60 protein-coding genes and 1 pseudogene (1 of these 61 only partly in view) are annotated in these 54,900 nt (G+C 62.7%); 30 read left to right on the top strand and 31 right to left on the bottom strand.

Annotated elements, in window-relative coordinates:
- A protein-coding gene (locus tag GVL04_RS11510) for an ATP-dependent DNA ligase (RefSeq protein ID WP_159704221.1) crosses the window boundary here: on the bottom strand, positions 1-761 show its 5' end (the start). The gene continues 1,825 nt to the left of window position 1, outside the view; the window shows 761 of its 2,586 coding nt (coding positions 1-761); its start codon is at positions 759-761; its stop codon lies beyond the left edge, outside the window.
- 38 nt (positions 762-799) lie between these two features.
- Here GVL04_RS11510 and GVL04_RS11505 point away from each other — a divergent pair, with 38 nt between their 5' ends.
- The gene (locus GVL04_RS11505) at positions 800-1,666 is read left to right on the top strand and encodes a Ku protein (RefSeq protein WP_159704218.1); all 867 of its coding nucleotides are present in this window, start codon (positions 800-802) and stop codon (positions 1,664-1,666) included.
- Positions 1,667-1,697: 31 nt separating this feature from the next.
- On the opposite strand, the gene GVL04_RS11500 is transcribed toward GVL04_RS11505, so the two are convergent.
- Genes GVL04_RS11500 through GVL04_RS11490 form a run of 3 tightly spaced genes read right to left on the bottom strand, consistent with a single transcriptional unit; the run spans position 1,698 to position 3,213 of the window.
- Positions 1,698-1,964: a Rho termination factor N-terminal domain-containing protein gene (locus GVL04_RS11500; protein WP_159704215.1), complete on the bottom strand. Its 267-nt coding sequence runs from the start codon at positions 1,962-1,964 to the stop codon at positions 1,698-1,700.
- Between the two features lie 22 nt (positions 1,965-1,986).
- Entirely contained in the window at positions 1,987-2,697 is a 711-nt protein-coding gene (locus GVL04_RS11495) for a DUF6766 family protein (protein ID WP_159704212.1), read from the bottom strand.
- Positions 2,698-2,700: 3 nt separating this feature from the next.
- A complete protein-coding gene (locus GVL04_RS11490) occupies positions 2,701-3,213 on the bottom strand; it encodes a DUF6328 family protein (protein ID WP_159704209.1) in 513 nt (170 codons plus the stop codon).
- 110 nt (positions 3,214-3,323) lie between these two features.
- Here GVL04_RS11490 and GVL04_RS11485 point away from each other — a divergent pair, with 110 nt between their 5' ends.
- Positions 3,324-3,545: a hypothetical protein gene (locus GVL04_RS11485; protein WP_159704206.1), complete on the top strand. Its 222-nt coding sequence runs from the start codon at positions 3,324-3,326 to the stop codon at positions 3,543-3,545.
- A 107-nt stretch (positions 3,546-3,652) separates the two neighbouring features.
- Here the strand turns inward: GVL04_RS11485 and GVL04_RS24510 are convergent, their stop codons facing one another.
- On the bottom strand, positions 3,653-3,823 hold the full coding sequence (locus GVL04_RS24510) for a hypothetical protein (RefSeq protein WP_200846824.1): 171 nt from the start codon (positions 3,821-3,823) through the stop codon (positions 3,653-3,655).
- 314 nt (positions 3,824-4,137) lie between these two features.
- Here GVL04_RS24510 and GVL04_RS11480 point away from each other — a divergent pair, with 314 nt between their 5' ends.
- From GVL04_RS11480 to GVL04_RS11465, 4 genes are all read left to right on the top strand, one after another.
- The gene (locus GVL04_RS11480) at positions 4,138-4,617 is read left to right on the top strand and encodes a Dps family protein (RefSeq protein ID WP_159704203.1); all 480 of its coding nucleotides are present in this window, start codon (positions 4,138-4,140) and stop codon (positions 4,615-4,617) included.
- Between the two features lie 35 nt (positions 4,618-4,652).
- Complete coding sequence (locus GVL04_RS11475) at positions 4,653-5,615, top strand: DNA topoisomerase IB (protein WP_159704200.1); 963 nt, start codon at positions 4,653-4,655, stop codon at positions 5,613-5,615.
- Between the two features lie 94 nt (positions 5,616-5,709).
- A complete protein-coding gene (locus GVL04_RS11470) occupies positions 5,710-6,267 on the top strand; it encodes a hypothetical protein (RefSeq protein ID WP_159704197.1) in 558 nt (185 codons plus the stop codon).
- Positions 6,216-6,860, top strand: a complete 645-nt coding sequence (locus tag GVL04_RS11465) for a TetR/AcrR family transcriptional regulator (RefSeq protein ID WP_235036256.1) — start codon at positions 6,216-6,218, stop codon at positions 6,858-6,860. The genes GVL04_RS11470 and GVL04_RS11465 overlap by 52 nt, the downstream gene beginning before the upstream one ends.
- 78 nt (positions 6,861-6,938) lie before the next feature.
- On the opposite strand, the gene GVL04_RS11460 is transcribed toward GVL04_RS11465, so the two are convergent.
- The 5 genes from GVL04_RS11460 to GVL04_RS11440 all read right to left on the bottom strand — a co-directional run bounded on the left by GVL04_RS11460 (position 6,939) and on the right by GVL04_RS11440 (position 12,114).
- Positions 6,939-7,214 (bottom strand): HPr family phosphocarrier protein, encoded by a 276-nt coding sequence (locus GVL04_RS11460; protein ID WP_159704194.1) that lies wholly within the window; start codon positions 7,212-7,214, stop codon positions 6,939-6,941.
- A 55-nt stretch (positions 7,215-7,269) separates the two neighbouring features.
- The gene (locus GVL04_RS11455; protein ID WP_159704191.1) at positions 7,270-9,285 is read right to left on the bottom strand and encodes a fructose-specific PTS transporter subunit EIIC; all 2,016 of its coding nucleotides are present in this window, start codon (positions 9,283-9,285) and stop codon (positions 7,270-7,272) included.
- On the bottom strand, positions 9,282-10,274 hold the full coding sequence (locus tag GVL04_RS11450) for a 1-phosphofructokinase family hexose kinase (protein WP_159704188.1): 993 nt from the start codon (positions 10,272-10,274) through the stop codon (positions 9,282-9,284). Before GVL04_RS11450 ends, GVL04_RS11455 begins: the two co-directional genes overlap by 4 nt.
- On the bottom strand, positions 10,271-11,062 hold the full coding sequence (locus GVL04_RS11445; RefSeq protein WP_159704185.1) for a DeoR/GlpR family DNA-binding transcription regulator: 792 nt from the start codon (positions 11,060-11,062) through the stop codon (positions 10,271-10,273). Before GVL04_RS11445 ends, GVL04_RS11450 begins: the two co-directional genes overlap by 4 nt.
- Before the next feature lie 719 nt (positions 11,063-11,781).
- A complete protein-coding gene (locus GVL04_RS11440; RefSeq protein WP_235036255.1) occupies positions 11,782-12,114 on the bottom strand; it encodes a hypothetical protein in 333 nt (110 codons plus the stop codon).
- A 276-nt stretch (positions 12,115-12,390) separates the two neighbouring features.
- On the opposite strand from GVL04_RS11440, the gene GVL04_RS11435 reads away from it, so the two are divergent.
- From GVL04_RS11435 to GVL04_RS11425, 3 genes are all read left to right on the top strand, one after another.
- Positions 12,391-13,164: a GAF and ANTAR domain-containing protein gene (locus GVL04_RS11435; protein WP_159704179.1), complete on the top strand. Its 774-nt coding sequence runs from the start codon at positions 12,391-12,393 to the stop codon at positions 13,162-13,164.
- Positions 13,165-13,379: 215 nt separating this feature from the next.
- Positions 13,380-13,835 (top strand): hypothetical protein, encoded by a 456-nt coding sequence (locus GVL04_RS11430; protein WP_159704176.1) that lies wholly within the window; start codon positions 13,380-13,382, stop codon positions 13,833-13,835.
- A gap of 39 nt (positions 13,836-13,874) precedes the next feature.
- The gene (locus GVL04_RS11425; protein WP_235036253.1) at positions 13,875-15,026 is read left to right on the top strand and encodes a glutamate--cysteine ligase; all 1,152 of its coding nucleotides are present in this window, start codon (positions 13,875-13,877) and stop codon (positions 15,024-15,026) included.
- An 18-nt stretch (positions 15,027-15,044) separates the two neighbouring features.
- Here the strand turns inward: GVL04_RS11425 and GVL04_RS11420 are convergent, their stop codons facing one another.
- Both GVL04_RS11420 and GVL04_RS11415 read right to left on the bottom strand, forming a co-directional pair.
- Entirely contained in the window at positions 15,045-15,446 is a 402-nt protein-coding gene (locus tag GVL04_RS11420) for a VOC family protein (protein ID WP_159704170.1), read from the bottom strand.
- Between the two features lie 10 nt (positions 15,447-15,456).
- Complete coding sequence (locus GVL04_RS11415; RefSeq protein ID WP_159704167.1) at positions 15,457-15,918, bottom strand: helix-turn-helix transcriptional regulator; 462 nt, start codon at positions 15,916-15,918, stop codon at positions 15,457-15,459.
- Positions 15,919-15,944: 26 nt separating this feature from the next.
- On the opposite strand from GVL04_RS11415, the gene GVL04_RS11410 reads away from it, so the two are divergent.
- The 4 genes from GVL04_RS11410 (at position 15,945) to GVL04_RS11395 (ending at position 20,956) form a co-directional block, all read left to right on the top strand.
- A complete protein-coding gene (locus GVL04_RS11410) occupies positions 15,945-16,568 on the top strand; it encodes an alpha/beta hydrolase (RefSeq protein WP_159704164.1) in 624 nt (207 codons plus the stop codon).
- A gap of 261 nt (positions 16,569-16,829) precedes the next feature.
- Positions 16,830-17,831, top strand: a complete 1,002-nt coding sequence (locus tag GVL04_RS11405) for a LacI family DNA-binding transcriptional regulator (RefSeq protein WP_235036252.1) — start codon at positions 16,830-16,832, stop codon at positions 17,829-17,831.
- A gap of 14 nt (positions 17,832-17,845) precedes the next feature.
- On the top strand, positions 17,846-18,571 hold the full coding sequence (locus GVL04_RS11400; protein WP_200846823.1) for an HAD family phosphatase: 726 nt from the start codon (positions 17,846-17,848) through the stop codon (positions 18,569-18,571).
- Between the two features lie 30 nt (positions 18,572-18,601).
- A complete protein-coding gene (locus GVL04_RS11395) occupies positions 18,602-20,956 on the top strand; it encodes a glycoside hydrolase family 65 protein (RefSeq protein ID WP_159704159.1) in 2,355 nt (784 codons plus the stop codon).
- A 17-nt stretch (positions 20,957-20,973) separates the two neighbouring features.
- Here the strand turns inward: GVL04_RS11395 and GVL04_RS11390 are convergent, their stop codons facing one another.
- Positions 20,974-22,653, bottom strand: a complete 1,680-nt coding sequence (locus GVL04_RS11390; RefSeq protein ID WP_235036251.1) for a CdaR family transcriptional regulator — start codon at positions 22,651-22,653, stop codon at positions 20,974-20,976.
- 128 nt (positions 22,654-22,781) lie between these two features.
- On the opposite strand from GVL04_RS11390, the gene GVL04_RS11385 reads away from it, so the two are divergent.
- From GVL04_RS11385 to GVL04_RS11365, 5 genes are read left to right on the top strand one after another with little or no spacing between them, the layout of a single operon-like run.
- Positions 22,782-24,059, top strand: a complete 1,278-nt coding sequence (locus GVL04_RS11385; protein WP_200846822.1) for an alpha-hydroxy acid oxidase — start codon at positions 22,782-22,784, stop codon at positions 24,057-24,059.
- A 10-nt stretch (positions 24,060-24,069) separates the two neighbouring features.
- The gene (locus tag GVL04_RS11380; protein ID WP_159704156.1) at positions 24,070-25,011 is read left to right on the top strand and encodes an ABC transporter substrate-binding protein; all 942 of its coding nucleotides are present in this window, start codon (positions 24,070-24,072) and stop codon (positions 25,009-25,011) included.
- Between the two features lie 44 nt (positions 25,012-25,055).
- Complete coding sequence (locus tag GVL04_RS11375) at positions 25,056-25,979, top strand: amino acid ABC transporter permease (RefSeq protein ID WP_159704153.1); 924 nt, start codon at positions 25,056-25,058, stop codon at positions 25,977-25,979.
- On the top strand, positions 25,979-26,743 hold the full coding sequence (locus tag GVL04_RS11370; protein WP_159704540.1) for an amino acid ABC transporter ATP-binding protein: 765 nt from the start codon (positions 25,979-25,981) through the stop codon (positions 26,741-26,743). The genes GVL04_RS11375 and GVL04_RS11370 overlap by 1 nt, the downstream gene beginning before the upstream one ends.
- Positions 26,744-26,775: 32 nt before the next feature.
- Positions 26,776-27,156 carry a RidA family protein gene (locus GVL04_RS11365; RefSeq protein WP_159704150.1) on the top strand — a complete coding sequence of 127 codons (381 nt, stop codon included), beginning with the start codon at positions 26,776-26,778 and terminating at the stop codon, positions 27,154-27,156.
- A gap of 4 nt (positions 27,157-27,160) precedes the next feature.
- Here the strand turns inward: GVL04_RS11365 and GVL04_RS11360 are convergent, their stop codons facing one another.
- From GVL04_RS11360 to GVL04_RS11350, 3 genes are all read right to left on the bottom strand, one after another.
- The gene (locus tag GVL04_RS11360) at positions 27,161-27,520 is read right to left on the bottom strand and encodes a hypothetical protein (protein WP_159704147.1); all 360 of its coding nucleotides are present in this window, start codon (positions 27,518-27,520) and stop codon (positions 27,161-27,163) included.
- Between the two features lie 175 nt (positions 27,521-27,695).
- Positions 27,696-29,189 carry an MFS transporter gene (locus tag GVL04_RS11355; protein ID WP_159704144.1) on the bottom strand — a complete coding sequence of 498 codons (1,494 nt, stop codon included), beginning with the start codon at positions 29,187-29,189 and terminating at the stop codon, positions 27,696-27,698.
- A gap of 96 nt (positions 29,190-29,285) precedes the next feature.
- Positions 29,286-29,750, bottom strand: a complete 465-nt coding sequence (locus tag GVL04_RS11350) for a MarR family winged helix-turn-helix transcriptional regulator (RefSeq protein WP_159704141.1) — start codon at positions 29,748-29,750, stop codon at positions 29,286-29,288.
- A 64-nt stretch (positions 29,751-29,814) separates the two neighbouring features.
- Between GVL04_RS11350 and GVL04_RS11345 the strand changes: the two are divergent.
- Positions 29,815-30,572: pseudogene (locus tag GVL04_RS11345) on the top strand (class I SAM-dependent methyltransferase).
- Between the two features lie 174 nt (positions 30,573-30,746).
- A complete protein-coding gene (locus GVL04_RS11340; protein ID WP_159704138.1) occupies positions 30,747-31,865 on the top strand; it encodes a hypothetical protein in 1,119 nt (372 codons plus the stop codon).
- A gap of 24 nt (positions 31,866-31,889) precedes the next feature.
- On the opposite strand, the gene GVL04_RS11335 is transcribed toward GVL04_RS11340, so the two are convergent.
- Positions 31,890-32,285 carry a hypothetical protein gene (locus GVL04_RS11335; protein ID WP_159704135.1) on the bottom strand — a complete coding sequence of 132 codons (396 nt, stop codon included), beginning with the start codon at positions 32,283-32,285 and terminating at the stop codon, positions 31,890-31,892.
- A 76-nt stretch (positions 32,286-32,361) separates the two neighbouring features.
- Here GVL04_RS11335 and GVL04_RS11330 point away from each other — a divergent pair, with 76 nt between their 5' ends.
- A complete protein-coding gene (locus tag GVL04_RS11330; protein WP_159704132.1) occupies positions 32,362-32,697 on the top strand; it encodes a hypothetical protein in 336 nt (111 codons plus the stop codon).
- A gap of 82 nt (positions 32,698-32,779) precedes the next feature.
- Here the strand turns inward: GVL04_RS11330 and GVL04_RS11325 are convergent, their stop codons facing one another.
- Together GVL04_RS11325 and GVL04_RS11320 are read right to left on the bottom strand one after the other, a co-directional pair.
- A complete protein-coding gene (locus GVL04_RS11325; protein WP_159704129.1) occupies positions 32,780-34,321 on the bottom strand; it encodes an HNH endonuclease signature motif containing protein in 1,542 nt (513 codons plus the stop codon).
- Positions 34,322-34,437: 116 nt separating this feature from the next.
- Positions 34,438-35,229 carry a TspO/MBR family protein gene (locus GVL04_RS11320; protein WP_159704126.1) on the bottom strand — a complete coding sequence of 264 codons (792 nt, stop codon included), beginning with the start codon at positions 35,227-35,229 and terminating at the stop codon, positions 34,438-34,440.
- Positions 35,230-35,354: 125 nt separating this feature from the next.
- Between GVL04_RS11320 and GVL04_RS11315 the strand changes: the two genes are divergently transcribed.
- A complete protein-coding gene (locus GVL04_RS11315) occupies positions 35,355-35,876 on the top strand; it encodes a MarR family winged helix-turn-helix transcriptional regulator (protein ID WP_200846821.1) in 522 nt (173 codons plus the stop codon).
- Here GVL04_RS11315 and GVL04_RS11310 read toward each other — a convergent pair.
- Genes GVL04_RS11310 through idi form a run of 6 tightly spaced genes read right to left on the bottom strand, consistent with a single transcriptional unit; the run spans position 35,871 to position 41,640 of the window.
- Positions 35,871-37,082, bottom strand: a complete 1,212-nt coding sequence (locus GVL04_RS11310; RefSeq protein WP_159704120.1) for a prenyltransferase — start codon at positions 37,080-37,082, stop codon at positions 35,871-35,873. The genes GVL04_RS11315 and GVL04_RS11310 overlap by 6 nt on opposite strands.
- A complete protein-coding gene (locus GVL04_RS11305) occupies positions 37,079-37,429 on the bottom strand; it encodes a lycopene cyclase domain-containing protein (RefSeq protein WP_159704117.1) in 351 nt (116 codons plus the stop codon). The genes GVL04_RS11310 and GVL04_RS11305 overlap by 4 nt, the downstream gene beginning before the upstream one ends.
- A complete protein-coding gene (crtI, locus tag GVL04_RS11300) occupies positions 37,429-39,081 on the bottom strand; it encodes a phytoene desaturase family protein (protein WP_159704114.1) in 1,653 nt (550 codons plus the stop codon). The genes GVL04_RS11305 and crtI overlap by 1 nt, the downstream gene beginning before the upstream one ends.
- Positions 39,078-39,998, bottom strand: coding sequence for a squalene/phytoene synthase family protein (locus GVL04_RS11295; RefSeq protein ID WP_159704111.1), 921 nt, complete (start codon positions 39,996-39,998; stop codon positions 39,078-39,080). Before GVL04_RS11295 ends, crtI begins: the two co-directional genes overlap by 4 nt.
- A complete protein-coding gene (locus GVL04_RS11290) occupies positions 39,995-41,089 on the bottom strand; it encodes a polyprenyl synthetase family protein (RefSeq protein WP_159704108.1) in 1,095 nt (364 codons plus the stop codon). Before GVL04_RS11290 ends, GVL04_RS11295 begins: the two co-directional genes overlap by 4 nt.
- Positions 41,086-41,640 (bottom strand): isopentenyl-diphosphate Delta-isomerase, encoded by a 555-nt coding sequence (gene idi, locus GVL04_RS11285; RefSeq protein ID WP_159704105.1) that lies wholly within the window; start codon positions 41,638-41,640, stop codon positions 41,086-41,088. Before idi ends, GVL04_RS11290 begins: the two co-directional genes overlap by 4 nt.
- A gap of 104 nt (positions 41,641-41,744) precedes the next feature.
- On the opposite strand from idi, the gene GVL04_RS11280 reads away from it, so the two are divergent.
- Positions 41,745-42,326, top strand: a complete 582-nt coding sequence (locus GVL04_RS11280; RefSeq protein WP_159704103.1) for a MarR family winged helix-turn-helix transcriptional regulator — start codon at positions 41,745-41,747, stop codon at positions 42,324-42,326.
- 22 nt (positions 42,327-42,348) lie between these two features.
- Here GVL04_RS11280 and GVL04_RS11275 read toward each other — a convergent pair whose 3' ends face one another.
- A complete protein-coding gene (locus tag GVL04_RS11275) occupies positions 42,349-43,167 on the bottom strand; it encodes a CPBP family intramembrane glutamic endopeptidase (protein WP_159704101.1) in 819 nt (272 codons plus the stop codon).
- A 174-nt stretch (positions 43,168-43,341) separates the two neighbouring features.
- Between GVL04_RS11275 and GVL04_RS11270 the strand changes: the two genes are divergently transcribed.
- Positions 43,342-44,445 (top strand): EAL domain-containing protein, encoded by a 1,104-nt coding sequence (locus GVL04_RS11270; RefSeq protein WP_159704099.1) that lies wholly within the window; start codon positions 43,342-43,344, stop codon positions 44,443-44,445.
- On the opposite strand, the gene GVL04_RS11265 is transcribed toward GVL04_RS11270, so the two are convergent.
- The 3 genes from GVL04_RS11265 to GVL04_RS11255 all read right to left on the bottom strand — a co-directional run bounded on the left by GVL04_RS11265 (position 44,442) and on the right by GVL04_RS11255 (position 48,038).
- Positions 44,442-45,326 (bottom strand): GDSL-type esterase/lipase family protein, encoded by an 885-nt coding sequence (locus tag GVL04_RS11265; RefSeq protein WP_159704097.1) that lies wholly within the window; start codon positions 45,324-45,326, stop codon positions 44,442-44,444. The two genes, GVL04_RS11270 and GVL04_RS11265, sit on opposite strands and share 4 nt — an antisense overlap.
- Positions 45,327-45,521: 195 nt before the next feature.
- Positions 45,522-46,547: an ATP-dependent 6-phosphofructokinase gene (locus GVL04_RS11260; protein ID WP_159704095.1), complete on the bottom strand. Its 1,026-nt coding sequence runs from the start codon at positions 46,545-46,547 to the stop codon at positions 45,522-45,524.
- Positions 46,548-46,550: 3 nt separating this feature from the next.
- On the bottom strand, positions 46,551-48,038 hold the full coding sequence (locus GVL04_RS11255; RefSeq protein WP_159704093.1) for a glyceraldehyde-3-phosphate dehydrogenase: 1,488 nt from the start codon (positions 48,036-48,038) through the stop codon (positions 46,551-46,553).
- Between the two features lie 271 nt (positions 48,039-48,309).
- On the opposite strand from GVL04_RS11255, the gene hxlA reads away from it, so the two are divergent.
- The 3 genes from hxlA (at position 48,310) to GVL04_RS11240 (ending at position 50,360) form a co-directional block, all read left to right on the top strand.
- Positions 48,310-48,933 carry a 3-hexulose-6-phosphate synthase gene (gene hxlA / locus GVL04_RS11250; protein WP_159704091.1) on the top strand — a complete coding sequence of 208 codons (624 nt, stop codon included), beginning with the start codon at positions 48,310-48,312 and terminating at the stop codon, positions 48,931-48,933.
- Positions 48,934-49,087: 154 nt separating this feature from the next.
- On the top strand, positions 49,088-49,384 hold the full coding sequence (locus GVL04_RS11245) for a hypothetical protein (protein ID WP_159704080.1): 297 nt from the start codon (positions 49,088-49,090) through the stop codon (positions 49,382-49,384).
- A complete protein-coding gene (locus tag GVL04_RS11240) occupies positions 49,377-50,360 on the top strand; it encodes an HAD-IIA family hydrolase (protein WP_200846820.1) in 984 nt (327 codons plus the stop codon). Before GVL04_RS11245 ends, GVL04_RS11240 begins: the two co-directional genes overlap by 8 nt.
- Here the strand turns inward: GVL04_RS11240 and GVL04_RS11235 are convergent.
- Entirely contained in the window at positions 50,344-50,496 is a 153-nt protein-coding gene (locus tag GVL04_RS11235) for a hypothetical protein (protein ID WP_159704078.1), read from the bottom strand. The two genes, GVL04_RS11240 and GVL04_RS11235, sit on opposite strands and share 17 nt — an antisense overlap.
- Positions 50,497-50,613: 117 nt before the next feature.
- Here GVL04_RS11235 and GVL04_RS11230 point away from each other — a divergent pair, with 117 nt between their 5' ends.
- Positions 50,614-52,038 (top strand): GntR family transcriptional regulator, encoded by a 1,425-nt coding sequence (locus GVL04_RS11230; protein WP_159704076.1) that lies wholly within the window; start codon positions 50,614-50,616, stop codon positions 52,036-52,038.
- Positions 52,039-52,116: 78 nt separating this feature from the next.
- Positions 52,117-53,931, top strand: a complete 1,815-nt coding sequence (locus GVL04_RS11225; protein ID WP_159704074.1) for a glycoside hydrolase family 15 protein — start codon at positions 52,117-52,119, stop codon at positions 53,929-53,931.
- 75 nt (positions 53,932-54,006) lie between these two features.
- Here the strand turns inward: GVL04_RS11225 and GVL04_RS11220 are convergent, their stop codons facing one another.
- Entirely contained in the window at positions 54,007-54,696 is a 690-nt protein-coding gene (locus GVL04_RS11220) for a DUF5134 domain-containing protein (RefSeq protein ID WP_159704072.1), read from the bottom strand.
- Between GVL04_RS11220 and GVL04_RS24675 the strand changes: the two genes are divergently transcribed.
- On the top strand, positions 54,690-54,900 hold a 211-nt coding region (locus tag GVL04_RS24675), incomplete at its 3' end, for a hypothetical protein (protein ID WP_235036250.1). The two genes, GVL04_RS11220 and GVL04_RS24675, sit on opposite strands and share 7 nt — an antisense overlap.

Below are 54,900 nucleotides of genomic sequence, written 5' to 3'. Positions count from 1 at the left end.
GCGCGCCCACGCAAGGAGTAGGGGACGATTGTGGTCTTGTTTCCGCTGTTCTGGCTCCAGTCCACCAGGACTTTGCCTTTGCGGAGGGACTTCTTCATGTCGCTGACCACCAGTTCCGGGTGGTCGGACTCCAGGGCGCGCGCGAGCTCGTGGGCGAAAGCGGAAACCTGCTCGGACTTCAGTGTCCCGTCGAGGCCCGTATAGAGATGGATGCCTTTGCTGCCGCTGGTGACAGGGACGGGGTCCATGCCCATGTCCTGCAGGATGGAGCGGGCCAGCTTGGCCACTTCAACGCATTCGGGGAGGCCGGCTCCGGGGCCGGGATCAAGGTCCAGCACAAAGCGGTCGGGCCGGAGCGGATTCCCTGTGGCGTCCACCTGCCACTGCGGAACGTGGATCTCCAAGGAGGCTATCTGGGCCATCCAGGTGAGCGTGGCCAGGTTGTTGACCATGGGGTAGTCGTTGGTGTGGTCCGAGTGGTGGATGGTGGCCCGCGGGATCCACTTGGGCGCGGAGTCCTCGAGGTTCTTCTGGAAGAACACCTGGCCAGGATGCTCAGAGGTTCCCACCCCGTTGACCCAGCGCTTGCGGGTGACCGGCCGGTTGGCCGCGGCAGGTATGAGGAAAGGCGCGACGGCGGCGTAGTACTCCAGCACTTCGGCCTTGGTTGTGCCGGTTTCCGGGTAGATGATTTTGCCCAGGTTGGTGAGGGTGAGCTCGTGGCCTTCCACGTTCACCCGCTCTTGTTGCTTGCCTGCCACCTCTTCTCCTCTGCTGTCTTGTGCTGTTGACTGTGTGCATGAGGGCCATATGGAAGGGATCCATCGCGTTCGGTCTGGTCAACGTACCAGTGAAGCTCTACAGTGCCACGGAGGATCACGATATTGGCCTGCACCAAGTCCACAATAAGGACGGCGGGCGCATTCGGTACCAGCGAAAATGCGAAATCTGCAGCGAAGTTGTGGCCTATGAGGATATCGACAAGGCCTACGAAGAAGAAGGCCGGACTGTGGTCCTTACCGCGGCTGAACTAAAGTCCTTACCGGAGGAGAACAGCCGTGAGATCGAGGTGGTGGAGTTTATCCCCGCCGAGCAGCTGGATCCCATCATGTACGAGCGCAGCTATTTCCTGGAGCCGGATTCCAAATCCCCCAAGGCCTACATGTTGCTGCGGCAGACTTTGGAAGACACGGACAGGATAGCCATTGTCCAATATGCGCTGCGCCAAAAGACCAGGCTTGGGGCGCTCCGGGTGCGCGGTGACGTCCTGCTGCTGCAGGCGTTGTTGTGGGGCGACGAAGTCCGTGAGGCTAAATTCCCGTCCTTGGAAACCGACATCAAGATCTCTGACAAGGAACTCGAAATGTCGTCCGCCCTGGTGGAATCCATGGCGCACGACTTTGATCCGGACGAATATACCGATGACTACCAGGCGCAGCTGAAGACACTGATCGAGGCCAAACTGGAGAAGGGGGAGGCCTTGGATACCGAGGCCACGTTTGGCGTCGTGGAAGGCGAAGGCGAGGGTGGCGACGTCATCGACCTCATGGAAGCCCTCAAACGCAGCCTGGACAAGAAGCGCGGCAAGGAAAAAGCGGACGACGACGACGCTGCCGCCGGCAAAGCTGCCAGTAAGCCAAAGACGCGGGCCAAGAAAAAGGCGTGAACCGGCGTCGTTAATTCATAAGGGCGGCAGACTAATGGTTTCGCAGCATGGAGATGAGCTCTGACTTTTTCTTGTCTGAATAACCCTTGATGTCGAGCTCCTTCGCGCGGGCTTTCAATTTGTCCACGGTCCAATCGTCATAGTCTCCCGACTTCCCACCCTTTCGGCCGACTTCCTTGCGGCCGCGGGCAGCCGAGGCGTTTGAGATGCGCGCTGCTTTCTCCTTGGAGGCGCCGTCGTCGCGCAGTTCTTCGTAGAGTTCAGGGTCTTTAATGCTGGGATTCTTCTTTTCCGGCACGCTGGGGTCCTTTCTTTGCTGGCTATGCGCCTGTCTCGTAATGCGGTTCAGCTACGGGTTTGGACTCCGGTGACCCGCGCTCGCGGAGGTACACCGAGGCGCCCACCAGGACGGCCACGGCGAGGAACTCGCTTTGCCAGTTCTGGAACGATTCGAACCAGAACTGGCTTGAAGCGATGTACTCCCATGTAGAGATTTCCGGCAGGCCGTGGCTGAGCTGCTCCTCGTTATACGCGGCTGTTCCGCCGATGGCGTGCAGGGTGAAGGAGATCAGGAAGAGCAGACCAAGCAGGCCGGAGAGTGAGTGCTCGTAGACCTTCAAGACCCACCCTCCTCGCCTTACCGGCCACGGGGTCTTGGCGGTCTTCCTGGCGTCGCGGGGGTCTTCATCCTGTGGCGCGTCCTTGCCTATGGGTTTGGACTCCGATGAGCCCTGTTGGAAGAGGAAGACCGTGAGGACCACGTACATGGCCATTTGCAGGAACTCCGACTCCCAGTTCTCGAAGACGGCTTCCACCAAATGTCCTGAGGCCAGGTACCCCAGGATGCCGACGTGCGGTCCACCATGGGCCTGCTGCTCCTCGCTGTAGCTGGCCGCACCAGAGATGATCATCCCGCCGAAGAACACGACGAACAGTCCCACGTTCGCCAGCAACAGCCCGTGGTCCTTGATCCACCGACGGGCCGGCCTCTTTTGCACTGAGTCCTCTTGGCCCTTGATGGGGCGCAGCATTGCTCACTCTTCCTTCGAGTCGGCGTTGTTGCGCATTCCTTGCCGGTACAGCCATAGAGGCATTCCAACCACCAGCACCAGCAGCACCAGAATGATGAAGCCGCCCGCCACCAATCCGGCGGTCCGGCCTGCCGTGACGTCGAAGACCAGTGATGCGGAGCCGGTGATTAAGATTGCGACTCCGCCCAGCGCCCACTTGGTGATGGTGTCTGCGCTGGAGACGAGCACGGATTTGAGGCCCCGGCGGAAGAGCCTTCGGTGAACGCTGACGGGAAGCACAATGAGGACGGTAGTCAGGGCCGCAACCATCACGTTGGTTAGGTAGAGGCTCCGTTGCCAGTCGTCCAGTTCGCCAAATCGCGGTTGAAAAGGCAACGTCAGCAGGAACCCGCCCAGGATCTGCACTCCGGTTTGAAGGACACGAAGTTCCTGGATCAACTCCATCCAGTTCCGGTCCATCCGTTCTTCGGTGGATTCGTTCCTTCCGAATCTGGGCGCCGGTTCCGGCTCTACCATTCGTGCACCTCCACGTATTGGTGGACGCCGGCGTTACACCGGACTACGGTCGGAATGTCAGCGTTCCTCGGCATTTTGTCGGGGCCTTGTCGGATTTCCAAGGAGAAAAAATGAGCCAGGACGAACACCGCGTAGACCCTGACAGTGAACCCGGGGGGTATGGGACGCCTACCCCCGAACAGGAAATGCCTGGGCAGGGAGAAGAGCGCGAAACCCCGGAGCGGCCTGCACCGGGAGTGCCCGAAGTTCCGGGCGACGAGTTTCCCACGCCCAAGGACCCCGATGCAGCCCCGCCGCCCTCGGCAACCGGAAGCGGTCCGGGCGGAGAGTAGTTCAGGGCGGCGGGACTTCCGGGCGAAATGGCTCAGCGCGGAGACTAAGGATGCGGAGACTAAGGACGCCGGGGGCGGCACCCCCGGCGTTCGGCCCTATCCCGTTTCTATACCGTGTGACCCCGGCGGCCCGACATGAAGCTCAGCAGCCAGCCGATGGCTGCGACAACGAGCAGGATCACGCCTACCCACAGCAACCAGTTGAGGGCCTGGGTGAAGCCACCCACAAGAAGGAGAACAATTGCCACTACACCAGCAATGATCAGAAGCGTATTCATGGTCAGCACGTTCCTTTCCGGGGGAATCATTGACGGTTGTCGCCGGTTCCCAACTATGCATTCCTACTTACTTCGATTGAGTTATGCCGGTACTTGGAGCGTTTATCGGCCCCAGGTGCCATTGTCGCTATCCCTTGCCGGCCTCTTCGCTTAGGGCGGGAGTTCGCCGGTCGTGAACAGCAACTCTCCTCATTGTACTACTAAGCACCCTTATGAAAGGCTTATGGAAGTCGTCACTTGATGATTGGGCGGTTGCCGGAGATTTGTCACCGGTACGTATTTTTCGCTCAGATGAACGTCCAAGAGAGGAACACATGAAAGCGTCACAGCAGCTTGCAGACAACCTTCAGATCGTCCTGACAGACCTTATCGAGCTACAGCTCCAAGGGAAGCAGGCTCACTGGAACATCGTGGGACCGAACTTCCGAGACCTTCACCTCCAATTGGACGAGCTGGTCGTCGCCACCCGCGAGTTTGCCGACGACACCGCAGAGCGTATGCGGGCACTTCATGCACTGCCCGATGGCCGCAGTGCCACCATCGCCAAGGGCACCCGCCTGGAAGAATTCCCGGCCGGCCTGGTCAACACCAAGAATGCCGTCAAACTGGTGACCGACCGCGTAGAGCGTGCTGTTCAGACAATGCGCGACGTCCATGACGAAGTGGACGAGGAAGATCCCACGACGGCGGACCTGCTGCACGCGTTTATTGCCCGCCTTGAGCAGCTGGTGTGGATGATCAATGCGGAAATCATGAACGCCGGCGCTTCCGTAACGGACCCGGACGAAGCCTAGACCGGCCGGCTGACCACGGACAAGGCGAATAAACCGTGCCCAGGCTTAAGCGGAGTGACCTTTCCAAGGCCGGCATCGTTCGCCGCAGGGTAGGAAAAGGATTCAGCTACCGCCACCCGGACGGGAGCCTGGTCAGCAAAGAGGATCGCCAGCGCATCAATGCGCTGGCGATCCCGCCTGCTTGGACCGATGTATGGATCAGTCCTTTCGAGAACGGGCACATCCTGGCAACTGGCGTGGATGACGCGGGGCGCAGCCAGTACATCTACCACCCCACGTGGCGGGAACGGAAGGACACCGAGAAGTTCATTCGGGCTGCCACGTTGGGGATGGTCCTGCCGGCTGTCCGACGCAATGTGACCGTGCATCTCCAGGACTCCGATGACCCACGGCAGCAAACCCTTGCCGCCGCAGTGCGGTTCATGGATCTGGGTGCCCTGCGCGTCGGGTCGGAGACGTACATGAAGCAGAACGGTTCATACGGGCTCACTACTCTCCGGTGCCGCCACGCGCGCGTGGAAGGACCGGACGTTTTCCTCAAATTCCCTGGCAAGAGCGGCCAGTTGTGGGACACGTCCATCCACGACCCAGCTCTGGCAGCCTTTCTGGAACCGCTGGCGGAGCGGCCCGGCAAAGAACGCCTGCTGGCTTACCAATCCGACGGAACCTGGGTGTCCGTGGACGCTTCCATGATCAATGAATACCTGCGTGGGATTGCGGGGGAATCGTACTCGTCCAAGGATTTCCGGACATGGAAGGGTACTGCGGCGGCGGCGCTCTGCCTCATCAAATCCGGCCACAAAGGCACTCCCCGCCAAGCCATAGTGCGGGCCATCAAGGAAGCCTCAGAACTCTTGGGCAACACTCCATCCGTGGCCCGCTCCTCCTACGTGGACCCGAGGATTATCGAGGCTTACCTCTCTGAAGAACTGAAAGAAGTGAAGCCTTCTGAGGCGTCCGTTGCCGCCTACCTGAACGGTGAAATTCCGAAGGTGTAACCGGGGTTCGCGGCGATCCCGGACCCCGCCGATCCATTATGTGAGTACACTCGTACTAATAAGAATCGGCAGGAAAAGCTTTGGGGAGCAGTGAATGATTCTGATCGCGATTGTGGTGTGTGAAGTAGCGTTCTGGGTGGCGATTTTCGCCGGGCTCGCAGCGCGGTATCTGCTGCGGCGCCCCCGCCTTGGTGGAGCTCTCCTGATCCTTGCTCCGGTGATCGATGCTGTTCTGCTTGCCTTGGTCGCGGTCGATTTGCTCGGCGGGGAAACGGCCTCATGGCAGCACGGACTGGCGGCGATCTACATTGGCGTTTCCATCGCGTACGGCAAACGCATGGTGGCATGGGCCGATGCGCACTTCCAGCACCGGTTCGCCGGCGGACCCGCGCCCGAACGATTCTCAGGAACCCGCTACACGGTTAAATGCTGGCGGGATGTTCTTCTTACTGCATTGGCGGTCGTCATCGCCGCTGCGACCCTGGGCGCGATTATCCTGCTGGTCAATGACCCGGAACGGACCGCAGCACTCTCGGGATTCTTTCGCATTCTGGGCATCATCTTCGCCATCGACTTCCTTTGGGCTGTGAGCTACACAATTTGGCCGAAGAAGGCTGCTCGCACATTGCCGGCTGCTACTACGTCGCGCTGAAACCCATGCCCCGGAGAATCGACGCAGAGGCACGGACCGCAGCAATTGCGGAAGCTTCATTACGTGTCCTCGAACGTGATGGGCTCTCCGGCCTGTCGGTCCGTGGGGTCGCAGCGGAAACGGGCATTGCTGCTGCATCGTTGCGAAGGGCATTTGCCACGCAGCATGCGCTTCGGGAGTACTGCCTTCAACTCATCGAGGACCGGGTCACCGCAAGGGTTTCCGCACTTGACCTAACCGGCCGGGCGCTCGTTGATGAGTTGCTTTTGCAGTTGCTTCCTCTCGACAAGGAGCGGCGCATGGAACTGGTTGCGCAAGTCCAACTCGGCGTTCTTTCGCTCACCGACAGCGAGCTCGTTCCTGCGGCGATCCGGCTGAGCAACGCAGTCGATCGCGCATGCCACGCAGCGGTAATGATCCTGGCCGAAGCGGGTCAGTTCTACAGCGGGCGCGATCCGGAGTACGAAGCGCGGCGGCTGCGTGCACTTCTTGATGGAATCGCGATGCAAGGGTTATGGAGCGGGGAGCTGCCGGAGTCCAGTGAGATGCCCAGCATGCTCGCACGGCATCTCGACGAACTCGCCGGTCCTTAGGAAGACACAGAAAGAGCCTGGCGACACCCATATCCGGGTGTCGCCAGGCTCTTTGCGCGGCCCTACTAGGTGTCGTGGTTAGGCGTCGTGGTCCGTTTCGAGGATCTTCACCAGGCTGTCCAGGGCAGCGTCCGCACCTTCACCTTCGGCACGCAGCACCACCACGTCTCCGTGGGAAGCGCCCAGGCTCATCAGGGACAGGATGCTGGCCGCGTCCATGGCATCGTCGGCAGGCTCGCCTTGGCGGGCGATGGTGATGTCGAGGTCAAGGTCGCCGGCAGCTTCTGCGAAGATGGCGGCCGGGCGGGCGTGGAGGCCCACACGGCTTGCGATGGTGGCTGTACGTTCAGGCATTGGTGCTCCTTTGTGGTGGTGGGTGGCTTTGTGGGAAGTCTAGACCGTGGGAACTTCAGACACCGGCGGTTGCGGGAACGGGTTCTGCTTCAACCGGCTTCCGGACTGCCCAACGCTTGAGGGCAACCACGATCAGCGCGGAGACGACGGTGCCGGCGAGGATGGAGATGACGAACATGGCCAGGTTGCCGATGGCGAAGAAGACGAAGATGCCACCGTGGGGAGCCTGCGACGTTACGCCTGTTGCCATGCACAAGGCGCCGGTCAGTGCGCCGCCCACCATGCTGGCCGGGATGACGCGCAGCGGATCGGCCGCTGCGAACGGGATGGCGCCTTCGGAGATGAACGAGGCGCCGAGGAGCCAGGCGGCCTTGCCGTTTTCACGCTCGGCCAAGCTGAAGCGCTTCTTGTCCAGCACTGTCGCAAGTGCCATTGCGAGCGGGGGAACCATGCCGGCAGCCATTACGGTTGCCATGATCTGCCACGGAGCCTGGTTGGCGGCGCTTCCTGCACCTAGTCCGGCGACGGCAAAGGCGTAGGCCACCTTGTTGACGGGTCCGCCCAGGTCAAAGCACATCATGAGGCCAAGGATGATTCCGAGGACTACGGCTGAGACTCCGGTCATGCCGGACAGCCAGTCGTTGAGCGCTTTGGTGAGGCCAGCGATCGGCCCGCCGAGGACCAGGAACATGAGACCTGACGCGACGATGGAAGCCAGGAGCGGAATGATGACAACGGGCATCAGGCCGCGGAGCCAGCGCGGTACCTGCCAGGTCCCCACCAAGTAGGCGATGTAACCGGCCAGCAAACCGCCGACGATGCCGCCAAGGAACCCGGCACCCATGAACCCCGAGACAGCACCGGCAACGAAGCCCGGGGCAATACCCGGACGGTCGGCAATCGCGTAGGCGATGTAGCCAGCCAGTGCGGGCACCAGGAAGCCCATGGACAGGGCGCCGATCTTGAACAAGACAGCGCCGATATAGAGGGCGAGATTACCGTCAGGGAGATTGAAAAGCGTGTTGGCCGCAAGAATATCGTTGGCCTTGGTGCCCAAGGCGATATCGAAACCAGCGAGCAGGAAGCCCAGGGCAATCAGCAGACCGCCACCGGCCACGAACGGGATCATGTAGGAGACACCGGTGAGGAGTGCGCGCTTCAGCTTCTGGCCGATGTGCTCGCTGCTCTCTTCCGCCTGGCGCTCGGCCTGCTCTTCGGCGCCAAAGTGCGGAACACGGCGTGCGTGGGGATCATCCGCAGCGGCCAGCGCTTCCTGGACCATCTTGGCGGGCTCGTCGATGCCGCGCTTGACGGGAGCGTTGATGACCGGCTTGCCTGCGAAGCGCTCCTTGCCGCGAACATCAACGTCGACGGCGAAGATCACGGCGTCAGCCGCGGCAATCACCGCCGGGTCCAGCGGCTTGGCGCCCGAGGAACCCTGGGTCTCGACCTGCAGGTCCACGCCCATCTCCTTGGCAGCGGCAACCAACGAGTCAGCAGCCATGTACGTGTGGGCAATGCCGGTGGGGCAAGCGGTCACGGCAACGATGCGCTTTGGTGCGGCAGTCGTCGTCGTGTTTGCTGCTGGTTCTGCAACAGCGGCAGGTGCAGCCGCAGGCTTGTCAGCCAGCGCGCCGTCCACCAGGTCCACGATGTCCTGCTCCGTGGCAGCCGCACGCAGCGCCGCGGTGAAGTCCTTCTTGATGAGGGAGCGTGCCAGCTTGGAGAGCAGCTTCAGGTGTTCCTGGTCTGCGCCGTCCGGGGCTGCGATGAAGAAGATGAGGTCGGCTGGGCCGTCCTTGGCGCCGAAGTCCACCTTGTGGGACAGCCGGGCCATGGCAAGGGCAGGCTCCGTGACCGCGGCCGATCGGCAGTGCGGGATCGCGATGCCGCCGGGGACGCCGGTTGCGGTCTTCTGCTCGCGGGCGAAGGCGTCAGCGAAGAGCCCTTCAACCTCGGAAGCACGGCCGGAGGCGGCAACTTTGCCGGCCAGGACGCGGATGACGTCGGCGGGGGAGTCGCCCAGGTTTTGGTCGAGGGTGACCAATTGGGGGGTGATCAGCTGGGTCACTGTGAATCCTTCTGGAGGGCCGTGATGGTGACGGCGTCGGGGGTTGTCTGGTGGACTGCAGGGACAGTGGAGCCCGGCAGCGAAGCAGCAGCGGCACCATGTGCCACGGCCTGACGGAGGCAGTCCTGGGGGGAACCGCCCTGGGTTGCTGCCAGCAGGTAGCCGGCAAGGGAGGAATCCCCGGCGCCTACCGTGCTGACTGCCTTGATCGGCGGATGCGTGGCGAGCCACGCTCCGTCTGCGGTCACCAGGACTGCGCCCTTGGACCCGAGTGTTGCTAGAACGGCGCCTACACCGCTGGCGACGACGGCGGCTGCGGCTTGGGCGGCTTTGGCCGGATCCGCTTCCAATTCGTCAGCTGTGGAGACATTTGCGAAACCGGCGGCGGCGGCAAGCTCTGCGAGCTCTTCCGCGTTCGGCTTGAGGAGGTCCGGCTTTCCCGAGGCGTCGCCCACCAGGGCAGCGGCAAGCGGTGCCCCGGAGGAGTCAATGGCGATGCCGGGGGCGGCCGTTCCATCCGTGGTCGACCGGAGCCGACGCGCGATTGTGGCGTAGAAATCCGCGGGCACTCCTGGTGGGAGCGATCCTGCGAGTACCACCCAGCTGGCGCCACGGGAGCGCTCCAGCAACAGCCCGATCAGGGCCTCCTGCTGGTCGCCGCTCAGCTCCGGGCCGGGCTCGTTGATCTTGGTAGTGACGCCGTCCGGTTCGGTGAGCGTGACATTGCTGCGCAACGCCTGACCGATGGGCAGCGCCGCAAACGGCACGCCGGCGTCGTGCAGTCCTGAAAGGACCGGGTCCGAATCGGCTCCTGGAAGCACTGCCAGGGTGTCGAGGCCGGAGGCCACCAGCGCCCGGGAAACGTTGACGCCCTTTCCGCCGGATTCCTGGTGGACGGCAACCGCGCGCTGAACCTCACCGCGGGCGAGGGCTCCGGGGAGTTCCACGGTGCGGTCCAGGCTGGGGTTGGCGGTCAAGGTGACGATCATGCGATCACCACGTCAACGCCGGCATCGGCCAGGGCCGCTGCGAGTTCCGCGGAGGGTTCGCTGTCTGTAATCAAGGTGTCAACATCCTTCAAAGTGGCGAACTGGACCAGCGTTTCGGCGTCCAGCTTGGAAGAGTCGGCCAGGGCCACCACCCGGCGGGCTGACGTGACGAAGGCGGCTTTGACCGCGGCTTCCTCAGGATCGGGAGTGCTGAGCCCGAAGGTTGCGTGGATGCCATTGGCACCCACGAAAGCGATATCGGGGCGGAGCTTGTAGGCGGCCTCCACAGTGGACTGCCCGACGGCGGCCTGCGTCAGTCCGCGGACACGGCCGCCAAGGATCTGGAGGGCGATGCCCTGTGTGGAGGAAAGTTTGCCGGCGATGGGAATGGCATGGGTGATCACCACGAGTTCATCGTTTCCGTTGGCCGATGGTGTCCGCTGGGCCAGCAGGTCCGCCAGAATTTCCGTGGTGGATCCTGCGTCCAGCAGGATGCTGCCTGTCGTAAGTTCCGGGATAAGCGACAGGGCTGCGTTTGCGATGCGAAGCTTCTCTATCTGGCGCTGGACGGCACGCTCAAGGATGCTTTCTTCACGGGTGCTCAGACGGTCCGATGGGACGGCGCCACCATGGACGCGCCTCAGGTTCCCCGAGACTTCAAGGGCTGCGAGATCCCGGCGAACTGTCTCAGTGGTGATGCTGAAACGGTCGGCGAGGTCGGTAACGCTCACCCGTCCGCGCTCTGCGACGAGTGCGGAGATCAGTTGCTGGCGCTCTTCTGCGAACACTTACCCTCCATTGCGGTAAAGCCAAGATTTTCAGTACAGCCACCTTGGTGACTGCTGTCACAACGATGTGGAATTGCTTGACTCTATCTTTGTTTGTGTTGGTAAGTCAATAGAAATCAACATAAACAAAGATCGCTGGGGTTGGCGGCCTCCGGACATGACGAAGGGCATGCCGCGCTCCCTGTAGCGCGACATGCCCTCGTTCGGATCCCGACTGGGGGATTTGCCGGGATCCGGTCCTTGGATGTGCCCGGCGGACCCTAGGTCAGGGGAGCGGGCGGTTCTCCTTGTCCGGGCGGCGACGGCACGGTCGGTCCGGGCGTGGGGTCTGGGACGGGTGGTGGTCCCGGCTCCGGCAAGGGAACAGGCTCAGGAGTAGGGCCGGGCTCGCGGGTTGGATCCGTGCCCGGGTTGCGTGCGGGATCGGGCTGTGAAGGGTCCGGTGGGAACTCGCTCATTATCAGGCGCCTCTTCGGTGGGACGGGTGTTTCGGTTTCAGGCTTTCGGGGACAGCGGAGGGGTATCGCTTGGAATCCCACCCGGCGCTTCGGTAGTCAATGGGCAAATTGTCCGGATCCGGCGGGTCGGGAAGTTTGTGCCTGCTGGCCGGCCTGGGTGTGGAACCTGTTGTGGACGATTCTTTCCTCTGTGAGTCTGCGTGCATGCTATCCCTCCTGGTAGCTCCAAACTGGTGTCCGCTGTATGCTGCGCGCTGGTCCTCAGTCCGGTATTTCCATGCGGAAACCGCACTGGCACCCCAGGACGCGCGTGTTGATAAGTACTTCGTAGATCCGCAGCTGTCCGCCAGGCTTCAGGACAAGAGGGGCCTGGATTCTCCGCAGTTCGCAGCTCCTGGTTTTCATGGGTTCCCCGCAGTGCAGGTACTGGCCGCCGAATTGAAGGACACCCTGCGAGACGCCGGGCCGGTTCAGTATCACCGCAACCCTCTGAACAGAGGCAGTCTGTTGGTAGGCGTACCTGCAGGCATGGCACTCGTAGGTGACTTCAACCATGTTGGGCGCGGGTGGATAGTGCGACTGGATGGAGTTCACCAGTAGGTGCTTGTCCGTATTGCAGCGCTGGCACCAAAGGGGTTCGTCTGGCGGTTGGTGGGCTTCGTCCGGGACTCTGGACGCTGGCTGGGCAGGCATGGGTGTGTACCTCTGCATCAAAAAATGCGGGGCGCCCGTCTGCATGAGCTGAAAACCTGGGTCCTGTGGTGGGGACTGTTAGCTAGATTGTGCACATAGGAGCACCGCAGATGCAAGGATTTTGTGGCCCCTCGCGTGGGGGTGACAAGCCGAACCCGGACGATCGTAAACTAAGGCATGGACGAAATGAGCGTTGAATTTGCGCTGCCTGATGCTGCCTCAGCGCCTGACGATGTTTCGGTGCCTGAGCGGCTGCAGGACCTTGTTATTGACAGCGAAGACGTGGGCGGATTCCTGGGAGAACTCGCTGTGTTCTCGGCTGCGGCCGTGTCCGAAGCCGTTGGCATGAATGTTCACTGTGGCATCACCCTTAGCCGGCGCCGCCGCACCGCAACCGTGGCCGGCAGCACCCACGAGGCCAGGCTGATCGATGAAGTTCAGCAGGCCTACGGGGATGGGCCGTGCCTGGAGGCGATGCGAAGCCACACAACCGTGCATGTTCCCGATACTGCCACCGAGGAGCGGTGGCAGGAGTACTGCACGGTCATTGCCGAGCGGGGTCATCTTTCGGCCCTCTGCGTCCCGTTGGAGTTGGACGAAGGAGCCACTGCGGCCTTGAACTTCTTTGCTCCACAGGTCAATCCCTTCGATGCAGCCACTATCCAAAACTGCGAGCTGTACGCCAGCCAGGCCGAGCGCTCCCTGCGGTTGGCTGTGCGGATAGGCGTGAAGCAGCAACATGCTGATGACCTCCAGGAGGCCATGCAGTCAAGGACTGTCATCGACCTTGCCTGTGGCATCATCATGGGGCAGAACCGCTGCTCCCAGGAAGAAGCATTCCAGATGCTCAAGAAGGCCTCGAGTACCCGGAACCAGAAGTTGCGGGTCGTCGCCGAGTCGCTGGTCAAGAGTGTGGCGCAGCAGGCTCCCATTGCCCACTTTGAGGCCTGAGCCCACAAAGCGCGCAAGCCGGCAAATCCATGACTTGTGACGCGCGCCACTGGTGAACTACATTTTAGGTGGGTTAAGCAGATAGCCCTTGGAGTCTCATGACATGGCACCATCCCGGATGGTCCAAGAACTGCACCTTTTAGCCGTGGCCGCTTTCGGCCGGCTCGCCGCGTGCATTCATGCAGGCTCCTTGGAGTAGTAAAAGGAGAATGGCAATGACGCTTGGATCCCTGCCCGTCCCGAAGCCTGCGCGAGGGACAAAACCCGCAACTGCCGATATCGGGGCACGCCCCTGGTGCACAGTTTGCGGCACTGATTCCTACATCTTTGTGGAAACAGTGGTGGAAGCAGAAGCGAATCAGTCAGAGGTTGTCGAAGTCAGTTACACCTGCAGCGAGTGCGATACGTTCTACGCCCACGCAGTCCGCCTGGAGTCATTGGTACCGGAGATCCAACGGGAATTTCTCTCCACTTCAGCAGCGGGACTCTGGTTCAGCTGCACCCATTGCGGCGATCCCATGACCTTGGGACGCCCCACCGAACGGGTGATTGAGGCCCCCCGGACCACCGACGATCCGGAAAGCCCCAGCCTCCTGGAGGTCTACTTGCAGACGCAGGTGCTGCATTGCCGTTGCGGTTTCCAAATGGAGGTTCCACGCCACGTTGGATGACCGCCGTCTCTGAACAACTCATCGCGGGGAGGGGTGGCTGTGCGCACGTTTGGTGTTGAAGAGGAACTGCTGATCGCGGATCCCGCGGACGGCTTGCCGTTGGCGCTGGCCGCCGACATCCTGGATGTGGCAGCTCCTCGGAGTGAGGAAGCCGGGCGCGGGGAGTACGGCCCTGATGAAGCGACGCTGAAATCGGAGTTCAAGCAGGAGCAGGTGGAAGTCAATTCACGCCCCTGCACAACTGCGGCCGAGCTTCGTGCTGAAATCCGTGCCGGACGGGCGTTGTCGGACGAGGCCGCCAGGGCCCTGGGTGCGCGGGTTGCCGCGCTGGCCACGCCCCCGGTCTTTCATGCCACGCCTACTCTGGGCAACCAGCGGTACAGCACTATGGGTAACGAGTTCGGGTTGATAGCGCGGGAGCAGCTCACGTGCGGCTTCCACGTCCATGTGTCCATCGATTCGCCCGAGGAGGGAGTGGCGGTCCTCGATCGCATGCGCCACTGGCTGCCCGTGCTCCTGGCTTTGAGTGCCAACTCGCCGTTCTGGATGGGGGCCGATACGGGCTTTGCAAGCTACCGCACCCAGATTTGGAACAGGTGGCCCACGGCCGGACCCATGGACGTTTTCGGTTCTGCCAATGGCTACCGGGCAGTGCTTTCCGAGCTTCTGGAGACAGGGGTTCCGCTGGATGAAGGCATGATCTATTTCGATGCCCGGCTGTCCAGGGGACACCCCACAGTTGAAGTGCGGATCGCCGACGTCTGCCTCTACGCAGAAGATGCCCTGACCATTGCGGTCATCGCGCGTGCCTTGGTGGAGACAGCGGCAGCCGAGTGGCGGAGCGGCGGGCCGCCGTCGAGCACCATAACTCCCGCTATTCGCATGGCGAACTGGAAAGCCAGCCGGTTTGGCATCAACAACCAGCTGCTCCACCCGCAGGAGCAGCGGCCCTATCCCGCCGCGGATGTGGTGGGCGCCCTGCTCCGACACGTCCGCCGGGCCTTGAGCGAGGCCGGGGACCTGGCTCTCGCGCGGGACGGGGCAGCGAACATCCTGCGCCGCGGAAGCGGCGAGCGGCTGCAACGCCAGGCGTACAGTCAACGGCGCCGGTTGTCCGACGTCGTGTCCGCCGCCATTGCGTCGACTCATCAGGACGGTGAACTGTCCGACGCCGGCCTGCTGAGTCTCTAGCAGGCCGGCGTCGGATAATCAGCCTTGGTTGATGCGGATCATATTGCCCGAGGGATCGCGGAAGGCGCAGTCGCGAGGGCCCCACGGCTGGTCGATCGGTTCCTGGAGTACTTCGGCACCGGAGGCGCGGAGCTTCTCAAATGTGCCGTCCAGATCATCCGTGTTGAACACGAGCATCGGCATGACGCCCTTGGTAAGGAGTTCCTGGATGGCGTCGCCGTCGGCCTGGGAGCGGCCGGCGTGCGGAGGGGACAGGACGAGTTCAAGGTCGGGCTGGGCGTCGCTGCCCAAGGTGACCCAGCGCTGGCCGTCGGAGCCGACATCGTTCCTTACTTCCATGCCCAGGGCGTCCCGGTAGAAGGCGAGCGACTCATCGACATCGTTGACAGTGACGTGTGCGTACTTCAATGAAATGTTCATGAATCACACGCTATGGCAGCTTTGACGTGGGCGCTTCTTCAATCCTGCTCAGGTTCTTGTTGCCGTTGCCGTTCCTGGTTCTTTCAGGGCGGGTTTGCTGCTTGGCGATGCAATTGGGCATGGCCTTCACCGCATGATGCTCACGGGAGCGGTATTCGCTGGGGTTGATGCCCACGATTTCGGTGAAGCGCGCACTGAAGGAACCCAGCGATGTACAGCCCACTTCCATGCAGGCATCGGTGACGTTGGTCCCCGCACGAAGCAGGGCCATGGCCCGCTCGATCCGCCTGGTCATGAGGTAGTTGTAAGGGGATTCGCCATATGCGGCCTTGAACTGGCGGGAGAAATGCGCAGGAGACATGAGCGCGCCGGCGGCCATGGTGGGCACATCCAACGGACGCGCATACTCGCGATCGATGAAGTCGCGGGCGCGCCGCAGATGGGCCAGGTTGGCCAGTTCCTGCGGAGTCATGGCGCCAGTCTACTAGGCTCGTGCCCATGGATTCAGTGGTGTGGTCGAAGCCCGAAAACCAGCGCAAGGGCACCCCGTTGCTGGTGATGATGCACGGTTATGGAACCAGCGAACAGCGCATGGTGGACCTCTTCCCGCACCTGCCCGGCGACTTCACGTGCGCCGCACTTCGGGGTCCCAAAGTGATCGGCGACCATTATGGATGGTTCCTGCTGGACTACTTCCTGACAAACGACTTCGCCGACGTCATCGCCTCCACCAACTCGGTGTTCAACTGGATCAACTCCGTCAAGGACAACCACAGCAGTGTCAGCCTGCTGGGCTACTCGCAGGGGATGGCGATGGCCAGCACGCTCCTGCGCTTGCGGCCCGACGCGTTCAAGGCCACCGTCGGCCTGTCCGGTTTCGTCCTGGACAACGACCTCCTCGCCCTGAGTGAGTCCTTCGATTCCCCGCCACCGTTCTTCTGGGGCCGGGACAAGGCCGACCCCGTGATCAACGAGGACGCGATCGCCCATACCGAAGAGTGGTTGGACGCCAACGTTGCCCTTACCGCGCGAAGCTATCCGGGCATGGGGCACAGGATCGAAGCGCCGGAGCTGGTGGATGTCAGTGCATTCCTGAAGTACTACGTCCTGAACGGTGCCTGACCGCTGCCTGACCTGTGCCTGACCGCTGCCTGTCCGCTGCCTGACCGCGGATGGAATGCCCGGATTAGAAGGCATCAGGGCTCCGGAATCAAGCCCTTGGTGAGATTCGCGTCACAATTTCGCATTCGACTGCACTCTATTGAATGACAAAATTGTAAGCGCTTACACTTTTGGCTGGTGACCCGGTCGGGTCTCACGCCAAAGGGCGTCAGGCGAGCATGGAAAGGGCTGAGGCCGTGTTGCATGGTTAGGACTCACAGGGTGACGATCCAGGACGTAGCCGTCCTCTCCGGATTGTCCATTTGCACGGTGTCGCGGGCACTCAGGAACCTCCCCAACGTTTCTGAAAAAGCACAGCGACAGGTGGCGGAAGCCGCCAGCAAGCTTGGCTACAAAGCTTCAGCCGCGGCGTCACGGCTTGCAGGCGGCGGCACGGGGTCCGTGGCCATCGTTGCACCAACGGCCACGGCCTGGTTCTTCGCCCAAGCCGTGGAAGCAGCGGAAGAAGTCTTCGGCGACAGCGGCTACGACACGGTCCTGGTCAGCCTGCGGAACAAGGCCACCATAAGGAGGCAGTTCTTCTCGGACCTGGAGAACCTCGCGCAGAGGGTGGACGGCCTGCTCCTGCTCAATATTGACCTCGCACCCGCTGAGGTGGAAGCGTTGGAAGCCTGCGGGCTTGCGCTGGCCAGCGTGGGCATGGGAAATGTTCCGTGGGACAATGTAGGTATCGATGACGAACACGCGGCCTGGCAGGCCACCCAACACCTGCTGGGGCTGGGCCATTGGGACTTGGCCGTTCTCTCGAGCAATGAACACCCCGTTGTGACTGAGACCCCACGGTTCCGTGGGTTCAGGCGTGCGCTGGATGAACACCACCTCACCGTCCACCCGGACTTTGTGGTGGGTTCCGGGCCAAGCATCGACGACGGCCGTCGGGCAATGACAGAACTCATCTCCCGCGGTGCAAGGCCCACGGCAGTGTTCGCCCACTGTGATGAGGCCGCGTTCGGTGCGTTGACCGCGTTGCGCGAACATGGCCTGTCCGTGCCCAAAAATGTGTCCGTGATCGGTATGGACGACCACCCCATGAGCGGGTTCCTTGGCCTGAGCACTGTGGCGCAGCCCGTCGCAGACCAAGGTGCCTTCGCAGCAAACCTGCTGTGTGAACGCCTGCTGAATATCGAAACTCCCCATCAACCCTCCAACCACATGCTCGATACCAAGCTCATCGAACGCAAAACCACGCGCCACAAGCGCTGAACGGAATACTGCACATGACTGATCTTCGTAATGCCTGGACGGGCGCTTCTGCGCTGCTGTTCGACCTCGACGGCGTGCTGACGCCCACAGCCGTGGTGCACGAGCATGCGTGGCAGGAACTGTTCGATGGCTACCTGACTGAGGCGGGCCATCCGCAGGGTTACCAGGAGAGCGACTACTTCGATCACATCGATGGGAAGCCGCGCTTCGACGGAGTCCGGGATTTCCTGGCATCCCGTGGCATTACCTTGCCCGAAGGCCCGGTCCACGACGACCCCGACAACGAGACAGTGCAGGGCCTGGGCAACCGGAAGAACACGATTTTCAATGAAATCGTGAATACCCACGGCGTCGAGCCCTATGAGGGCTCGGTCAAGTTCATCAATGCAGCGGTGGAGTTGGGACTCAAGGTGGCGGTGGTGTCCTCCTCCCGCAACGCGCCTGCGGTGCTGAAGGCCGCGGGCCTGGACCACCACTTCGAGGTTGTCGTCGACGGTCAGGTGGCCGCCGCCGTCGGACTTCCCGGTAAGCCGGACCCGGCCACGTATGTCTATGGAGCAAGCCTGCTGGGCGTGCCTGTGGAGGAATGCATCGTGGTGGAGGATGCAGTGTCCGGCGTGCAGGCCGGCGCCGGTGCAAACTTCTTCGCCGTGATCGGCGTGGACCGCGGAGCAGGCCGGCAGACCCTGCTCGACGCCGGCGCCACGCTGGTGGTCGACGACCTCAACGATCTTCTCTGACCCTACTTTTTCGAAGGACTTCAACAGCCCATGGCACTCATCAGCTCCGATCGGCTGCGCTTCCCCTGCGAGCCCTGGAAGCTCGTGGAAAACATCCACGTCGCCGGTGACGAGGGAACGCTGGAAACGCTGTTCGCGCTTGGCAACGGCCACCTTGGTATCCGTGGCTCGCATTCAACGGCCGGGGACAGCGAACTTCCCGGTACGTTCGTCAATGGTTTCCATGAGATCTGGGACATCAAGCACGCCGAGAATGCTTACGGTTTCGCCCGGACGGGCCAGCGGATCGTCTACGTGCCGGACGCCAACAATTTCACGGTGTCCATTGACGGCGAGGCCCTGAGCCTGGCGGAGTCCACAGTGGTGGACTACCACCGCAGCGTGGACTTTTCCACAGGCGTCTACGAGGAAAGCATTACCTGGGCTTGCCGTTCGGGCGCCACGGTCACCACGGTGGAACGCCGCGCGGTCGGGTTCGATTCGCGCGGTTGTCTTGGCCTGGAACTGTCGCTGACGGCTGACCGGGACGTGTCCGCTGACATCACTTCCGGCGTCGTTAATCGCCAGGACCAGCCTGTGGAGGACCACTCGGCCCACGACCCGCGCCGCTCCGGCCGGCACGCCGGCCGCGTCCTGTTGCCCTTGCACCTGCAGGGTTCCGACGGTTCCCTCCGCCTCGCGTGGGAGACGTCCGAATCGCGCCAGCGTGTAGCCATGGCCGTGGATCACTGGATCTCCGCTGAGGGCCAGCCGTTCGAGACGCTGGTGGGCGAGGACGATTCGTCCGTGCGCTACGTTTTGGCAATCCACGACGGCGACACTTTCCGTCTTGAGAAGTCGGTCAGTTACGTGGTGGCCGGCTCCAGCGACGCCGAGGACCGCGGGGAGAGCCTGGCCGCTGATGCGGAAGCCAACCTCGTTTCCTTCGCCGATGTCCTGGCGCAAAGCAAGGCGCATTACGAGCAGTACTGGACCACGGCCGACATCTCCATCGGCGGCCAGCCGGAGATGCAGCAGGCCGTTCGCTGGGGACTCTTCCAGCTGGCGCAGGCCACTGCACGTGCTGGGGTGGCCGGTATTCCGGCAAAGGGTGTCAGCGGATCCGGCTATGAGGGCCACTACTTCTGGGATCAGGAGGTCTACCTCCTGCCGTACCTGACCTACACCAACCCCTGCGGTGCCCGGAAGGTGCTGGAATCCCGGCATGCCATGCTGCCGGATGCACGCGTGCGTGCCAAGGAGCTCAGCGTTGACGGTGCGCTGTTCCCGTGGCGCACCATCAACGGGCTTGAGGCCAGTGCCTACTACGCTGCCGGGACCGCCCAGTTCCACATCGCCGCGGCCATCGCTTTCGCGGCCAATCGTTATCAGTGGGCCAGCGGCGACGACACCTTCAGTGGCGAGCTGGGTGCCGATCTGCTGATTGAAACAGCACGCATGTGGGCTTCGCTGGGGTTCTTTGGCAAGGACGGCATGTTCCACATCCACGGCGTGACTGGCCCGGATGAGTACACGGCCGTGGTCAACGACAACCTGTACACAAACGTCATGGCGCGCTTCAACCTGCGTGCCGCTGCCGCCCTGGAGCATGAGGGAATCGCCGACACCGAGCGGATGGTGTGGCGGCAGGCTGCCGAGCGCATGTCACTGCCGTACGACCCCCACCTTGAAGTGTTCAGCCAGGACAACGACTTCATGACCCTGGAGCCGTGGGACTGGAACACCCCCAAGTCCAAGTACCCATTGCTGCTGAACTTCCACCCTTTGGTGATTTACCGGCACCAGGTCCTCAAGCAGGCCGATACCGTACTGGCAATGTTCCTTCAGTGGCAGGACTTCACGGCGGAGGAAAAGCAGCGCGCCTTTGACTTCTACGATCCCATCACCACCGGCGACTCCACCCTGTCCGCGTGCGTCCAGGGCATCATGGCGGCCGAGGTCGGATACGGCGACGTCGCCCTGCAGCACTTCACCGAGGCATTGTTCATAGACCTGGACAATTCCCACGGCAACACGATCGACGGCGTCCACATCGCCTCCACGGGCGGCATCTGGAGCTCCTTGGTATGTGGCTTCGCAGGCATGCGGGACCAGGGCGAGGTGCTGCGCTTCGATCCGCGTCTGCCGGTGGAGTGGGAGGGCCTGTCCTTCCGGCTCAAGGTCCAGGGGCGCTTGCTGGCCGTGGATCTTTCGCAGGGTTCCATCGCGCTCACACTCGCAGGCGGACCGGACTACAGCGAAGAGCCGCTGCGCCTGAACGTGCGGGACCACCACGTGACGGTTGGCACGGACACCGTCACGGTGCCGCTGGAAACCGTACCGGTCCCGCCGCCGTCGATCTTCCCCAGCGTCTTCCCGACGGCGGGCCTCCCGATCATCCGTTAGGGGGCGGTTGTCCGGGGCTACTTGGCCGCGAGGTCCATGGTGGTCAGGCGCAGCCACAACCATAGTCGTTTCTGCGGGTCCGCCAGGTCCAGGTTGAAGTCCTCGGCCAGGCGGGCCACGCGGTAGCGGACGGTGTTGTTGTGTACATGGAGTTGGGCGGCCATGGCGGAGATGTTGCCGTTGGAAGCCAGATAGGCCCGGAGGGTCTCCAGGTAGTCTGTTTGTTGCTCGGCGTCGCGGGCCTGGATCCTGGCGATCCCGTCCGAGCCGCCCAGCCCGTTGTCCTCAATGAACGCGCCGATTTTCAGCAGGTCCAGAGGGATTTGAAAGTCTTCGAAGAGCGCAATCCGAGGCGCCTTTTTCCCGCGTGCCTTCCCCTCGCGTGACTGCAGGTTCAGCAGGTGGTGCAGGGTCTGCATGGCTTCGGACCTGGACCTGGCAAGGTCCTCGATGCTTTCGGCGATGCCTCCCACGGTGGCGATGACCGGGAAGGAGCTGATGGTGTGTGAGTACGCCTCAATTTCCTGGATGATCCGTCCGTGCAATGCCCGAGGCGAAGTCCCGTTGCAGGGGAGCAGTGCGTAGACGACAGACCCGATCAAGGCGCTGTGGCTGGTGCCGAACTGCACATTGCACACAGTGGTTACCAGGTGCAGCAGCCGATGGATGTCACGTACCGATTCAAGGCTTCCGGTCTCCGGCCGGACGATGGAAAAGGCTGCCACGGCCAGGCCGTTGGCGGTGTCCAGGCCCAGTTGGGCAGCAGCGAACGAAGCATGCGGAGTGTCATCCATAAGGGTCCGGATGAGGTCGGCATTGCGTCGTTCGCCAAAGTCCGAGGCCGATCGTGCGTGAAGCATGTGCAACCCGGCCAAGGGCGCCATCCGGTCCAGTGCATTCAACGCGGTGGCGCGTTTCTCCTCACCCGGGTCGATGATCCAGATGGAACCCAGCAGCTCGCCGCCTGCCCGGACGGCCAGCGCAAGGCGGGCCATACCGTCGTCGGGCGCCTGCACCAGCACCGCTCCGGGGGCCGCGTAGACGATCTTGAAGTCCTGGTCGAAAGCCGGTGGCGTGGTTTCTTCCAGGGTGAGCGTTGTGATGCGCCGGAGCTCATCGATGGGTTGGCCGGGAAGCGTGGAGTAGCCAAGGATGCGGCCGAGCGGATCAACGATGCTGGCGGCGCCGTTGGTGATGGACGCCGCCGCGTTGGCAAAAGCGTAGAGGTCTCCGAGGCGTACTCCTGACACCGAATCCGCGGCCGCGCCCATCACCGATGCCCTGGCCAGTGCCACCAACCGCGTCCAGTCCGCTGTATCCGGGGCGACGAGTACGGACAGGCTGTGCCCGACCGCAGCCGAACGCAGCTGCTCCATCTTTGCGCCATGTGCCTTGACGATCACTGCAGCGGCGTTGCTGTTCGCCGCCCTGTGGAGGAGTTGGTCGAAATCCGGGGAGCCGAACGTGCATCCGACGGCCAGGATGATGCGGTCGTCCACACTGGACCAGCTATCCAGGGGGTCGTACATCAGCACATCCGAAACGGGGTGCCCCAGGTTCTCCGGCGTGGGATTGGCGTGTACCAGGTCCGCTTGCATGAGTTGGATGCAGTCGGACAACCGCACCACGGATTGCTGCATTCCTGACTGGGAACGGTCTGTCTGTTGAGGATCGGGAAGCGGCGCTGCTTTGTCCATACATGGACGTTATCACAAGAGATTTTTCCATCTTGTGGAGGAATTCACATATAGAGAGATGGAGATCTGCGTCACTATTGGGGAAGAAGCTGGGCGGGTAACCCCAGCAGGAACGCAGAGGACACACCATGAAACTCAAGGACATCAAGGCTCTCGCCTCGGTGCAGGGACCGGCCCGATCCGTCTCGGAGCGCCTGTCGCGTAAGTGCTACAGCGTGGAGGACATGCGGAAGCTGGCGGCCAGGCGCCTGCCCAAGAGCATCTTCGAATACATCGAAGGTGGCGGTGAAGACGAGGTATCGCTGCGCCGCAACCGGTCATCGTTCGACGATTGGTCCTTCCTCCCCAAGTGGGGCTCCGTGGACAACTTCGACCTCAGCTCAACCCTTCTGGGCGGACCCGTTTCGATGCCGGTGACTCTCTCACCCACAGGCGGTACCCGGCTGTTCCACCCGCAGGGTGAGTCCGCCGTCGCCCGTGCAGCGCTTGCCGAAGGCATTCCGTACGGTCTGGCCCACCTGAGCACCACCACCATGGAGGATGTCAGCGCCGCGGCGCCGGGACTTCGCCGATGGTTCAACCTGGAACCCACCTCGGACAAGGGCCTGCTGCAGGCCGTCCTGGACCGGGTGTCCAAGGCCGGTTACGAAGCCCTGCTGGTCAACGTCGATTGCCGGGCCATCGGACACCGCGAACGCGATTACCGGAACGGATTCACCGCCCCGCCGTCCATCAAACCGAAGACGGTTGTGGAGGGAATGTTGCACCCCGCGTGGGCGCTGGGATTCCTGGCCAATGACGCGATCGCCTTCCCCAACCTGGACGCCGAGGTGCCTGAGGGCCCGCTCGCCAGCTCGCCGGACATGTGGCGCACGCTGCTCGCCGGTTCCTATGAGCCCACCGATTGGGACGATATCCGGGACCTGCGGGATCGCTGGAACGGTCCGATCGTGCTGAAAGGCGTTGTGAATGCGAACGACGCCGCGCTGGCAGCTGCCATGGGAATCGACGCCATCCAGGTCAGCAACCATGGCGGACGGCAGTTGGACCACATGGCAGCACCGCTGGACGTCCTTCCGGACATTATCGAGAAGACTGCCGGTCGGATGGAAATCATCGTCGACGGCGGAATCCGCCGGGGTTCGGACGTGGTCAAGGCGTTGGCCCTCGGCGCTGATGCCTGTTCCATCGGCCGCCCCTACCTTTACGGGCTGGCTGCGGCCAGTGAGGCAGGCGTGGCCCACGTCCTGAAAATGTTCCGGGCCGAAATGACCCGCACCATGATGCTCCTCGGAGTGTCCACCATCGAGGAACTGCGTACCGAAGGCCGGGCCTTGATCCGGCACCGCAATGAAGCGTTCACCCGCACCCAACCCACCGAGCCCACCTGGGCTCTGCAGAAATGAGCACCCAGACATGAAAAATTCCCCAGCGACTCAACGAACCAAACTCGGCTTACCCACCGTCGTCGTCACGGCAGCGCTCATGCTGGCAGTGACGGCATGCAGCCCCACCGGCAACGCAGCGGCGTCGAACCCGTCCGGCGACGCAGCCGCAGCGGGCACCGGCGTCCCCGCGCTGGAAGTCAACCAGGCCGCCGTCGACCTTCTCCCGGAGTCCATCAAGGCTTCCAAGGTCCTGCGCGTGGCCATCCCCACCAACGAACCGCCGACGCAGTTCTACCGCGAAGGCACGCAGGAAATGACCGGAACCAATCCGGATGTGGCCCGTCTCATCGGCGAGGCGTTGGGTGTCAAAGTGGACATCCAGGTGGCCAACTTCGACTCCATCATTCCCGGCCTGGCAGCCGACCGCTACGACATGACGGTCTCTTCCATGACCCCAACGGAGAAGCGCATGGAAGTCCTGGACTTCGTGGACTACATGCAAATCGGTAACGCGATCGCGGTTCCCAAGGGCAACCCGGCAGGCATCAAGGACGAGAACGCGCTGTGTGGAAAGAAAGTGGGACTCCTCACGGGCTCGTACCAGTTGACCGTGAATGTTCCCGAGTACGACGAAGCGTGCGCTGCCGCCGGCAAGGAAGCCATCCAGAAGAGCGAATTCCAGGACACCCGGCAGGCAATCTCCGCCCTCACCAGCGGACGCCTGGACACGGTACTGGCCGACTCGCCCATCCTGAATTACGCAGCTACCCAGAACCCGCAGATCGAGGTTGCCCGGACGTACGAGTTTGCTCCCGTGGGTGTGGGGGTGCCGAAGGAATCCGGCTTGGTGAAGTCCGTTTCCGCTGCGCTGGACGCCGTGATCAAGAGCGAGTCCTACGCCAAGGTGCTCGGTAAGTACGGCCTGGAGACCAGTGCCATCACCGACGCCCGCGTCAACTTCGCCCAGTAGCGGAATACACAGTAATGAATTCCACCAGCAAAGAGGTGACGGCAATGCATAATCAACCCCCAGTCTCCGACACCAAGGAGCCGGCGACGGCGGCTTCCGGGGATTCGATTCCCGTGGTGCCCCTTAAGCACCCGGTCCGCTTGGCCCTGGCTATCGTCCTGATCCTTGTAGCGCTGAGCGCCGCATGGGATGTGGCAGTGAACGAGCGTTACCGGTGGGACGTCGTGGTGTCCTACCTGTTCGCCCCGCAGATCCTTGCCGGCGCCGGACTGACAATCCTGCTGACAGTGGTGTCCATGACCGTCGGCATAGCCCTGGGTACGCTGCTGGCCATCATGCGGCTTTCCGACAACCCGATCCTGAGCACCATCAGCCGTGGCTACATCTGGTTCTTCCGCGGTACACCGCTGCTGGTCCAGCTGATCTTTTGGTACAACATTGCAGCCCTTTACCCGGTGATCGCGTTCGGGCTTCCGTTCGGAGGGCCGTCCATGGTCCTGGGCTCCGCCAACGTGCTGATTTCACCGCTGGGGGCCGCGCTCCTGGGCCTGTCGTTGAACGAGGCCGCGTACATGGCCGAGATTATCCGTGGTGGCATCGGCTCCGTGGACAAGGGCCAGTACGACGCCGCCCGTGCCTTGGGAATGAGTGGCGGCAAGCTCATGAACCGGGTGATCCTGCCCCAGGCCATGCGCGTAGTCCTGCCTCCCACCGGCAACCAAGTGATTTCCATGCTGAAGGGGACCTCCCTTGTGAGTGTCCTGGCAATCTCGGACCTGCTCTACTCGGCCCAAATCATTTACGCGAACAACTACCAGACCATTCCGCTGCTGATCGTGGCCAGTCTCTGGTACCTGCTCATGACCACTGTCCTGAGCTTCTTCCAAAACAAACTTGAACGCAGGTACGGCCGCGGTTTCGACTCAGCGCCGCGACGGATCCGCAAGCCTAAGACAAGGACAGCATGATGACTACCGCCATGGTGGAAGCCCGGGGAGTCCGGAAGAACTTCGGCGTTATCGAAATCCTGAAAGGCATTGACCTCAGGGTTGAAAAGGGATCGGTGACCTGCCTGATCGGTCCGTCGGGCTCCGGCAAGACCACGTTCCTTCGCTGCATCAACCACCTCGAAAAGGTTGACGCCGGCCGCCTCTACGTGGATGAGCACCTGGTTGGCTACGCGGAGCGCAATGGGAAGCTCTACGAAATGAAGGAACGCCAAACGGCCCGCTCACGGCTCAATGCCGGCATGGTGTTCCAGCGTTTCAACCTCTTCCCGCACATGACCGTCCTGGAGAACATCATCGAGGCTCCGGTGCATGTTCTTGGCCGGCCGCGGCGCGAGGTTGTTGTCGAAGCCCAGGCACTGCTGGACCGGGTAGGCCTGGGCGACCGCGGGCACTCCTACCCCCAGGAGCTCTCGGGCGGACAGCAGCAGCGCATTGCGATTGCCCGGGCACTGGCCATGAAGCCCAAGCTGATGCTCTTTGATGAGCCCACCTCCGCACTGGACCCCGAATTGGTAGGCGAAGTCCTGGACGTGATGAAGTCCTTGGCTGAAGCCGGAATGACCATGGTTGTGGTCACGCACGAACTCGGTTTCGCCCGGCAGGTGGCCGATCAGGTGGTGTTCATGGACGGCGGCGTGGTGGTGGAAAGCGGCCCGCCCGAGCAGGTCCTGGGCAATCCGCAGCACGAACGCACCAAGGCGTTCCTCTCCAAGGTTTTGTAAGTTCTCCAAGCACCACGAAAGGCATCACCATCATGACTCGTCACCAAGTCACCACGGACCTCGCACCCAGCCCGGCCGGTCCCTACTCCCAGGCCATCGTGGCCAACGGATTCCTGTATACCGCGGGCCAGACTCCGCACGATCCCGTCACGGACGAACGCGTCGGGATCACCATCGAGGAGCAGACCATCCAGGCCATGAAGAACCTCGGCGAGGTCCTGGGTGCCCACGGCCTGGACTTCTCCCACGTGGTCAAGGCGACCGTGCACCTGCACCACCCGGGGCGCGACTTTGACGGCTTCAACTCCATCTACGAAAAGTACGTTGTGGCCCCGTACCCGGCGCGCACCACAGTTGGCTCGTTCCTGGGCGATTTCCTTGTGGAGATCGACGTGGTCGCGGTCATCCCGTAGGTCCTCAGTTGCTGCTGGCGGTTTCCTGCCGGGTTTTGGCAAGTGCACGACGCCGGTCCAACTCACCGTTGATGAGGTCCAGCAAGGCTTGGGCCGGCTCGGACAAATGATGGGTGTCCGGCGAGCCCAGTTGGTCGCAGTGGATGAGGACGTGGCGGATCCGTTCCAGTTCGCGGGAGGGCACCAAAGGCCAGCGGTGGAAGAGTTGCCGGACGGCTATGGCACCCAGGAGGGCATCGGGTTTGTTGGCAACGCGATGGTGGTGGCCATGGTTTTCAGCTGCTCTTCGTCGAGCGACACTGGCAGCTGAGGGGCCGACGCCATGGGCGAGAAGAATCTCGGCCTTGAGCGAATTGGGGGCCAACGGGACCTCCCGGGAGTAGCACGATGAAAGCCGGCTGCGTGACTTTGAATTCAGCTTACAGAATGTGAGTTATATCACGCCAATCTTTACGTGAGGCGTCCGCCGTCGTAATTCACCGCCCTGCATCGCAGCGCAAAGGCGCCGCAGCCCTTGAATGGGCTGCGGCGCCTTTGGCTTACCCCAGGTGGACGTGCGGTGTATCGCCTGTTCCGCTGAAAGTTTTGCGATCGATCCTGATGAGCAGGAGTGCGATCGGGGTGATCAGTACCGAGACTCCCGCCGCCCAGAGGAAGACCGTCGAGTATCCGGAAGTCAGTGCGGCCAGCGTCTCACCGCCGGCCGCGGCGGTGGCTGCCGCCGCGATCGCGCTGAAGAGGGCGATGCCCAGCGAGCCGCCGATCTGCTGCGAAGCATTGACCAAGGCGCTGGCGACGCCTGCGTCATTCTTGTCCACCCCGAAAAGGGCCAGGTTCTGCATCGGGACGAAGACCATGCCAAGCCCGATGCCCATCAGCACCAGCGCGGGCAGCAGATGCACTGCGTACGAGCCTTCAGGTGTGACCTGGGTGAGCCACAGCATGGCTGCGGCCATGAAAACCGGACCAAGCGCGCTCGGAATTCCGGCTCCCAGCTTGGCGAGGTTCTTCGCCACGAGCCCTGCCGTGATGATCAGCACCACGGTCATGGGCAATGACGCGATTCCGGCGGCGAACGGTGCGAAACCCAGGACAATCTGGAGGTGGAAGTTGATGAACAGGATGCCGCCGATCAGCACCGCGCCCGCCAGGAATGACGCGAGGAATGCTGCCGCGCGATTACGTTCAGTAGCAACGCGAAGAGGCAGCAGCGGGTTCTTGACCCTGCGTTCGACGGCGACGAAAAGTACCAGCAGCAGCGCGCCCGCAGCGATGAAACCCCAGGATTCTACGGCGCCCCAGCCGTGCTCGGCATTGGCAAAGCCGAAGACCAAAGAGCCGAGGCCCAAAGCGGCGAGAACAACGCCGGGCCAGTCGTATTTGGTGGAACCGCCGGCTTTGCTTTCGGTCACCAGTGACCAGACTCCGATGAGCGCGATGATGGCGATGGGGATGTTGACGAAGAAGCACCAGCGCCACGAGACATACTCCGTGAGGAAGCCGCCGAGCAAAACTCCCACTGCCGCACCCACGCCACTGATGGATCCGAAGATGGCGAAGGCGGTGCCGCGGTCCTTGCCGCCGGGGAAGGCGACCGTCAGGAGTGCCAACGCCGCCGGGGCGAGCAGCGCCGCGAAGATGCCCTGCAGTGCTCGTGCTCCGATCAGTTCCCACGGCTGCTGGGCCAGTCCGCCAATGAGGGAAGCGACGGCGAAGCCAGCCGAGGCCGTGATGAAGGTGCGCTTCCGTCCCCAGAAGTCCGCGATCCGTCCGCCCAGCAGGAGGAAGGCACCGAAAACGAGGGCGTAGGCGGTGACCACCCAGGCTCGCGTCGAGTCGCTGATACCCATCTCCACTTGGAGGCGTGGGAGGGCCAGGTTCACGATGGTGCCGTCCAGGACCACCATGAATTGGGCCAGTGCCAGGAAAGGCAGGGCGCGCCAGCCGAGGCCTTTGTTGCCTTGCCTATCCGGTGGGGCCGTTGTGCCTGCTTGGGCTTTCGAGCCCGATGTTCCGAGTAGTTGTGATGCCATGCGTCACCCATTCTTGTCAGTACTTATACTTATGAAAGTATAAGTACTTTGGGTGATGCCCGTAAGCACTGTAGGGGTGATGTGCCTTACGTGCGCCTAGGCCGGGTTTTCCGGCTCAGCAAGGAAGGACGCCAGTCGCTGCAGGGCCGCAAGGCTGGCTGCAATCTGTTCACGTTCTTCCGGGAGCAGACGCTGGCTGGCTTCGGTCAGCGCAGCAGCCCAGGCCCCTTCGAGCAGTGCCTTGATCCGTTTGGATTCGTCCGTGGGGTGCAGGGAAACGTAGCGCTTGTCCGAGGCATCCTTGACGCGGGTGACCAGGCCTGCCGCTACGAGTTCCCGCAGCTGGGCACTCACGTTGCTCAGTTGCCGGCCCAGACGTGCGGCCACTTCGGCAACGGTGACGCCAGGATGGCTTTCGATGACCCTTAGGATCTCCAAGACGCCGTTGGAAATGGGGCGGACACCGGTCTCGTTCAGCGACTTACGGCGAATGTCGGACGAAATATCGATCATGCAGACGGCCAAGGCCTTGTGGTCCACAGCCCTTGCCTTTTCACCCATTCCTCAAGCATAGGTGGGGACGAGCCTCTTCAAATCGCCGGCCGCCAGCTGGAATAGTGGCAGCATGATCAACCAGCAACAGCTTTGGGACGCCCACGCCGCCAAACACTATGACACCCCAGGCGAAGGCATGTTTTCGGCGGACGTGCTGGCGCCCACCGTGGCGGTTTTGGCCGAACTCGCGCAGGGAGGTCCCGCCGTCGAGTTTGCGATCGGTACGGGACGGGTTGCCATTCCCCTCTCAGAAGCGGGTGTCCCGGTAAGTGGGATTGAGCTGTCCATGCGATGATCGCCCGCCTGCGTGAAAAAGTGGGCGAAGACCGGATACCCGTGGTTCAGGGCGATATGTCCGAGGCTTCGATAGGCGGGAACTTCACCCTGGCCTTCCTGGTGTTCAACACCATCGCCAATCTTCTGACACAGGACCAGCAAGTCCGGTGCTTCGAGAACGCTGCCGGCCATCTCGCCCCCGGCGGTCGGTTTGTCATTGAACTCTGGGTTCCACAACTGCGTTCACTGCCCCCGGGACATGGGGGAACGGTGGAAGTGAGCGAGCCCGGCTACTTGTTGGTGGACACTTACGATGTGCTCCGCCAGCACGTCGTCTCGCACCATGTGCGGTTCGGCTCCGACCTTTCCGATGGGCGGGAGGCACTGATTGGCCGGACGCCACACCGCTACATCTGGCCGAGCGAGCTCGATCTCATGGCGCGGATAGCAGGTTTTGAACTGGAGTCCAGATGGGCGGATTGGGACCGGAGCGAATTCACGGCGGAGTCCCGCAGCCACGTATCGGTGTATCGGCTCACTGAACGCCAGTAGCCTGTGCCTTCGCGAAGGACGGAGGTATAGTCGGCCTATGCTTTCCACGCGTCGATTTACTTGCCCCCGACCGGTGTCCGGTCGCGAGGGCTATGAGGCGCGCGCCTAGGTCCTGGCGCTGGAGTGAGTCGGGGGAGGAACCCGCTGCTCACCCCAGAATCCAAAGGACTACCAATGCCTAATTATCTAAACCCTGTCGAGCTTCATGACGCCTTGATCAGCCGGGATCTCTCAAATCCGGACCATGGCCCGCATGCGATGCAGACACTGCTGCTCAACGTGTTGGACACGCTGCAAACCCAGTGGGGAGTGCGTCAACGAACCATCCGCCACAGCCCTTTGGTGAGCGTTGCCGACAATTACGATCACCTGGGGTTCAGTGGGGCGGACGTCACCCGCGACCAGCGATACTCCCGCTATGTCAGCCCCACTGTCATGCTGCGCAGCCACACTTCAGCGTCCATCCCGGCCCTGTTGCGGGCCCTTGATCCAACAGTGTCTCTCGACGAGCTCTGGGCTATCCCAGGCCTTGTCTACAGGCGTGACTCCATAGACCGGACGCATGTGGGGACGCCGCATCAAGTGGACCTGTGGCGCGTGAGCTCCATGGACGCGTTGAACTCCAGCCATCTGCAAGACATGGTCGGCTCGCTTGTAGCCACGGTTCTGCCCGGCGCGGACTGGCGGACGGTTCCGGCAATCCACCCTTATACACAAAACGGCCTGCAGCTCGATGTCCGCCTGGATGGCGAGTGGCTGGAACTCGCGGAATGTGGGCTCATGGCACCCCAACTTTTCCTGGACGCCGGTTTGGATCCCGCTCAATGGTCGGGACTCGCACTGGGAATGGGGTTGGACCGTGCATTGATGCTTCGCAAGGGTATTCCCGACATCAGGCTGTTGAGGTCCGTTGACCCCAGGATCGAACAGCAAATGTTGGACTTGGCGCCGTGGAAACCCGTCTCCCAGATGCCTTCCATCAGTCGGGACATTTCAATCGTGGTTGGCGAAGACCTGGACGACGAGTTGCTCGGCGACAGGGTGCGTTCGGCGCTGGGGGAGCGTGCAGACGATCTGGAAAGTGTGGAACTGTTGGCCCTGACTCCGTACCGCGAGCTTCCTTCGGCAGCTCGGGACAGGCTCCAAATCCGGCCCGGACAGGCCAACGCGTTGATACGTTTGGTCCTTCGTCCGCTGGGTCGGACGCTGACTGATCCCGCGGCAAACCACATCCGCGACGACGTTTACCGTGCCCTACATGAAGGCCCGGTCATGGAACTCATCGTGAGGTGAAGGTGCAGCCGGTGCCCACATCCATCACTGCCCTGACCTTGCGAACAAACGTCGCATCCCGCCGCGAGCCAGCATCAGCACGATGATGAGGGCTGTCACTGCGAAGAATCCGCCGAGTTGTACGGCGTCGCCGAACACGAAATCGACCAACTCCAGCACCACGAACTTGCTTCCCGGCATGACAAACAGCAGCGCGACAACGCTGACAATCCGGGCTGCCACGGTCTTTCCACCCCTGATGCGTCCGACGATCTTCTTCTTGGCGAACATTACGATCTCGAGCACTGCCTTCAGCAGGATCGCCGTTAGGAGGGCCAGCAGGAAGGACTCGGAGATGACGGCGGGGAACAGCTGGATAAACACGCCCAACACGACCAAGTAGACGAGTACATCCACAAGATCGATCGGCCGGATCCGCATTCGGCGAGCCTATCAATCCACGCAACCACGGACTAGGCAAACCTGGGCCATGCTGCCGGATTGCTAGGCTGGACTCATGACCCGTCGCCTCGCTGCCCTTTCCGCCGTCCCTCTTTTGCTGCTACTTGTCGGCTGCGGGGCAGTGGAGGAAGCTGCCGGAAACGCCGCCAGCGAGGCCGCATCAAAGGTAGCCACTGCCGCTGCCGATGAAGTAACCAAGCAGATTTGCGCGGTGGTCCAGGATGGCTTGGTCAGCGTTCAGGACAAGCAGCTGCTGGCTGGTTTGGTGTCGGCAGCGAATGCTGCTGGAGTTCCCTCGGACATCACGACGCCGTTGAACCAGATCGCGGAGGCCGGCGACCAAGTGCCGGCTGAGTCCGTTCAGGCATTGAAAGACGCCTGCCCGGCATAGGGCGCGGCTGCGCGGCGTTGCTGCTTGCCGTTTGAATCGACCCTAAACGCGCGACGAACCCGCGACCAAACGCACACCGTTTCTAGGCTGGGACCAGCTTCTTCCTCCGGTGAAACTTGCCTGCCTTCGCGCGCATGATGTGCCTGCGTCGGTTGTGCTGGGACTGCCGGCGGTGTGACTGCTGTTGCTCTTCAGGCGTGGGATCGCTGGTTGCCGGTGGAGGCTCCGGGACGTGCCCGTAGTTATGCCCGGGCAGAGGCTGCGCCTTCGATTGATAGCTGTGGCCGGTTGGTGTGCGAATTTCGAGAGTGTGGACATCTTCGGGGAGGGTTTTCGTCGCCCAGCCGGGGTTTTCTTTGGCGTGGTTGCAGGCTTCGCAGAGTCCGGCGCCGTTGTCCACACACGTGGTGCCGCCGGAGTGCCAGGGGACGATGTGGTCGATGTGGCGTATGGGCGCGTCGCAGTATGGGGTGCGGCAGGTGTCATCGCGGGTTTCGATGAAACGCCTGAGCCGTGGTGGGAAGAGCCTTGCTTTGGAGTCCATGGCCAGAAGTTCGCCGGTGGCCGGTGCGGTGTAGAGCCGGCGCAACCACACGGTTAGCTCTGAATACTGCCTTGGGGCCGGATGCTGGCCATTCACGGGATTCTGGCCCAGACCCGTGTCTTGATTCACGCCGGCTTCCGTTCCGAGTCCGAGTAGCTTTCTGGTCCACTCTGCCGGGACGATTCCATAGCCTTGGAGCCGGGCAGGTTCGCTGTCGCCCTGAAAGAGGGTTCGGTCGGTCATGACGAGCTGGAGGTCGATTCCGCTGATGCCGCCGCGCCTGCCGGTGATGCGCTCGACGAGGGTATCTGCCATGACCTGGCCCCGGATCCGGGGGTCCCCGGCCGATCGGGCAGAGTCAGCAGCACGGGTCAGAGCGGCGTACGCTGCCACACCCTGGGCCACCGGGAGTAGCGCGGTCAGGTAGGTCATGGTGTCCGGCGCGGGCCGCAGGCTCACTGTCCGTTCCGTGGCAGCGTGGCTGGCTCGGTGGGCAACGGAACGCGGATCACGCCGGTAGGCTGCGGCTTTCGCGGCTGCGATGATTGCCCGGTCGCCCTTCCCCTCGAACGTGCCGGTGTCGGCGGCGAGTTCCTCGTCCACGGCGCATCGGTCCTCTACAGACAGGCATGCTGTTTCCTTGACGAGCAGCGTGGCCCGCCATTCATTCAACTGCCCCGATTCCAGTGCCGCCATGGTGTGCGGCATCTCCGTCACCAGCGCCTTCGCCAACCCCAGAAGACGGGAGCCCCGATTCGGGGATTCCCGCCGGGCCAGCGCGATCTGCGCCCCAACACCGTGGCCCCGCTCGGACGCGGGGACGCCGGCCTCGGCTTGTTCCTGCCGCTGGGTCAGGTCAAAGGCCACCGCTGCACGGGCCTGCAACCCCACGATGGCTGACTTCAGGTCTTCGAGCCCGCGGATCTGGTCGATCAACTCCCGGCTCGCGGTGCCGAGGGGGATCGCGCCCAGGAGTGCAATGAGGTCAGAAACCCGGGGCGTGGTCTCGTCGGTCCAATGCCTCGAGACAGGAACAAGCGCCGCGTCTGGCGGTGTCTGCGTGTCCCGAATCTGCTCCATGCCTCAACTCTTCCAGCAGGCATACGGCGCCATAAGGTCGAAAGCTCCCTATGTGGAAAAGCCGTGACTTCTACGTCCAGTGAGCTGCGGGACCTGTCGGGAATACGTGGCTGGATCTAGCGTTCGGCCAGCACAGCCCGTGCCCGCACCGTGATGGCCGCACCGAGAACCAGGGCAGCAGCAACGGCCGCCGCGATCGCCGTCGGGAAGGACTCGGGTGCATCGGTACTGCGGCCGACCGTGATCCAGACGAGGCCCCACGCGATGGCGGCTGCCAGGGCGAGGCGCCCGTGTCCCTTGATAGCCAAGGCAATACCGACGACGGCCACCACCACGAGCACGGCGACGGACCAGATTTCTGGACGCAACCCAAAGCCCAGAAAACCAAATGCCTTCAAAGCAGCGGCGATGTTGGCGCACACGGCCACGCTGGTCCAGCCCAGATACAAACCCAGGGTTCCGTCCACCACAACAGCCTCAACCCACGACGCGGCACGGGTCTGGCTATAGCGGAGGAACGCCAACACCAGGGTGGAGAGCAGGGCCAGGATCACCAGAACACTGACAAGGAGCCAACCGGCCTGCACGGAGAGGATCCACACCGCGTTCAGGATCATGGAGACTGCAACGATCCAGCCGAGGGAGCGTTGCCGCGGATTGGCCCGCTGGGACGGCAGCCACTGCCACACCGTGTAGGCAACAAGGCCGGTGTAAACCACGGACCAGATGGAGAAAGCGGGCGTGGCCGGGGCCAGCAGGGTGGAGTCGGCGGACAAAGCCCCGCCCGCTGCCTGCGCAATCGGGGTGCCGCCGAACACCCCGACGCCGATCATCGAGCCGACGATGCAGACCGCCAAGCTCGCGGTAACCGTGATTTGCCGGGCGAGGTCCGAGCTTGCTGTTGCCATGTGCAGTGCCTCTTTCCTGGTGCTTCGTGGGTGTGGGATTGGACGGTGTCATGCATTCACGAGGTCCGTGACCTAGTATCAAAATGCTAGTGAATCAAGCTTTACGCTTATCGAAGGAACATCGGATGGACTCGGAAGGCCACGCAAAGGGCTATTGGTACGGCAAAGACCCAGGTCAGAAGGCCATTGCCATTGACGTGCTGAACGCCCTGCGCGATTACCGCGCCTCCGAGCAGGCGATGCGCCGCAGGACGCGTTCATCCATGGGAATGGGTGAGAAGGACCTGCTGGCCCTGCGTTATCTGTTCGAAGCAGAGGCTGCCGGCAAGGTGATGAAGCCGAAGGATTTGGGCGACAAGCTGGGGATAACGTCGGCGTCCATGACCACCCTGATCGACCGTTTGGTGGAATCCGGCCACATTCGCCGTGAACCCCACCCCACTGATCGGCGGGCGCTGATCCTGAAGGCAACTCCCGGCTCAGACCAGGAAGTGCGGCATACCCTGGGCGGAATGCACCGCCGGATGCTGGATGCGGCGTGCGCGTTGAGCCCGGACGAGTCGCAGATCGTGGTGGACTTCCTCCAGCACATGCGCGAGGCACTGGACACCATCGATGAAGAGCCCGGTGAACCGTCCCAGTCATGACGTGAGGCTCCAGTGCAGGATCAGTATCAGCGTCACCAGGAATCCTGAACCGTAGTTGAGCCAAATGAACCGCCGCCACGCCACATTGGTGCGTGCCGCCGTCGTATCCGTCACGTTCCAGTACGGTGCGCAGTTGGCGATGTACGGGACGGCGATGATCGCCGCGAGCGGCCCCGGCCACGGCGTGGCCAGCATCGCCAGGCCGGCAACCAACCAGAGCACGACGGCGAGCCTCACGGTCCGTCTGGCACCGATGACTGTTGCTATGGAGCCTATGCCGGCCTGCCGGTCGGGCTCGATGTCCTGGACGGCGCCGAAGGCGTGCGCGGCCATGCCCCACAGGAAAAACGCCACCAGCACGACAATCAACCCTGGTGTCACATCGGCGCCCGCCAAGGCAAGGCCGACGACGGCGGGACTCACAAAGTGCGTACTGGACGTCAGCGAGTCCAAGACCGGGCGTTCCTTGAAGCGGAGCCCTGCGACCGAGTAGGCCACAACCGCGAAGGCGCTGACGGCCAGGCTCAGCCAGGCCGCCGGACCTCCGGCGAAAGCGAGAACCAGCAGGAACGGCACATTGGTAATTGCCGCGAGCCACAGCATGGGCCGGTGCAGCCTCGGCTGGAGGAGTGCGCCCTCGATCCCGCCCTTGCGCGGATTCTTCAGGTCCGACTCGTAGTCGAAGACATCGTTGATCCCGTACATAGCCAGGTTGTAGGGGATCAGGAAGTAGAACGTGCCGACGATCAGCACCCAGTCCACCTCGCGGGTGGTCAGGAGCATGGCCGCGGTGAATGGGTAGGCAGTGTTGATCCAGCTGACGGGGCGGGATGCGAGCAACGCTTGGGGGACGAGGCCCTTGAGTCCCGATTCCGCGCGGCCTTCGCTGGTCTGCTTGCGCTTCCGCGTCAGCCACATCCACAGTCCTGGAAGTGCCACGACGCCGGCCAGTGGGTAGGCGAAATCCTCGATCGGCGCGAGTCCTACCCTGACGCCAAGGATGTGCGATGCGTCGTAGTGGAAGAGCTCCATGCCGATCATGACGGAGTCGAACACGGCGGTCAGGACAACCAAGGCGGCGAACGCGAGGCCTACAGCTTTCCAATGCCTGCCCGCTTCGCCGGGAAAGGCGCCTTTGCGGGCAAGGACCACACCGGCGACTACCGCCGCGGCGATGAAGGCGAGTGCGAGCCACAAGTAGGTCATACGTTCTCCCACTGTTTCTCACTGCGTTTGGCCGGGATCCGGTCAAGCAGCCGCCGGGAGCCCGTGTACAAAACCATCGTGCACAGCACCAGGAAAAGCAGGAAGATTGGCTCCTCGATGGGCAGCTCAGGGGCGATCAACAGGCCTGTGGCGATGGTGCCTTCACCGCGCAGGAAAATCCCCAGGCCGATCCCGGCCAGGTCCCAGAAGAGAAGGAACAAGACCCCGACGGCGGTGACGATCGCCGCTGCCTTGGCGTCGCGCCAGAAAAACAGTCGGAAGCGGTGGTCCAGCAGAAGCATGCAGCCGATCCCGAGCAGCAGCGAGAGCAAATAGAGGACACCCATCAGCCAATCCTGCTGGCAACAGGCCTCACCGTGGTGGGGCCGGGACTGTGGTCGCCGCGGATCCGCTTCAGGACCAGCTCTGCACTGATGAGGCACATCGGTACTCCCACGCCAGGAGCAGTGGTGGCGCCGGCGTAATAGAGGCCGCGCACACGCTTGGAGGCGTTCTGCGCCCTGAACATCGCGCTCTGCCGCAGCGTGTGTGCCGGTCCCAGCATGCCGCCCCGCCATGAGTTGTACTCGTGGACGAAGTCAGCGGGGCCTGTGGTGTGCCGGGCAACGATCCTCTCGCGGAGGTCCGGAATGTTGGCCCAACGGGCGATCTGGTCGATGGCGGCGTCGGCGGTCCGCTCAATGAGGGCATCGCCGCTGCCGTCGGGACCACCGGCCCCAAGCTGTGGATCGGCAGGGACGGGAACCAGGATGAAGAGGTTCTCGTGGCCCTGCGGCGCGACCCCGGAGTCGGTGGCGCTGGGTTTGCAGACATAGATGGAGGCGGGGTCGGGGATGCTGGTTTCGGCTCCGAAGATCGCGGCGAAATTCGCCTCCCAGTCCCGCGTGAAGAACAGGGAGTGGTGGGGAAGCTCCGGCAGCGAACCCTTCACGCCAAGCATCACCAGGACTGCGCCGGGACCGCTGGTGCGGCTCTGCCAGTACTTGCTGTTGTAGCTCCGGTCCCTGACGCCCAGCAGTTGGGTTTCGGTGTGGTGCAGGTCGGCGCCGGAGACCACGAGGTCGGCAACGCTGTAGTGCTCTGCGCCGGAATTGTCGCGCCACTTTACCCCCGTGACCTCCCGGCAGTCCTTCCCGGAGAGAGGAGCAGGGAGCCTAACGCCATCGAAGCGGCCCAGCTTCTTGGTCCGGGAGGCCTCGCGGGTGGTGATCTTAAGGGCTTCCGCTCCGGTGTGGATCCTGACGCCGGCGTCCACTGCCAATGCCTCAAGCCGGCCCACGAGCTCGTGGAACCCGCCCATCGGATACTGCACGCCGTCGCCCAGGTCCAAGGCACTCATCAAGTGGTACATGGCGGGAGCAGCTGCCGGGTTGGTGCCAAGGAAAACCGCCGGATATCCGAGGACCTGCCGTAGGACAGGGTGTTGGAACCGCTGGGACACGTACTTATCGAGGGGCGTCAGGAGCAGTTGCGCCAGCTTGGGCAAGCTCCGCACAACCTCCGGACGGAGCAGTGCCTGCAATTTGGTGAACGGGTTATAGAGGAAGAAACGCTCCGCCATCTCCGTAGTGTTCCGGGCGGAGGCGAGGTAGGCGGTGAGCTCCTTCGCGCTGCCAGGCTCAACTCCCTCGAAAGTCTCCAAAACCTGATCGCTGCCCAAGGGGACCGTCAGCGGGTCCGGCCGCACGCCGTCGTGATTTGGTTCGCTGAAGACGCGGTACGCGGGGCTGAGGGTATGCAGGTCCAACTGTTCGGCAGCACTGGTGCCGAGCAACCGGAAGAAGTGGTCGAAGACCCCCGGCATCAGGTACCAGGAAGGGCCGGTGTCCCACCGGAAGCCGTTCCGTTCAAGGCTGCCAGCGCGCCCGCCAACCCGGTCGCGCTGCTCGAGGAGCTGGACCTCGTGTCCTTCATGGGCGAGGAGTGCGGCCGTGGCAAGCCCAGCGATGCCACCGCCGATCACTACTGTCCGGGTCATCGGTGCAATTCCATCCAGGTCGAGGCGACCGCGCGGGCGGCGAGGCCGGCCTTCACGGCGTCCGGAACCCGCACCCGATGGCGGTACAGCTCGTCCACTGTGGTCTGTTCAATCCGGTCCGTCAGCGCGGAGAACAGGGCCAGGGCGCTGCGGACTGCCGCCCGGGCGTCGCGCGGCAACAGCGGAATGACGGCGTTGGCATCGGCCAATTGGGACCGGATGGTGCTGACCCATTCCATGCGATCGCGGTCCTCAAGGTGGTCCGAGGTGCCGAGGTAGCTGCGGCCCAAGCGGGTGGTGTCGTCGGCGAGGTCCCGCAGGAAGTTGATGTTTTGGAAAGCAGCGCCCAACCTGCTGGCGCCATGCTGCAAAGCCGCTGCGTCGCCGTCGTCGATGTTCTCATCCCGCATGAAGACGCGCAGGCACATCAGCCCCACCACCTCGGCGGAACCGTGGACATAGCCGTCATGGGCGTCGGCATCGAAGCGGAGGGGTGCCGGCTGTTGCGCAGACGTGCGTGAGGCGGTGCGCTCGCCGAGGTCCATGCGCATGGAGTCAAAGAATGGGTCGATCAGGGTGTCATCGATGCCCGCTGTCCGTGCAGTCTGGGCAAATGCATGGACGATGAGGTCGCTGCTGTAGCCGAGTTTGACGGCGCGGTGGGTCTCATCGATGAAGTGGGCCAAGGCGTCGCACTGTTCCTGGTAGCTGAGGCCTGCTTCGGCGGTAACGCCATCGACGAGTTCGTCCGCAACCCGCACCAGCGCATAAATATTGCGGACGTGCTGGCGGTGCCTTGGTCCCAGCAGCCTGCATGCCAGGCCGAAGGACGTGGAGTAGGCGGCGATGACCTGGTTGGCCGCCCGCTCGGCCGTCCGGGTGAAATGGGTGAACGAGGTATCGGTGGCGACGCTCATGACTGCCGTCCTTCCAGCTGCCCCGCAAGGTCAAGCAGTACATTGCGTGCGCCCGGCGGAATCGTGCTTGTCAGCAGCGTGTTGAAGGCCCGCACTTGCTCTTCGATGAGGCCCTGGACAAAGGCTTCCGCCCCGCAGTCACTGAGGTGCCGACGAACATGCTGCCCTTCGTCGCTGTTGAGCCCTGGCCTGCCGAAGTAGGGCTCAATGTCCGGCCACGCGCTGGTGGTGCGGGCATGGGCAATGATTGCGGTTTCCTTGCCTTCCCGGAGGTCCGAAAAGGGGTCCTTGCCGTGGCGGCGGGGATCTCCGAAGGTGGACAGGAGGTCGTCCTGGAGTTGGAACGCGAGCCCCAGATGCCGGCCGGCAGTTGCCAGGGCAGCCTCGACGGCGAAGTCGGCGCCGGCCAGGGTTGCGGCCGCCCGCAGCGGGAGCTCGAAAGTGTATGTGGCGGTCTTGTAGCCGCACATGACCAGGATGGTCTCCAGATCCGGGGCAATGATGCCGTCGCCCAGGCCTACATCCAGTTGCTCACCGGCAACGGTCTCGTTGATGGTGTGTTCCAGGAGGTCGAGGAGACGCAGACGCGGTTCCTGGGGCAGATCGGCGCGCGCGAAGGCCTGGTGCGTAGCGGCGAGCAGCATGTCACCCATCAGGATTCCGCCGGTTTGTGCCCAGTGCAGTCCGCTTCCGGCGCGTGCGCCATGAGGGCTGTCCGGGAGTTCGCCGGCCTCAGCGAGGAGGGAACCAATCAGGTTCGGGTGCCCGCGGCGGACGAGGTCGCCGTCGATCACGTCATCATGGAGCAGGAAGGCGTAGTGGAGGAGTTCGACGGCGGCGGCGATGCTGATGGCGGTTTCACGCTGTTTGGAGCCGGTTTGTTTCAGGGCGTCGAACATTTCCATGAGCAACAAGGGCCGTACGAACTTGCCGCCCAGCACGTTCCGGCCTGCCAGTGCCCACAGTCTGGCGAAGTTGGGGCCATAGGCTGTTGCCGCGCTTGCCCTCTTACCGATAAGTCCGCCCAGTTCGTTTTCGATGGTGGCGCAGAGATCGGTACGGCTTCGAACGGCGCCGGAGGTGACGGTCATGCGTCGGCTCCGGCTTGGAGGGGCAACGCCCGCGCCTTGAGGAGCTGGGGGAACTGCAGCCCGAGCCAGGGACTGAAAGCGGACGGCGTGTGCTCTAATGCGTCTGCGAGCAGCGACGGCGAAATCCAGGCCCAGTCAGCAACCTCGGCGGGATTCGGCTGCAATGGGCCGCCGATCCGGGCCACAAAGACGGGGCACACTTCGTTCTCAACGATGCCCGTGGGATCCACAGCCCTGTAGCGGAAATCGGGGAGGACCAGTTCGATCCGGTTGGCGTCCACTCCGAGTTCGAACTGCGCACGCCGCATCACGGCATCTTCGAAGTCTTCTCCCGGTCCCGGGTGCCCGCAGAAGCTGTTGGTCCAGACGCCCGGCCAGGTCTTCTTCTCAGGTGAGCGGCGGGTCAGGAGAATTTCGCCGGCTTCGTTGAGCAGGTAGCAGGAAAAGGCCAGGTGGAGCGGTGTTTCCAGTGTGTGCACACTGCTCTTCGGAGACTCGCCGATGGGAATTCCGGCGTCATCAAGGAGGACAACCATCTCTGTCGCGTTCATCTTGCGCCTTCCTCCCATGCCCTGTGCCTTAGGGAAACTTGAATATTGCTAGACAAGCTAGAAGAAAGTCTACCATGTAGGAAGTTAGGTGTAACATACTCAACATGTCCAGTCCAGAACAGATTCCTGAAGAAGCCGGGACCCCGGTTTCCTTCGGCATCTATCACCTGGACGCCAACGACCCCCAACAAGAGTTGGTGGATCGATCAGGTCTTTCCGAGGGCGATGTCCAGCAAATAAGCGACCTTATGGCTGCCCTGGGAAGGCTGCGCGAGGCCGAACAGCGCCTCTCCGACGCCTCCTTGCGATACATGAAGCTCAACCAATCAGACATGCGCGCACTGCATTACCTGATTGTCTGCGCCAACCATGGCGTGATTGCCACCCCAGGCGCAATAGCCTCCCGCCTGCATATTTCGACGGCGTCAACCACCAAGCTGCTGGACCGTCTGGAACGCGCGGGCCACGTCACGCGGCACGCCCACCCCTCCGACCGCCGGGCGCTCGCCATCGCCATCACCCCCGAAACGCACGACGCCGCTATGCGGACAGTCGGGCGGCAGCAGGCAAAGCGATTCCTGGCTGCGGCCCGACTGACGCCCGCGGAACGGGAAACTGTGATGCGTTTCCTGGACGATATGGCCCGGGAAATCGAAGTGACCGAAGAGGCATGGGCAGGGAGCTAGCGGGGTCAGTGCAGGGCCGGCGTCAGTACAGGAAGATCGGCAGCCACTCCCGGTTGTGGGCGTGCACCAATGCCAGGAACAACACGAAGTCAAAAAGCAGGTGCACTGACACCACGTAGGTGAACGATTTGGTCAGCTTGAACGTGTAGCCCTGCAGCAGTGCGAAAGGGAATGTCAGCAAGGGACCCCAGGATTGGTAGCCGATCTCCCACAGGAATGAGGAGAACACCACGGCCTGCAGGATGTTGGCCAGCCAGTCCGGGAAGTGCTGGCGGAGCAGGGTGAACGTGGTGCAGATGAAGAAGAGCTCATCCCAGATCCCCACGGCGTTGACGCCCAGGAAGAGCCGCCAGAAGACGTCTGGATCGGAAGCATCGGGCCAGTTTTGGTACACACCGGTGCTGATCAGGTAGACGGGCAGGATGAAGTAGCCCAGTGCCACAACGCCAATCAGGTACAACTTTGCGGCCAACGGCCATTTACGGCCGGTGTTGACGGGGAACTTGATGATGTCTTCGCCGTACACGAATCGGGACACCAGCCAGGGCACCACGACAGCCAGCGCGAGCGCACCACCCATGAGGGCCATGTGCTCGGTGCTGAGGTCGGCATTGAGGGGGACCTGGCTGAAGATGAACATGCCCGCAGCTACCAACGCGAGGTGACGCATCAACCGGTGGTCGATGAAAGCGGCTGTGACAACGCTCGCGAGCAGCAGTCCGTAACCGAGCAACTCGTTGCCCAAAGCAAAAAGCGGCACGCCGGATGAGGAAAGCAGGGCCGCTGGCAACAGTTTCCAGCTGAGCGCGGTGCGGGGTGCTTCCGTTGAGATGGACGCCACCCCCTAAGCATCTCAGGACTGCTGGTCCCGCGACACGGTTTTGCACGTCTATAAAGAGCGCACCGCAACAACGGTGGAGGGTTCTTCTGTATTATTCGTGACAGGGCCCACAGATGGGTCGGTCGGGTAGTTGTCTGGCTCAGCCAGCGGGGGATACACATAAAGGAATAGCTGATGGCTCAAGAAGAGGGCTCTCTCTCACCGGACGGCGGTGCGGACTCCGCACTCCCGAATGGCGCTGACGCGGCCGTGCCCGCTGAAGTGACCATGCGCGAGCAGGTCAAGGACATTATCGAGTCCATCCTTGCTGATTCTGAACCGCGCAGCGAAGGCGCCAGAATCAAGCTGCGCGAGTTGGTGGAGGCTAGTCCGGACGATCCTGCGGGTGCCCTGTTGGAGCACCTGCTGGAAACACGCAAGGAGACTTCATCGGCATCCGCCGTCCCCGTTCAGCTTGAATCCTCCAGCGTGCACCTTGAGTCCGTTGACGCAGCCCGGACCGTTTCGGTTCCCGTCAGCCATGAGGTGCGGGAAGGCATCCAGGCGATCCTCGCGGACAAGCTCCTCCTGACAGCCTTCCAACCTGTCCATGCGCTGCCAAGCGCCGATGTGGTGGGCGTGGAAGCATTGACGAGGTTCGTCGGGGAAGACGGTGCCGGCGCCGACGTCTGGTTCAACGAGGCTGCTGCCGCAGGGCTGGGGACCGAACTGGAGATTGCTGCCCTGCACTGCGCGCTGACGGCGGCCCACGACGTCCCGGACAATATGTCTGTTGCCCTGAACCTCACCCCCGCAACATCCAGTGACCCGAGGGTGCGGAACCTGCTGGCCGCCGCATCCCTCGCCCCGGACAGGATCATCGTTGAACTGACCGGCAGCCTGGCGGACGTTGAAGGCCAAACCGGCAACGACGGACTGGGGCCGCTGCGCGCACTGGGCCTGCGGGTGGCCATCAGCGCCTCGGGAGCAGCTTTGGTCTCCTTGGAGCGGGTGGAACAACTGCGCCCCGACATCATCAAACTGGACCGGCACCTGATTGAAGGCATCGAAGGCAGCGAGGGGCAAAGGATCCGGGCGAGGGCCATCGTTGAGCTTGCCAGGGAGATCGGTGCCGAAGTCATTGCAGTCGGCGTCGAAACCGCGGAAGAACTTCAGGAAGTCACCGCGCTCAGGATCACCGCAGCCCAGGGCTACCTCTTGGGACGCCCCTCGGTCCACCCCCTGGACTGGTCGGCGTGGAGCATCCGCGCGCAAACGGAAGCCCAGCCCGCCGGCTAGGTGTCCGTGATGTTCCGGGGATCGTTGCCCACCAGCGTTCCGGGAGGCATCCCGGCGCCGAAGACAGGGCCCGGTTCCGGTCGCTTGGGGTGACGGCCGTCGTCGGCATTCCGCTGCGTCAGGCGGCGCACCACCCACGGAAAGAGGTGCTCGCGCGCCCAGACGATGTCGCCCGCGCGTGCTTCGCGCCAGTTGCGCTCGGGCAGCGGCTTCGGTGTCAAGGGCTCCAAAGAATGTGGAACATTCAGGGTATCGAGCACCATGATGGCGATGGTGTGCTGCCCCAGCGGCGAGAAATGGAGCCGATCCGGATCCCACATCCGGGGATCGGTGAGTCGGCGCAGCGCCCACAGATCCGCCACCACAGCGTCATGGCGGGCAGCTACCACACGGATGTTCTCGTTGTAGATGGCAACCTTGCCGCGTGCCAGGCCCAACACCGGGGTAGCGCCCCAGTCCGGCCCCGTGAACAGCAGGATGGTGGCGCCGGTCGAGGCAAGTTCTTCCACGCCCGCGTCCAGTTCGAGCGCGAGTTTGTCGGGGTCGCTCCTGTGGAAGAGCAGGTCATTGCCGCCGGCATTGAGGGTAATCAGATCCGGCTGGAGGTCCAGTGCCGGGCCCACCTGCTCGTCCAGGATCTGATGGAGCAGGCGTCCACTGATTGCCAGGTTCGCATAGGCGAAATCATCGTGACCGGTGCTCAATTCTTCCGCGACCCGGTCCGCCCACCCGCGGAGGCCGCCGGGGCTCCGCGGCTCCGGATCGCCTAAACCCTCGGTGAACGAGTCGCCCAAAGCCACATAACGGCTCCACGGGTGCAGGCCGGCCCCGAAGTTGCCGGAACCGCCCTGTGACCATCCATTGGCACTCTGGGCGTTCATCTCCCCATAGTGCGCTTAGTCGACCCTCTGCGCCATGGGTGGCCTGGCTGGATCCACTTCGGGGCAGTTGGGGCCTTGCCGTTGGTGTCGGGGCCGGTTGCTGTGACGCCAACGTTGCTGCCGCCGTCGTGCTTTCCCAACAGAAGAACGACGGCGGGGGCGGCTTTTTGCTTGTCGGCCTGGGGATGGTGCCGATCACCCGAACAGAACGGCGGCCTCGTCATAGCGGCGCTGGGGGACTACCTTGAGCTTGCCAAGGGCCTCTTCGAAGTCCACCTGCTCGATGTCTGTTCCCTTGAGGGCCACCATGGTGCCCCAGCGGCCCTCCACGACTGAATGGACAGCCGCCATACCCAGACGGGTAGCAAGAACGCGGTCATAGGCTGTCGGCACACCTCCCCGCTGGACGTGCCCCAGGATGGTGGTCCGGGTTTCGATGCCGGTCCGCGCTTCAAGTTCCGGAGCCAACTGGTCCGCTATGCCACCCATCCGGGGGCGGCCAAATGTGTCAAGGCCACGTTCGGAGTGGGGAGATTCCAAATGCTCCGGAACGAAGCCCTCAGCCACAACGACAAGGGGTGCCCGGCCGCGCGCGTGAGCTTCCTTCACCCACTGGGCAATCTGCTCGACACTGACTTTCTGCTCGGGAATGAGGATCGCGTGGGCCCCGGCGGCCATGCCGGCATGCAGTGCGATCCAGCCGACGTGCCGCCCCATCACTTCGGCGATCATGCAGCGGTGGTGGGATTCGCCAGTGGTCCTGAGCCGGTCTATGGCCTCGGTGGCGATGTGGACGGCTGTGTCGAAGCCGAAGCTGTAATCCGTTGCGTCCAAGTCGTTATCCACGGTCTTGGGGACGCCCACAATCTTGAGCCCGGCATCCGTGAGGCGCTTGGCGGCAGCGAGCGTACCTTCGCCACCGATGGCGATGATGGCATCAATGCCCAAGCGCTCCAGATGGTCCTTGATGACCTCCGGGCCGCCACCATTCTCAAAGGGGTTGGTGCGCGAGGTGCCCAGGATGGTGCCGCCCTGTTTTGCGATGCCCCGGACCAGGGTGCGGGGAATCTCAATGACGTCACCCTCCACAACCCCACGCCAGCCGTCGCGGAACCCAACGAACTCATGTCCTTGGATGGCAATGCCCTTCAGGACAGCGCCCCGGATCACGGCGTTCAACCCGGGGCAGTCGCCACCACTGGTGAGGATCCCAATTTTCATGCTTCAGGAGCCCACTGCTGCGAGCACGGACATGGCTTCCTCCACCACATTGGCCGCTGGGAAGGACGGGCGGTTCACGCCTGCCATCTCCTCCATGACGCGGACCACCTGGCAGCTGTAGCCGAACTCGTTGTCATACCAGACGTACAGAACCAGGTTCTTATCGTTCGAAATCGTGGCCAGCCCGTCAACGATTCCGGTGTGGCGTGAGCCCACGAAATCGGTGGACACCACCTCTGGTGAATCCATGTAATCGATCTGCTGCCTCAGGTCCGAGTGCAGCGCCATCTCCCGCAGATAGGTGTTGACCTCATCCTTGGTGGTGCCGCGCTCCAGGTTCAGGTTGAGGATGGCCATGGAAACATCCGGCGTGGGAACCCGGATGGAGCTGCCGGTGAGCTTTCCCTCGAGTTCCGGCAAAGCCTTGGCCACTGCCTTTGCCGCGCCGGTTTCGGTGATCACCATGTTGAGTGCGGCGGAGCGGCCCCTGCGGTCGCCCTTGTGGAAGTTATCGATGAGGTTCTGGTCGTTGGTGAACGAATGCACCGTCTCCACGTGGCCGTGGATGACGCCGTACTTGTCATTGATGGCCTGCAGGATGGGGGTGATGGCGTTCGTGGTGCAGGAGGCGGCGGTGACAATCTTGTCCTGATCCGAAATGTCACGGTGGTTGATGCCATGCACGATGTTCTTCAGGTCTCCCTTGCCCGGAGCGGTGAGCAGGACGCGGGCCACCCCCTTGCTGAGAAGGTGTTGGGACAGGCCTTCGACATCCCGCCACCGACCGGTGTTGTCCACCAGCAAAGCGTCATTGATGCCATACACGGTGTAGTCGATGGTTGCCGGGTTGTCTGAGTAGATGACCTGGATCCTCACGCCGTTGGCGGTGATGGTGTTGGCCGCAGCGTCCACCTTGATTGACCCTTCGAAGGATCCGTGGACCGAGTCCCGGCGTAACAGGCTGGCGCGCTTGGTGAGATCGTTGTCCGCGCCTTTGCGGACCACGATTGCGCGGAGCCGCAGCCCGTGGCCACCGCCAGCTTGTTCCACGAGGATGCGGGTCAGCAGGCGGCCGATCCGGCCAAAGCCATAAAGCACGACGTCGGTGCTGCCGCCGGCAGCGCGGCCGCGTTTGCCTACGACTCCGGACAGTTCAGCCCTGAGGAAGTCCTCCAGGCTTGCCCCGTTGCCCTTCTCCTTGAACTTCTGGTTCATGCGGGCGATGTCGATGGCCGCTGAGCCGAGCTGTAGTTGGGCCAAGGCGTTAAGCAGCGGAGCTGTCTCAGACAGCAGCAATTCTTCCTTGCTGATGCGTCGTGCGAAGCGGTGGGCTTTGAGGATGCTCATGGTGGACTTATTGACCAGGCTGCGTCCGTGGATGCTGGTCACCACATTGTTCTCTCGGTAAAGCCGGCCTATCACCGGAATCATGGCTTCGGCGAGGGCCTCCCGGCCCATCCACGCAGTGAGACACGTATCTGAGGTTTGCATTGGACTGCCTTTCCTAAGAGGGCCGGGATCTGTGTGTCAGCCGTAGGCTCCCGGGAGTTCCGGAGGGTACCTCTCCATCGTCCTTCCGAAGGGAAGGAGCCGAAACGCTAATTCAGGATGGTTTTAGCCACTCTTTTGGGTGGGTTGGGCCCGGCCTGCACTGACCCGTCCTAAAGGGTAGTTTCAACCATCCAAAAACAGCGTTCCCCCTGCCTGTTCACTTCGGAACCATGGATAGGGAACCGCACCTCCTATAGAAAGAAGCGTTGTTATGAAACTCCAAGTTGCTATTGATTTGCTGACTACCGAGGCTGCTCTTGAGCTGGCTGGCCAGGTTGCCGAGTACGTTGACATCATCGAGCTGGGTACCCCGTTGATTAAGGCTGAGGGCTTGTCGGTTATTACCGCGGTTAAGAATGCCCACCCGGACAAGATTGTCTTTGCTGATTTGAAGACCATGGATGCCGGCGAGCTTGAGGCTGATATTGCGTTCAAGGCAGGCGCTGACCTGGTGACCGTGCTTGGTGCTGCTGATGATTCGACGATTGCTGGTGCGGTCAAGGCTGCCAAGGCTCACAACAAGGGTGTTGTGGTTGACCTGATCGGTATTGCGGATAAGGTTTCGCGTGCCAAGGAAGTTCGTGCGTTGGGTGCGAAGTTCGTGGAGATGCACGCTGGTTTGGATGAGCAGGCCAAGCCTGGCTTTGACTTGAATGGTTTGCTGCGTGCTGGTGCTGAGGCCCGTGTTCCGTTCTCGGTTGCTGGTGGTGTGAAGCTGGCCACGATCGGTGATGTGCAGAACGCCGGTGCTGATGTCGCCGTCGCCGGTGGCGCCATTTACGGTGCCGAGGACCCTGCCCTGGCTGCAAAGGCGCTCCGCGCCGCCATCGTCTAGTCCTCCAACAAACCGTGGCGTCCCGCACATATTCAGGGGTTGCGGGACGTCACTACAACGGCTGCGGGCCCTGGAATACCAGGGTCCGCAGCCGTCAATTTTGCCCGCGGCCCGGGGAAGGACTTCCGGCGCATACCTTTGGAAGGACCACCACATGGGTCAGCACTTGCCCGGACAGGCCCCACGGCACCGCGGACCCGCCCGCCGGCTACCGGCCCAGGAATGGGCGACCCTTCAGCGCGGCGAATGCCTTGAGGTGTGGTCCGAGGATTCGTTCCGCTACGCCGCCTACGTGGATGACCTCGCCTTGGACGGCCGATTCGTCTGGATCATCGAGAACGGCACTGGCTGCAGGCGTTTGTTTGTCCGGGGCGACTCCGTCGATCTGTACACGTTCCCTGAGGCAGGAAGCATCATGACCAAGATAAGTAGCGGCGCCTTCCATGGCTGAGCGTCTCATTGACCAATACGACGGTGTGCTCGCGGACCTCGACGGCGTTGTTTACACAGGACCGCGGGCTATCGACGGGGCCACAGAAGCGCTGGAAAGACTCGGGGAAGAAGGCAAACTCCTCGCGTACGTGACCAATAATGCCTCCCGCTCGTCAGAACAGGTGGCTGCCCATTTGCGTGAGCTGGGTGCTCCAGCCAGAGCTGAGCAGGTATTCGGTTCAGCCCTGGCAGGTGCTGAACTCCTGGCTGGACAGGTTCCTGCTGGCTCGGCAGTGTTGGTGGTGGGGAGCGAGACCCTGGCAGATGCGGTCAGGGGGCAAGGTCTCGTCGTCGTCAGGTCAGCTGATGACCAGCCGGACGCCGTGATCCAGGGGTTCTCGCCGGCGCTGGGATGGAAAGACCTGGCTGAGGCCGCCTACGCCGTGGCCGCCGGCGCTGTCTGGGTCGCAACGAACACCGATATGTCGCTTCCCCAAGAGCGCGGGTTTGCGCCAGGGAACGGTGCATTCGTGGCCGCCGTGGCCGCTGCTACGTCCAAGACGCCCTCAGTTGCAGGCAAGCCCGGGCCCGCCCTTTTTGAGACCGCTGCCCGCCATTCAGGAGTTGACCGTCCGATTGTGGTGGGCGACCGGCTGGACACGGACATTCTCGGTGGGAACCGCGCTGGGATGGCCACGGCGCTCGTCCTGACGGGCGTCGACTCGGTCGACACGGCTTTGGCAGCACACGTGGATCAGCGCCCGGATTATCTGATTGGCTCCCTCGGGGAGCTATACGAGGAGTACCCGACGCTAAGAAAGGAAGGGACCTCATACTGGTGCGGGGAATCCGCTGCCTCCGTAGCCGGCTATACCGTGACCATCAGCGGACGCGAGGATAACCTCGATAGCTGGCGCGCAGCATGTGCGGCTTGGTGGGCGGCCCACCCTGACGTGGCACCATCTGCCGCGCCGGTGGTCAGCTTCGCGGATTGAGGGACATCCTTGGGGTGCAGACGAAGAACCGTGGCTGCTCAACCTGGGCGAATGGCACGACGAGCCAGTGACCGGCGTAGAACTCGACGTAGGAGTCCGGAGTGCATCGTGCAAAAGCTTCTTCTCGTGTCATCATCTTTCCCTTCTTGAGAGTCCCTGAAAACTTCTAAGTGCTACTCTTAACTTTAGACCTTCATCTTTAAAGGTCAATAGACATTCAAGGTTAAATGTCAATTGATTGAGAGTGTGCACCGTGATTACATGGAAAGAGCAACTCGCTTTCGCGCCGTTGGAAGCAGCCGATCGCGGTGAAGAAGTCGGACGCCGGCTGCGGCACGCGATCGAGCTCGGGGTGCTTGAGGATGGGTCCCAGCTTCCCAGCGAAAGTTATCTGGCTTCCGTGATGGGTGTTTCGACCCTGACGCTGCGTTCCGCGCTCGCGGAGCTGCGTGGATTGGGTCTCGTCGAAACGCGGCGTGGCAAGGGCGGAGGAAGCTTCGTCAAGGCCAACACCGGGGATATCACCCGCATGCAGCGCCAATCACTTGCGTCGTATTCCCTGGAAGACCTGCGCGATTTGCGGGAGTACCGCGCCTTCCTGGCCGGTGCAGCTGCCGCGGCGTCGGCCAATCAGTCCCATCGCCTTTCCATGGGGCGCCTTGCACACACCTCCGTTGAAATCCGGGCGTGTGAGCGCCCGGCGGATGCGATCCGTTCGGACAGCAAGTTCCATATTGAGCTCGCTGCCAGCTCTGGTTCGGTCAGGCTTACGCGCCAAGAGATTGCCTTGCAGGCCGAGGTGGGCCCACTGGTCTGGGCGGATCCGGCGGATCATAGGGATGCGGCTGCTGAAGAGCATGCTCACATCGTCGAGGCCATCAGGGCGGGCGACGCTGCACTCGCCAGGGAGCTGGCAGAGGAACACGTCAGGGGGGACATGAACCTGGTCATTGACCAGAGGATGGAACTGGAAGGCATTTCGACTGGTTCGCCCACCCCGACCACCATCGATGACGCGGTGGCTGCCATCGAGTCGCTGGCCGCAACGTTCCATGGAACCGCTGCAGCATCAATGCGCGAGGTCGAGAAGGAAGTACGTGCCGGTATCGCGTCCGCCGCCGGCAAGGACCAGTTGGATTCGGACATCTACGGTGCGGCCCGGAGGGCCGTAGCGATCGGCGTTCCGCTCCTCTATGGAACCGGCTTCGTGGCCGATGAGTCGTATTTCGGCGAAAGCTGGATGGCCTGGTGCTACACGCCGGTGGCTCCGGAATCGCCGCAGCGGCTCTACATCGACATAGACCTCTACGATTTCGCCACAGCACCTTGGCGGCCCGACGATCCGGGCGAGGACAGCCACGTCCACACCAGCCACGCGTATGTTGATGCCAGCGGAACGAACGAGAATGTCGTCACTTTCAGCAAACGGGTGGTCATCGCGGGAGACTATGTTGGGACCCTGGGCGCCGACGTCCGGGTCGGCCAACTCCAGTCCGCGTTTGAGCCGCTCCTGGGTCAGTTGCCGCCGAACACCTCCATCGTGGATAACCACGGCACCGTCATTGCCACCAACACAGGCCGGTTCCTGGGCGGAACCATTAAGGCCAGCGATCCTGTTGAACGACGTGCCCTCCCGGCAGTCCCGTGGGTGCTTTGCATGGGCGGCACCGGAGAATAGGCACGTCCTGACTGCGGAGCTGTTGAGTAACCCTGGCGTGCTGTTCCCGCCCTGTTCCCCTTGTGCTTTAGTTGGCGTATGGCGGAACCGATTGAGGATTACGCGCTGCTGTCAGATCTTGCTACGGCCCCCCTCGTCTCCAAACGGGGGAGCATCGATTGGCTATGCTTTCCGCGCTTCGATTCGCCCGCGAGCTTCAGCGCACTGTTGGGCACCGCAGAACACGGCCGGTGGGTTATTGCACCTGAGGATCGCACGGCGACGGTCGCAGCCAGGCACTACATGGACTCGACCTTCGTCCTGGAGACTATTTGGCAGACGTCGCAGGGGCGGGTCAAAGTTGTCGATTTCATGCCCGTTGGGCGGCCGGGCTCGGCACTCCTCAGACGCGTCGTAGGGCTTGAAGGGGACGTTGACCTGTGGCAGGAATTCAGTGTCCGTCCCGAGTACGGGGCGATCAAGCCGTGGATGAGCCGGGTTCGCTCGGGCAACGCAGATACATTGCTTGCCATGGCCGGGCCGGACGCGTGGGCCTTGCACTGCGACCCATTGCCACACCCCCATCCGCATGGCCATAGCAATTCATTCACGGTCGGAGCCGGTGAGCAGCTGGACTTTGAGCTGGCATGGTTCCCCTCCTACCGACCACTCCCGGAGCGGACGAACTTCGACGAAGCCCTGGATGAAGCGCTTGCATATTGGACGACATGGGCAGGTAACTGCCGGCAGGACGGCCCGTACAGCCCCATGGTCAAGCGTTCGCTCCTGGTGTTGCGGGCACTGACCCATTTCGAAACCGGTGGCATTGTGGCAGCCCCCACTACCTCCTTGCCGGAAGAGTTCGGGGGATCGCGTAATTGGGACTATCGCTACTGCTGGCTAAGGGACGCTGCCCTCACCCTGGAATCGATGCTGACGCATGGGTATGAATCCGAGGCGCTGAAGTGGCGTGATTGGCTGCTGCGGGCTCTGGCTGGAGATCCCGAGGACGTGCAGATCATGTACGGAATAGCTGGCGAACGCAATCTCGAAGAGCGGGCATTGGGGCACCTGCCCGGGTACAACGGCGCTGCGCCAGTACGCATAGGCAACGCAGCAGCCGCACAGTACCAGGCCGACGTCGTTGGGGAAGTCATGGTTGCGCTGGAAAGGCTGAGGCTGGCGGGAGGTCGGGAAGACTCATTTTCCTGGGCACTGCAGCGCGCCCTTTTGTCTTTTGTCGAAAAGCACATCGATGACAAGGACTTTGGTCTGTGGGAAATGCGGGGTTCCACCAGATACTTCACGCACTCCAGGGTGATGATGTGGGCGGCGTTCGATTGCGGAGTCCGGGCTGTTCGCGACCATGGACTCGCAGGCCCGGCTGACCATTGGGAGAGGTTGCGGGACAACTTGCGGGAAGAAATCATGACCCGTGGATTCAACCAGGCCCTGAACACCTTTACGCAAAGCTACGGCGGCACTCAAACCGACGCCGCCCTGCTGGTTATCCCTCAAGTGGGGTTCCTTGCCTACGACGACGAACACATGCTCGGAACCATCGAAAGAATGGAAGGCGAACTGGTCACCAGCGATGGCCTCTTGATGCGGTACCTGACCCAAACAGGCGTGGATGGCCTTGAACCAGGCGAACACCCATTCCTGGCGTGCTCGTTCTGGTTGGTTGAGCAGTACGCCCGCACCGGCCGTCATGTGGACGCTGCCAAGCTCATGGACAAACTGGTGGGGCTGGCAAACGATCTCGGTCTGCTCAGTGAAGAGTTCGATACAGCCGGCAACAGAATGGCCGGCAATTTCCCCCAAGCGTTCTCCCACCTGGCCCTCGTGCGGGCCGCGGACGCAATGCACAACGTGGATCTGCTCAGCCTGGCGGTCAAACGACCGGTCCTGTAAATCCATAGAGCACGACGTCGGTGCTGCCGCCGGTACGGCTGCGGGCCCCCAGGCGGCTGGGATTGGCGTGGTTGGCTAGGCGGTCATGGTGGCGAACATGATGGCCATGATGGCGGCGCCGGTGGCTTCGAGGGCATGGTCGGTGCGGCTGGTGCGCCGGGTGGTGTGGTGCTCTTTGGTGCGTGTGGGCTGGTGGCGACGCAGGAACAGGACCAGGAAGACGGCCGCGGCTGTTCCAAAGAGCACGGTAAGGATGATGGCCACGGCGGGGGTGTGGTTGAAGGCTGCGCCGGTGGCGGGCGCTCCGCTCATGGCGTGGTGGTTGTGGCCGGCCGTCGCGTGGCCAGTCGCGCCGGCGCCGGTCGTTGCCGCGCCGGGGATGGCCATCATAGCGATCATGAGGGCTGCCGCGGCCATGGTGAGGCTGTGATAAAGGCACTTGAGCCGGTCCTGGGTACCAGCGCAGAAGGTTCTGAATTGGGGGCGGGCGACGGCCTGGATGATGAACCAGAGGGTGGCGGCGGCGAGGACGGCGATCTGGACCAGAGTGGTGGAGGGGATGGCGTTCCAGAGCATGGCAGCCATCAGGGTGTGCATCAGGGCGTGGAGGGCGTGGTTGATGCGGTCCGTCGTGCGGCGGGACCGGATGGCCCGCCGGATGTAGTAGGTTCCTCCGGCCAGGAGAAACAGGGTCAGGGTCCAGGTTATTGCCGGGATGTTGAACACACGGATCACGCTCTCGCTGGTGGGAATGGTCGATGACACCGGGGGTAGATGGATTCGGTCCCCGGCACGGCTTTGAGCAGCACCGGGGACCGAAGTCTGGTCCGGTTCCCGATGCCGCTGGAGGCCGCATCGGGAACCGGTTGTCGGGCTGGTTGCTCACCAACCCGTTTCAGGAAGGGCCGACAGTCCTACTGGTTGTTGGTGTGGCAGCAGGTGTCGTTGGTGGTGGTGGTTGTTCCGGTG

This window comes from Arthrobacter sp. 18067 (assembly GCF_902706295.1).
In the GTDB taxonomy this organism is placed as follows: domain Bacteria; phylum Actinomycetota; class Actinomycetes; order Actinomycetales; family Micrococcaceae; genus Arthrobacter.
The sequence above is the reverse complement of the archived record's forward strand: the minus strand, read 5'-3'. Positions and strand labels throughout refer to the sequence as shown.

Coding starts and splice junctions, on each gene's coding strand:
- GVL04_RS11380 (WP_159704156.1), top strand. CDS start 24,070: ATGAAAAATTCCCCAGCGACTCAACGAACCAAACTCGGCTTACCCACC.
- GVL04_RS24510 (WP_200846824.1), bottom strand. CDS start 3,823: ATGAATACGCTTCTGATCATTGCTGGTGTAGTGGCAATTGTTCTCCTT.
- GVL04_RS11485 (WP_159704206.1), top strand. CDS start 3,324: ATGAGCCAGGACGAACACCGCGTAGACCCTGACAGTGAACCCGGGGGG.
- GVL04_RS11390 (WP_235036251.1), bottom strand. CDS start 22,653: ATGGACAAAGCAGCGCCGCTTCCCGATCCTCAACAGACAGACCGTTCC.
- hxlA (WP_159704091.1), top strand. CDS start 48,310: ATGAAACTCCAAGTTGCTATTGATTTGCTGACTACCGAGGCTGCTCTT.
- GVL04_RS11280 (WP_159704103.1), top strand. CDS start 41,745: ATGTCCAGTCCAGAACAGATTCCTGAAGAAGCCGGGACCCCGGTTTCC.
- GVL04_RS11355 (WP_159704144.1), bottom strand. CDS start 29,189: ATGGCATCACAACTACTCGGAACATCGGGCTCGAAAGCCCAAGCAGGC.
- GVL04_RS11235 (WP_159704078.1), bottom strand. CDS start 50,496: ATGATGACACGAGAAGAAGCTTTTGCACGATGCACTCCGGACTCCTAC.
- GVL04_RS11305 (WP_159704117.1), bottom strand. CDS start 37,429: ATGGGTGTCCTCTATTTGCTCTCGCTGCTGCTCGGGATCGGCTGCATG.
- GVL04_RS11310 (WP_159704120.1), bottom strand. CDS start 37,082: ATGACCTACTTGTGGCTCGCACTCGCCTTCATCGCCGCGGCGGTAGTC.
- GVL04_RS11370 (WP_159704540.1), top strand. CDS start 25,979: ATGACTACCGCCATGGTGGAAGCCCGGGGAGTCCGGAAGAACTTCGGC.
- GVL04_RS11480 (WP_159704203.1), top strand. CDS start 4,138: ATGAAAGCGTCACAGCAGCTTGCAGACAACCTTCAGATCGTCCTGACA.
- GVL04_RS11495 (WP_159704212.1), bottom strand. CDS start 2,697: ATGCTGCGCCCCATCAAGGGCCAAGAGGACTCAGTGCAAAAGAGGCCG.
- GVL04_RS11375 (WP_159704153.1), top strand. CDS start 25,056: ATGCATAATCAACCCCCAGTCTCCGACACCAAGGAGCCGGCGACGGCG.
- GVL04_RS11415 (WP_159704167.1), bottom strand. CDS start 15,918: ATGACTCCGCAGGAACTGGCCAACCTGGCCCATCTGCGGCGCGCCCGC.
- GVL04_RS11400 (WP_200846823.1), top strand. CDS start 17,846: ATGACTGATCTTCGTAATGCCTGGACGGGCGCTTCTGCGCTGCTGTTC.
- GVL04_RS11430 (WP_159704176.1), top strand. CDS start 13,380: ATGACGCTTGGATCCCTGCCCGTCCCGAAGCCTGCGCGAGGGACAAAA.
- GVL04_RS11460 (WP_159704194.1), bottom strand. CDS start 7,214: ATGCCTGAACGTACAGCCACCATCGCAAGCCGTGTGGGCCTCCACGCC.
- GVL04_RS11315 (WP_200846821.1), top strand. CDS start 35,355: ATGGACTCGGAAGGCCACGCAAAGGGCTATTGGTACGGCAAAGACCCA.
- crtI (WP_159704114.1), bottom strand. CDS start 39,081: ATGACCCGGACAGTAGTGATCGGCGGTGGCATCGCTGGGCTTGCCACG.
- GVL04_RS11330 (WP_159704132.1), top strand. CDS start 32,362: ATGACCCGTCGCCTCGCTGCCCTTTCCGCCGTCCCTCTTTTGCTGCTA.
- idi (WP_159704105.1), bottom strand. CDS start 41,640: ATGAACGCGACAGAGATGGTTGTCCTCCTTGATGACGCCGGAATTCCC.
- GVL04_RS11420 (WP_159704170.1), bottom strand. CDS start 15,446: ATGAACATTTCATTGAAGTACGCACACGTCACTGTCAACGATGTCGAT.
- GVL04_RS11490 (WP_159704209.1), bottom strand. CDS start 3,213: ATGGTAGAGCCGGAACCGGCGCCCAGATTCGGAAGGAACGAATCCACC.
- GVL04_RS11340 (WP_159704138.1), top strand. CDS start 30,747: ATGCCTAATTATCTAAACCCTGTCGAGCTTCATGACGCCTTGATCAGC.
- GVL04_RS11335 (WP_159704135.1), bottom strand. CDS start 32,285: ATGCGGATCCGGCCGATCGATCTTGTGGATGTACTCGTCTACTTGGTC.
- GVL04_RS11365 (WP_159704150.1), top strand. CDS start 26,776: ATGACTCGTCACCAAGTCACCACGGACCTCGCACCCAGCCCGGCCGGT.
- GVL04_RS11290 (WP_159704108.1), bottom strand. CDS start 41,089: ATGACCGTCACCTCCGGCGCCGTTCGAAGCCGTACCGATCTCTGCGCC.
- GVL04_RS11255 (WP_159704093.1), bottom strand. CDS start 48,038: ATGCAAACCTCAGATACGTGTCTCACTGCGTGGATGGGCCGGGAGGCC.
- GVL04_RS11240 (WP_200846820.1), top strand. CDS start 49,377: ATGGCTGAGCGTCTCATTGACCAATACGACGGTGTGCTCGCGGACCTC.
- GVL04_RS11225 (WP_159704074.1), top strand. CDS start 52,117: ATGGCGGAACCGATTGAGGATTACGCGCTGCTGTCAGATCTTGCTACG.
- GVL04_RS11450 (WP_159704188.1), bottom strand. CDS start 10,274: ATGATCGTCACCTTGACCGCCAACCCCAGCCTGGACCGCACCGTGGAA.
- GVL04_RS11325 (WP_159704129.1), bottom strand. CDS start 34,321: ATGGAGCAGATTCGGGACACGCAGACACCGCCAGACGCGGCGCTTGTT.
- GVL04_RS11410 (WP_159704164.1), top strand. CDS start 15,945: ATGGATTCAGTGGTGTGGTCGAAGCCCGAAAACCAGCGCAAGGGCACC.
- GVL04_RS11470 (WP_159704197.1), top strand. CDS start 5,710: ATGATTCTGATCGCGATTGTGGTGTGTGAAGTAGCGTTCTGGGTGGCG.
- GVL04_RS11395 (WP_159704159.1), top strand. CDS start 18,602: ATGGCACTCATCAGCTCCGATCGGCTGCGCTTCCCCTGCGAGCCCTGG.
- GVL04_RS11505 (WP_159704218.1), top strand. CDS start 800: ATGAGGGCCATATGGAAGGGATCCATCGCGTTCGGTCTGGTCAACGTA.
- GVL04_RS11265 (WP_159704097.1), bottom strand. CDS start 45,326: ATGAACGCCCAGAGTGCCAATGGATGGTCACAGGGCGGTTCCGGCAAC.
- GVL04_RS11260 (WP_159704095.1), bottom strand. CDS start 46,547: ATGAAAATTGGGATCCTCACCAGTGGTGGCGACTGCCCCGGGTTGAAC.
- GVL04_RS11435 (WP_159704179.1), top strand. CDS start 12,391: ATGGACGAAATGAGCGTTGAATTTGCGCTGCCTGATGCTGCCTCAGCG.
- GVL04_RS11295 (WP_159704111.1), bottom strand. CDS start 39,998: ATGAGCGTCGCCACCGATACCTCGTTCACCCATTTCACCCGGACGGCC.
- GVL04_RS11350 (WP_159704141.1), bottom strand. CDS start 29,750: ATGGGTGAAAAGGCAAGGGCTGTGGACCACAAGGCCTTGGCCGTCTGC.
- GVL04_RS11320 (WP_159704126.1), bottom strand. CDS start 35,229: ATGGCAACAGCAAGCTCGGACCTCGCCCGGCAAATCACGGTTACCGCG.
- GVL04_RS11385 (WP_200846822.1), top strand. CDS start 22,782: ATGAAACTCAAGGACATCAAGGCTCTCGCCTCGGTGCAGGGACCGGCC.
- GVL04_RS11245 (WP_159704080.1), top strand. CDS start 49,088: ATGGGTCAGCACTTGCCCGGACAGGCCCCACGGCACCGCGGACCCGCC.
- GVL04_RS11270 (WP_159704099.1), top strand. CDS start 43,342: ATGGCTCAAGAAGAGGGCTCTCTCTCACCGGACGGCGGTGCGGACTCC.